At 39.5% G+C, this 57,671-nt stretch carries 51 protein-coding genes; 10 read left to right on the top strand and 41 right to left on the bottom strand.

All coding sequences use genetic code 11. The annotated features are described in order from the left end of the window. Positions 1 to 29: 29 nt before the first annotated feature. The 7 genes from G622_RS24700 to G622_RS0112645 form a co-directional block, all read right to left on the bottom strand. The gene (locus G622_RS24700) at positions 30 to 1,655 is read right to left on the bottom strand and encodes an alpha/beta hydrolase (protein WP_049945842.1); all 1,626 of its coding nucleotides are present in this window, start codon (positions 1,653 to 1,655) and stop codon (positions 30 to 32) included. Between the two features lie 24 nt (positions 1,656 to 1,679). Continuing rightward, positions 1,680 to 3,494: a hypothetical protein gene (locus tag G622_RS0112670; RefSeq protein ID WP_026511024.1), complete on the bottom strand. Its 1,815-nt coding sequence runs from the start codon at positions 3,492 to 3,494 to the stop codon at positions 1,680 to 1,682. Between the two features lie 77 nt (positions 3,495 to 3,571). Continuing rightward, positions 3,572 to 6,607 carry a toll/interleukin-1 receptor domain-containing protein gene (locus tag G622_RS0112665; protein WP_026511023.1) on the bottom strand — a complete coding sequence of 1,012 codons (3,036 nt, stop codon included), beginning with the start codon at positions 6,605 to 6,607 and terminating at the stop codon, positions 3,572 to 3,574. A 225-nt stretch (positions 6,608 to 6,832) separates the two neighbouring features. Further along, positions 6,833 to 8,086: a hypothetical protein gene (locus tag G622_RS0112660; RefSeq protein ID WP_026511022.1), complete on the bottom strand. Its 1,254-nt coding sequence runs from the start codon at positions 8,084 to 8,086 to the stop codon at positions 6,833 to 6,835. Between the two features lie 379 nt (positions 8,087 to 8,465). Then, entirely contained in the window at positions 8,466 to 9,620 is a 1,155-nt protein-coding gene (locus tag G622_RS0112655) for a hypothetical protein (protein WP_026511021.1), read from the bottom strand. A 493-nt stretch (positions 9,621 to 10,113) separates the two neighbouring features. Further along, on the bottom strand, positions 10,114 to 11,631 hold the full coding sequence (locus G622_RS0112650) for a hypothetical protein (RefSeq protein ID WP_026511020.1): 1,518 nt from the start codon (positions 11,629 to 11,631) through the stop codon (positions 10,114 to 10,116). Positions 11,632 to 11,783: 152 nt separating this feature from the next. Continuing rightward, a complete protein-coding gene (locus G622_RS0112645) occupies positions 11,784 to 12,590 on the bottom strand; it encodes an alpha/beta fold hydrolase (RefSeq protein WP_026511019.1) in 807 nt (268 codons plus the stop codon). Between the two features lie 147 nt (positions 12,591 to 12,737). On the opposite strand from G622_RS0112645, the gene G622_RS0112640 reads away from it, so the two are divergent. Continuing rightward, entirely contained in the window at positions 12,738 to 14,180 is a 1,443-nt protein-coding gene (locus tag G622_RS0112640; protein ID WP_026511018.1) for an APC family permease, read from the top strand. Between the two features lie 11 nt (positions 14,181 to 14,191). After that, on the top strand, positions 14,192 to 15,325 hold the full coding sequence (locus G622_RS0112635) for an SLC13 family permease (RefSeq protein ID WP_026511017.1): 1,134 nt from the start codon (positions 14,192 to 14,194) through the stop codon (positions 15,323 to 15,325). A gap of 30 nt (positions 15,326 to 15,355) precedes the next feature. Here G622_RS0112635 and G622_RS0112630 read toward each other — a convergent pair whose 3' ends face one another. Further along, positions 15,356 to 16,828 (bottom strand): hypothetical protein, encoded by a 1,473-nt coding sequence (locus G622_RS0112630; protein WP_026511016.1) that lies wholly within the window; start codon positions 16,826 to 16,828, stop codon positions 15,356 to 15,358. Beyond that, positions 16,828 to 18,267, bottom strand: a complete 1,440-nt coding sequence (locus G622_RS0112625; protein WP_026511015.1) for an MBOAT family O-acyltransferase — start codon at positions 18,265 to 18,267, stop codon at positions 16,828 to 16,830. The genes G622_RS0112630 and G622_RS0112625 overlap by 1 nt, the downstream gene beginning before the upstream one ends. A gap of 89 nt (positions 18,268 to 18,356) precedes the next feature. On the opposite strand from G622_RS0112625, the gene G622_RS25770 reads away from it, so the two are divergent. The 6 genes from G622_RS25770 (at position 18,357) to G622_RS0112600 (ending at position 25,379) form a co-directional block, all read left to right on the top strand. Beyond that, on the top strand, positions 18,357 to 18,521 hold the full coding sequence (locus tag G622_RS25770) for a hypothetical protein (RefSeq protein WP_155831482.1): 165 nt from the start codon (positions 18,357 to 18,359) through the stop codon (positions 18,519 to 18,521). A gap of 213 nt (positions 18,522 to 18,734) precedes the next feature. Continuing rightward, a complete protein-coding gene (locus G622_RS0112620; protein ID WP_044957637.1) occupies positions 18,735 to 20,795 on the top strand; it encodes a methyl-accepting chemotaxis protein in 2,061 nt (686 codons plus the stop codon). A gap of 315 nt (positions 20,796 to 21,110) precedes the next feature. After that, entirely contained in the window at positions 21,111 to 22,265 is a 1,155-nt protein-coding gene (locus G622_RS0112615) for an iron-siderophore ABC transporter substrate-binding protein (protein WP_026511013.1), read from the top strand. A gap of 107 nt (positions 22,266 to 22,372) precedes the next feature. Continuing rightward, entirely contained in the window at positions 22,373 to 23,371 is a 999-nt protein-coding gene (locus tag G622_RS0112610; protein WP_026511012.1) for a FecCD family ABC transporter permease, read from the top strand. Next, on the top strand, positions 23,368 to 24,384 hold the full coding sequence (locus G622_RS0112605) for a FecCD family ABC transporter permease (RefSeq protein WP_026511011.1): 1,017 nt from the start codon (positions 23,368 to 23,370) through the stop codon (positions 24,382 to 24,384). The genes G622_RS0112610 and G622_RS0112605 overlap by 4 nt, the downstream gene beginning before the upstream one ends. Positions 24,385 to 24,569: 185 nt before the next feature. Then, entirely contained in the window at positions 24,570 to 25,379 is an 810-nt protein-coding gene (locus G622_RS0112600; protein ID WP_026511010.1) for an ABC transporter ATP-binding protein, read from the top strand. A gap of 71 nt (positions 25,380 to 25,450) precedes the next feature. Here G622_RS0112600 and G622_RS22850 read toward each other — a convergent pair whose 3' ends face one another. From G622_RS22850 to G622_RS0112470, 24 genes are all read right to left on the bottom strand, one after another. After that, complete coding sequence (locus tag G622_RS22850) at positions 25,451 to 26,125, bottom strand: 2Fe-2S iron-sulfur cluster-binding protein (RefSeq protein WP_049945841.1); 675 nt, start codon at positions 26,123 to 26,125, stop codon at positions 25,451 to 25,453. Next, positions 26,115 to 27,749, bottom strand: coding sequence for an FAD-binding protein (locus tag G622_RS22845; protein WP_049945840.1), 1,635 nt, complete (start codon positions 27,747 to 27,749; stop codon positions 26,115 to 26,117). The genes G622_RS22850 and G622_RS22845 overlap by 11 nt, the downstream gene beginning before the upstream one ends. A gap of 120 nt (positions 27,750 to 27,869) precedes the next feature. Continuing rightward, on the bottom strand, positions 27,870 to 28,433 hold the full coding sequence (locus G622_RS0112585; protein WP_026511009.1) for a hypothetical protein: 564 nt from the start codon (positions 28,431 to 28,433) through the stop codon (positions 27,870 to 27,872). 113 nt (positions 28,434 to 28,546) lie between these two features. Then, entirely contained in the window at positions 28,547 to 29,167 is a 621-nt protein-coding gene (locus G622_RS0112580; protein WP_026511008.1) for a methylated-DNA--[protein]-cysteine S-methyltransferase, read from the bottom strand. Between the two features lie 158 nt (positions 29,168 to 29,325). Further along, positions 29,326 to 30,267, bottom strand: a complete 942-nt coding sequence (locus G622_RS0112575; protein WP_026511007.1) for a DUF1848 domain-containing protein — start codon at positions 30,265 to 30,267, stop codon at positions 29,326 to 29,328. A gap of 49 nt (positions 30,268 to 30,316) precedes the next feature. Then, complete coding sequence (locus tag G622_RS0112570) at positions 30,317 to 31,195, bottom strand: SPL family radical SAM protein (protein ID WP_026511006.1); 879 nt, start codon at positions 31,193 to 31,195, stop codon at positions 30,317 to 30,319. 34 nt (positions 31,196 to 31,229) lie between these two features. Further along, entirely contained in the window at positions 31,230 to 33,389 is a 2,160-nt protein-coding gene (locus tag G622_RS22840) for a DEAD/DEAH box helicase (RefSeq protein ID WP_049945839.1), read from the bottom strand. Positions 33,390 to 33,433: 44 nt separating this feature from the next. Next, positions 33,434 to 34,471 carry a DUF3089 domain-containing protein gene (locus G622_RS0112560; RefSeq protein ID WP_026511005.1) on the bottom strand — a complete coding sequence of 346 codons (1,038 nt, stop codon included), beginning with the start codon at positions 34,469 to 34,471 and terminating at the stop codon, positions 33,434 to 33,436. Positions 34,472 to 34,710: 239 nt separating this feature from the next. Further along, complete coding sequence (locus G622_RS24695) at positions 34,711 to 36,156, bottom strand: inositol monophosphatase family protein (RefSeq protein WP_049945838.1); 1,446 nt, start codon at positions 36,154 to 36,156, stop codon at positions 34,711 to 34,713. A 335-nt stretch (positions 36,157 to 36,491) separates the two neighbouring features. Then, positions 36,492 to 37,646 (bottom strand): condensation domain-containing protein, encoded by a 1,155-nt coding sequence (locus tag G622_RS0112545; protein ID WP_196814218.1) that lies wholly within the window; start codon positions 37,644 to 37,646, stop codon positions 36,492 to 36,494. 155 nt (positions 37,647 to 37,801) lie between these two features. Next, on the bottom strand, positions 37,802 to 37,951 hold the full coding sequence (locus G622_RS26185) for a hypothetical protein (RefSeq protein WP_196814217.1): 150 nt from the start codon (positions 37,949 to 37,951) through the stop codon (positions 37,802 to 37,804). A gap of 83 nt (positions 37,952 to 38,034) precedes the next feature. Then, complete coding sequence (locus G622_RS0112535) at positions 38,035 to 38,469, bottom strand: helix-turn-helix domain-containing protein (protein WP_022774247.1); 435 nt, start codon at positions 38,467 to 38,469, stop codon at positions 38,035 to 38,037. After that, positions 38,466 to 39,542, bottom strand: a complete 1,077-nt coding sequence (locus G622_RS0112530; protein ID WP_026511002.1) for an acyltransferase family protein — start codon at positions 39,540 to 39,542, stop codon at positions 38,466 to 38,468. The genes G622_RS0112535 and G622_RS0112530 overlap by 4 nt, the downstream gene beginning before the upstream one ends. A gap of 219 nt (positions 39,543 to 39,761) precedes the next feature. Further along, entirely contained in the window at positions 39,762 to 39,899 is a 138-nt protein-coding gene (locus tag G622_RS25765; protein WP_155831480.1) for a hypothetical protein, read from the bottom strand. A 56-nt stretch (positions 39,900 to 39,955) separates the two neighbouring features. After that, a complete protein-coding gene (locus G622_RS26900) occupies positions 39,956 to 40,951 on the bottom strand; it encodes a GNAT family N-acetyltransferase (protein WP_081675308.1) in 996 nt (331 codons plus the stop codon). Between the two features lie 46 nt (positions 40,952 to 40,997). Continuing rightward, on the bottom strand, positions 40,998 to 41,306 hold the full coding sequence (locus G622_RS22830) for a DUF1062 domain-containing protein (RefSeq protein ID WP_049945837.1): 309 nt from the start codon (positions 41,304 to 41,306) through the stop codon (positions 40,998 to 41,000). Continuing rightward, positions 41,290 to 41,580: a CD3324 family protein gene (locus G622_RS0112510; RefSeq protein ID WP_026511000.1), complete on the bottom strand. Its 291-nt coding sequence runs from the start codon at positions 41,578 to 41,580 to the stop codon at positions 41,290 to 41,292. Before G622_RS0112510 ends, G622_RS22830 begins: the two co-directional genes overlap by 17 nt. Positions 41,581 to 41,989: 409 nt before the next feature. Next, complete coding sequence (locus G622_RS0112500; RefSeq protein WP_044957631.1) at positions 41,990 to 42,856, bottom strand: Abi family protein; 867 nt, start codon at positions 42,854 to 42,856, stop codon at positions 41,990 to 41,992. 167 nt (positions 42,857 to 43,023) lie between these two features. Continuing rightward, the gene (locus G622_RS0112495) at positions 43,024 to 43,641 is read right to left on the bottom strand and encodes a hypothetical protein (RefSeq protein ID WP_026510998.1); all 618 of its coding nucleotides are present in this window, start codon (positions 43,639 to 43,641) and stop codon (positions 43,024 to 43,026) included. A gap of 141 nt (positions 43,642 to 43,782) precedes the next feature. After that, on the bottom strand, positions 43,783 to 44,280 hold the full coding sequence (locus G622_RS22825) for a hypothetical protein (RefSeq protein WP_044957629.1): 498 nt from the start codon (positions 44,278 to 44,280) through the stop codon (positions 43,783 to 43,785). A gap of 148 nt (positions 44,281 to 44,428) precedes the next feature. Beyond that, positions 44,429 to 44,863: a C-terminal helicase domain-containing protein gene (locus tag G622_RS0112485; protein ID WP_026510997.1), complete on the bottom strand. Its 435-nt coding sequence runs from the start codon at positions 44,861 to 44,863 to the stop codon at positions 44,429 to 44,431. Continuing rightward, a complete protein-coding gene (locus G622_RS22820; RefSeq protein WP_049945836.1) occupies positions 44,847 to 45,161 on the bottom strand; it encodes a zinc-ribbon domain-containing protein in 315 nt (104 codons plus the stop codon). The genes G622_RS0112485 and G622_RS22820 overlap by 17 nt, the downstream gene beginning before the upstream one ends. A 131-nt stretch (positions 45,162 to 45,292) precedes the next feature. Further along, positions 45,293 to 46,147, bottom strand: a complete 855-nt coding sequence (locus G622_RS0112475) for a hypothetical protein (protein ID WP_026510996.1) — start codon at positions 46,145 to 46,147, stop codon at positions 45,293 to 45,295. Positions 46,148 to 46,792: 645 nt separating this feature from the next. Beyond that, complete coding sequence (locus G622_RS0112470) at positions 46,793 to 47,665, bottom strand: alpha/beta fold hydrolase (protein WP_196814215.1); 873 nt, start codon at positions 47,663 to 47,665, stop codon at positions 46,793 to 46,795. A gap of 138 nt (positions 47,666 to 47,803) precedes the next feature. Here G622_RS0112470 and G622_RS0112465 point away from each other — a divergent pair, with 138 nt between their 5' ends. Next, a complete protein-coding gene (locus G622_RS0112465; protein WP_026510994.1) occupies positions 47,804 to 48,004 on the top strand; it encodes a hypothetical protein in 201 nt (66 codons plus the stop codon). A 609-nt stretch (positions 48,005 to 48,613) separates the two neighbouring features. Here G622_RS0112465 and G622_RS24690 read toward each other — a convergent pair. The 8 genes from G622_RS24690 to G622_RS0112425 all read right to left on the bottom strand — a co-directional run bounded on the left by G622_RS24690 (position 48,614) and on the right by G622_RS0112425 (position 57,043). Further along, a complete protein-coding gene (locus G622_RS24690) occupies positions 48,614 to 51,076 on the bottom strand; it encodes a fibronectin type III domain-containing protein (protein WP_049945835.1) in 2,463 nt (820 codons plus the stop codon). Between the two features lie 117 nt (positions 51,077 to 51,193). Beyond that, on the bottom strand, positions 51,194 to 51,382 hold the full coding sequence (locus G622_RS25310; RefSeq protein WP_256374520.1) for a helix-turn-helix domain-containing protein: 189 nt from the start codon (positions 51,380 to 51,382) through the stop codon (positions 51,194 to 51,196). A gap of 73 nt (positions 51,383 to 51,455) precedes the next feature. After that, entirely contained in the window at positions 51,456 to 52,193 is a 738-nt protein-coding gene (locus G622_RS0112450) for a GyrI-like domain-containing protein (protein ID WP_026510993.1), read from the bottom strand. 67 nt (positions 52,194 to 52,260) lie between these two features. After that, positions 52,261 to 52,539 carry a hypothetical protein gene (locus G622_RS0112445; protein ID WP_026510992.1) on the bottom strand — a complete coding sequence of 93 codons (279 nt, stop codon included), beginning with the start codon at positions 52,537 to 52,539 and terminating at the stop codon, positions 52,261 to 52,263. A 24-nt stretch (positions 52,540 to 52,563) separates the two neighbouring features. After that, positions 52,564 to 52,965 carry a (deoxy)nucleoside triphosphate pyrophosphohydrolase gene (locus tag G622_RS0112440; protein WP_026510991.1) on the bottom strand — a complete coding sequence of 134 codons (402 nt, stop codon included), beginning with the start codon at positions 52,963 to 52,965 and terminating at the stop codon, positions 52,564 to 52,566. Positions 52,966 to 52,988: 23 nt separating this feature from the next. Beyond that, positions 52,989 to 54,440 (bottom strand): hypothetical protein, encoded by a 1,452-nt coding sequence (locus G622_RS24685; RefSeq protein ID WP_049945834.1) that lies wholly within the window; start codon positions 54,438 to 54,440, stop codon positions 52,989 to 52,991. Between the two features lie 242 nt (positions 54,441 to 54,682). Continuing rightward, complete coding sequence (locus G622_RS22800) at positions 54,683 to 55,912, bottom strand: recombinase family protein (protein ID WP_049945833.1); 1,230 nt, start codon at positions 55,910 to 55,912, stop codon at positions 54,683 to 54,685. A gap of 75 nt (positions 55,913 to 55,987) precedes the next feature. Beyond that, complete coding sequence (locus tag G622_RS0112425; protein WP_026510990.1) at positions 55,988 to 57,043, bottom strand: DUF5688 family protein; 1,056 nt, start codon at positions 57,041 to 57,043, stop codon at positions 55,988 to 55,990. A 162-nt stretch (positions 57,044 to 57,205) separates the two neighbouring features. Here G622_RS0112425 and G622_RS25305 point away from each other — a divergent pair. Continuing rightward, a partial coding sequence (locus G622_RS25305) for an IS91 family transposase (protein WP_044957905.1) occupies positions 57,206 to 57,671 on the top strand: 466 nt, incomplete at its 3' end.

The following is a 57,671-nucleotide window of genomic DNA, read 5'->3' as shown; positions in this document are numbered from 1 at the left end:
ACCAAGATTTTTGTGGCATAGATACATTTTTATTTGTTTAATGAAACAGTTACTTCATCTGCCCATGCAAGGTTAAAATCACCTGTTTCTTTAACTGATTCTTCCATTATCTTTTTATCCGGTTTTAAGTCAACAGTAATTTCTTCATTCGGAGTCTGCACGGTCAAAGGTCTGTCAAAATCCATCATCAGAGGATTTGCTAAAATGGTAATCTCTCCGTTAACGTCATCAATCTCATCCAAATATACTGTATTATTCTCTTTGTCAAAAACCGCTTCAATTACTCCCTGATTCACGGATTTATCTGCCTTTAACCAGTAAAAAGCATTATCGTTTCTACTATCCGCTCTCGTACCGAGATCCCAGATAAATGACTGTGGTAAAGGTTCACGCTGATAGTCGTTCACATAGTGAACCGCATCAGTATCTCTTTCCTCTACAACTTCCATATTCAGGTCGTTTGTCACATACTCAAATAGTTTGTCATCAAGTCCATCCGGAGACTCATAAGACAGCTCTGAGCAGGATGTTTTGCCGGAAACCTCTTCAAGAATATTCATAAAAGCAGATAACCAGTCCTCATCCTCTGCTCTTCTTGCAAATTCTTCCGGATGTTTAAGAACGTGAGGATAAAGCTTTGCCGGATCCTCATCCTGCAGACCATACTCCTCAATAAATTCATCATTTACTACATAATTGTCATTGATTCCATGACCCTGAGGAACATGAACCAGCACTCTGTGAGAATAGCCGAAACCAAAAGCTTCACTATATCCATTAAGAATGTCCTCGAATTCTGCACCACGCAGTGACCTTTTTGCAGAAGCACTGTAGTAGTCCCTTATTCCCACCTGAATCTCTATAGGAAGATTTGATAAATTAAGAAGACTAACATCATTGGGATGGCCGGATGACATATTAACTGCAGCGAATCTGTCTGCCATCCTTGGAGCAACAGCATATACTCCGTCACCTCCTGCAGAAAATCCCAGAAGATAAACCCTGTTGGGATCAGCATTTTCAAGAAGTATCATATCCTCAATAAGCCTGTCATACATAGGATACGAATCTTCCAAAAAATGCATATTCCATACATCTTCCATACCTCTTACAGCTACATAAATTCCATTTTGCACTGAATCGCGATAATAATTCATCATTGCTATCCACTGCTCATTATTTTCCTCAGCTGTTGATTCACCGCCGCCGTGCATAGTGATGTACAAAGGATACATACCTTCATCATCAGGCTCACCTATTATTTCCATGGTATATTGCATCCTGCGACCATTCATTTCAATGGTACAGATATCATAAGGATCACTCTCACCACTTGTAGTTGAAAGTGTCTTAGATACTGGAGTTACTTCCATTTGCCTCACAGGATCTGCCATGGCACTCTCCCTGTAATCATTGAAAACATTGCTCAAATCCCACAGAGCTTCCTGCGTCTTATCTCCATAGTCTTTACTTACAGCAAAACCGGATTCTCCTTCAGAATCTTCCTGACTACTGTTCTCATTCTCATAGTTTTCATTTTCCGTCTGCCAATCTGATTCAGATGCACCTTCACTACTTATTGAAGAACATGCCAAAAGTGCAGATGCACTGGTAAGAGTCACGCCAAGCAATGTGATTTTCTTAATAATATTCATGATAATGATCCCCCTCTTTTTTTGTTAATCTAATAATAGCTTAACCATTGTCACAATATTATCCCTATCCATTTGTTTATAATCAAGATTTTTTCCTGTTACAGAATTTTCAAAACGGGAAAGCTCATCCAGATCGTCCCATGGTATCAAGCACGCATGAATTTTATTAGCATTATCTTTGGTGATTCTGGTGGATTTATCCTGTTTATACTGCTCTTCTCTGGCTTTGATCTCGTCCTCTGTCATGCATCTGTAGCCCATGGAATAGTGAAAAGCGCACCATCTCTCATGTTCAGATTTCGCCAGATTCTCCATACATTCCGGAGTGATTTCTTCAGAGCCTGAAATTCCCAGCCTGCCTATAAGCCCTGATAAATAGTCCGCACTGGCTCTGCAGCTCATTCTGTCAAAGTATGCACAGTCCTTCCACTGCTCATCTGCAGCCTCTGCATCTCCCCTGTAAAAATGATTTATTTCTCTCGCCAGCTGATCGATATTTCTGTCATAAATAATTTCAGGTGCAAAAGTATCGGTTATCTCACAATGCATATCTTCCTTATAATAAATAACCGAGCCGTCACAGCACTGATAAATAGGTGCCTGACATCCTGCCTTTGATAATATCTCATGTATTCCATATGCCATATCGCGACCTGCGGATTCATTACCAACTGTGATGTATATGCTTGTAAGATTAGCCGCATTTTCTTTTACATAATCAGTGAGCTGAGAGCTCCTGCCGTCATAAGGCATAAAAGAAATATCATAATTTTCCAGCATCGCTTCATAGCGGACTCTGTAAAAACCGTCCTTTTTATGAACATTAGGATCAAAAACGCAAACCTTGAACTCGCTTCCTTCAAACTGGCCACCTGAGACAATTCTTCTAAGAAGCTCCTGCCCTACATGTCCAAAACCTATGATAAGGGCGCTCACATCTCTTTCAGCTTTTGCCTTTGAATTAAAGGGAATCGTGTTACATACAGGATATTTCCTAAGAAGAATTCTAGCTGTAAGCTCCGGGGAATTAAAAGCAAAAACACTTCCATAACCATAGGTGTTCCCCAACGCCTGAAAATAATTATTCTCTATATCCTCCCTGCCAAAAAGTACAAGCTCAGTCTGAACCGGGCTGATTCCGAATTCCTGAAGGCATTTCATCATCTTTGAAGCATAATCAAAATTCGCATCTTCATTGACTGACAGTGCACTTATGCGGATTTTCCCTTTATATCTCTTAAGAGATAATCTTTTCAAAAACTTTTTCGTAGGCTTTTTCGCATCATTATCAGAAAAACAGATTCCTCCCATGCATCTGATAGTTGATTCATACCCTGCTCCGTTTCCAACAAATACCACGGAGGCCTTGTCATTTTTTACAAGTTCTCTTCCTGTATTTATGGTATGCTCATTGATACCATAGATGATTTCAATGTCATGAATCTTCAGGAAAAATATACGCATTTTCCTAAGTACGTTATCACCGATAAGAAGAATGACTGCGCTTACCAGTGAATAGTAAGCAAAGAAGTGTATGAGCCAGTAAAAAACCGAAAGTCCCGGATTTATACCGACAGCATTTTTGAACTTCTCAAAATTATCGCCACCTGTATTACCAAACATTTTTCCAAGGTCAACAACAGTCCTCAGAACAGCGCTCAGAGGCTCAGCACCGTATATAAACGAATTTATAGAGCCGTATATAAATAGTCCGCCTATAATAGCTATGAAAAAAGCTATCTGTGTCCATTTTGCTATATGTTCACTATCTATCGCAAGCCACAATGCTATTGCAAAAAAGATTGCAGCCGAAATCAGAATTATCAAAATACTTTCCATTAAAATTCTTCCTTTATTGATACCATATCTTTTATTGTTAACTTTTTTCAGCCAGATAAGTACATTACATATAAAACTTAATTAATGTTGTATTTAACCTTTTTCTCAGCACTGAGTACTGCTCCTGCAAACTGCTTCTTTGCTTCCTCTATCAGCTGCTTATAGTTCTTATACTGAGTGCATTTCAAATCCATCCTGTCACTGCTTATAAGTATGGAATCATCATCAGTAAAATATGCCATTCCTCTATCAATATCAGCTACGCAGCCATAGGTATCCGTTTCATACAAAAGCATTCCATATCCTGAGCAGACAGCCATTAGCTTACTGTCTTCATCACAGACAATACATCTTACCTTTACGCCCGTATCAACAGAATTTACAATTTCCCTGCTGTCCATATCCCATATGCGAACCTTATAATCATCGCCCTGCATCACAAGATGTTTATTGTCGCTTGTAAATGAAACATATGCCTGGTAATAAGCATCCATAGGAATAACTTCAACTGTTGCAAGACTTTTAATATCAACAATTCTTACATTTCCATCCATGCATGTAATGGCAAGATACTTTCCATCGGGACTAAGCGTCATATAGTTCATGTTAGAGCTGTTTATCACCATTCGAAGGTTGTCATCACCAAGAATTGTATTCTCACCTGTAGCAATCTCTGTTTTATAAAGTGTTTTTCCTCCCTCGATTATATAGACGGTGTTTTTATCTGCCGCAGGAATCGCAGCTCCTATCTGATTCTCTGTTTCAATAAGTGCAAGCTTTTCCTTCTTCTCCAGATCAAGAATCAGCAGTTTCCTACCACTCCATATAGCAGCAGTATTGCCATCAGCAGATAAATTCACATCAAAAAAATTAATGTCAAAGTCATAATCCTGAAGACGGTATTCCTCAGCACTCTTTGATGTAAGATCGATTTTTACAATAATTCCGCTATCGTATATAAATGCTGCATTGCCTCTGAAAACAACATTCTTAATCGAATCACCCTGATCATAGGAATAAATCACATTTCCTTCTCTGTCATAGATAGAGACTTTACCATATTCCCTACTGGCGCCCATAGCCAGATATTTTGAATCGTCTGATACGGAAAATACTTTCATATCATCATTAAAAACCATAAACTCTTTTGCATCAGGAGCTTCATGCCATGACAGAACATGTACATCAGGAGATGAAAAAGAATTAAAGGCAAGTCCATGTTGCAAGACTACTGCTTCTCTGACGGAAGCATTTGTTTCAAAACTGAATTCTGAATGAATTTTGCCTGTAGAAAAATCTACAAAATCAATGTTTCCCTGATTATATCCAACTCTTCCATAGGGCACTCCAACAGAAAGAGCAAGCATGGTTGCATCTCCGGGAAGATTGAACTCTGCCTTTATCTCACCTGTAGATTCATCTATAGTAAAAGCATCTGATTCAACTGTAACTACTATATCTGAATTCGTAACTCCGTCTTTTTCATACTGGTGTGCTTTGACTATAGCAACAAAACTCAGTATATTGCTGGCATCAGCATCAAGATCTCTTGACCACACTAAATTGCCATTTTTATCAATCAAATCCAGAACCGTATGGGTCAGTCCATTATGCAAAATATCTCCATTACATGATAAAACCGCATAGTTTCCATTATCAGTAATGCCAAAATCAAGGCTGAAACCTTCAGACAATTTTGTATCAGTTTTTGTGCCATCCCCGATATTTATCAGTGAAAAATAATTATCAGCATTTTCATCATCACTGTAATGCTGTGCTGCATAAATTCCTTTATCAGCAATATACTTTCCACCCTTTTTAAAGGTAATTCCTGTGGATTCTTCGATAGTTTTCTGTACCTCACCTGAACCTGCATCAAGTATTAAAATTGAATTATGGCAAACGAGAATCACCTTATTGCTATCTTCACAGACTTCACATTCCACAACCATATCATCCGTTTCCTTCGAATATATGACATTCCCATCATAGTCATACTTGGTGAGCGCATAGTCTGTGTTTATATAAACGCCTGAAGCGTCAGCATCTGCCGTATTTACATTTTCATAATAATTGAATTCATTAACACTTGGTTCAATGGTAGTCTTAAGCGTCCAGTTCTCTGTATCCCATACGTACACCTTGTTCCCTTTATCAAAGGTTACGAGTAATCTTGCATCATCTGACCTTTTCATAAATGCCAAAGGCAAACTGTGTGTCAGATTTCTGTCAAAAGATAAATCATTGCCGCTGTCATAGGCATAAAGTGCTTTTGAAAGTGCGTATTCAGCTTCAGGAACATAAGGTCTGTCATTTTCTTCCGAAGGCAGTCCCTCCATAGCAACAAGAACAGCATCTTCTCTGTTTCCCTGATCAAAGAGTGAAAGTGATTCCTCTGCATAGAATCTGGACTGATTTTCCTGCTTACCCTTATATTGGACAGTTATTTCATCAGCAAGTCTGCTCTTCTCATCAGCAAGCTGCTTCATCTTAGAAGCGACTCCGGCATTATAAATACCAAATGCCATACCCGAAACGGCAATAACCGCTGCGGCTGATGACGCAAGAGTTATGGTCTTCCTTATCATCCTCTCTCTGTGGCGCTGCCTGAGTTCATCATAGGTACAGCCAATAACCGGAGCAGCCAGGCGAAGAAGCTCCGTCTTATACTTAGAGTTTCGCTCTTTTTTGTCAGCACCTCTTACATCTGCAGCAAGAGGCTCTACAGGATTACCTTCCTCATCAGTAAGAAGCTGCGGAGGAAAAGATTCTGATGGCTCTCCCTCTATCAGAACAGCAAGTACATGATTCCTGTCATGCATCTTTATGAAATTTTCAATTTCCTTACAAACCCAATAGGATTCAGGTGTTCGTGGAGAACAAATGACAATCAGATATTTAGATTCGGCGAGAGCGCCTGAAATATTGTCATCAAGATCACTTCCAATGGGCAATTCTTCCTGGTCTCTGAAGACCCTGCCCATCTTCTTTTTTCCTGTCTTTTTCTGCACAGAAGCCGGTATCTTATAAGTTTCAAGCCCTGTGTGAATTCTCTTTGCAACCTCCATATCAAGAGGTGCATGTCTGTAGCTTATAAATGCATCATATCTCATCCCCAAAAAACTCCCTTTTCATATTTCCCCTCAAATAGATTTAATATCCAAGAATAGATAATGATTTTAAATCCAGGTCTTAGTTTACTATTTATGGAAGTTTTATTCAATTGCTGTATTGGCAAAATCGGATGCAGCAATTGGCTGCATTAGTATATAATCCTGAATACAAAAAATCCTCCGAAAAATGATTTCCGGAGGATTTATCGCTATAAACTAATTAAATTAGTTCTTAGATGTTCTGTATGTAATATCAAAGTAGCTTGTTCCAAATGTCTTAGTGATCTTGTTCTGGTAAACAACAATAATTCTTGTGTCCTCAGCCATGTTGCTCTGTGAAGAACGAACTGTTGAATACTCAAGACCATCATCATTTCTTGTGTATGTGTACTCATCCTTAATAGGTGTTGTATCAAGTGTGATCTTCTTGTTATTACCTACAACCTGTACTGTATCTTCTGAGTAGTTATTCTCATTTATACCATAGATTGTATCAAGTGTATCACCATCACCATTAAGGTCAATACCTGTAGTCTTCTGTCTTGCTGTCTGAGATTTTGACCAACTGTATGAATATGAATAATACTTGCTGCTGTATGAATGAGAATCTGCATCTGTCTTTACCTCGTAAGGTGTACTCTTAATAACAAATGCTTTAACAAACTTATAGTTCTTACCCATAGTAGCCTTGAACTTACCGGACTTCTTGGTTACATAGTTGATACCAGCTTTATTAGAGGTATTTGTATACCATGTATTTGCATTAGTTGCATTTCTGTCATTATCACGAGTAAGCTTCTTACCTGCATATGAAACAGCCTTAAATACTCTTGCATCATCAGATACTGTAACATTTACCTTAGTCTTCTTGCCTGATACAGTGTACTCAATCTTAGCCTTACCAGGCTTCTTACCAAAGATACGATATGTATAATTGGTATCTACACGCTTCCAAGCCTTCAACTGCTCATCTGTAGGATAACTTTCAGAAGTAGCAATTACTTCTTTTGTGTTATCACTCTTCTTAAAATATACTTCCTTAGTCTTTGAGTCATAGCTGGGATATACTGTAGTCTCATATTTGTAGGACTGCTTAATTGAAATATTAGCCTTACCGCTCTTGATTTTTACGCTGTCAAGTGTCTGTCCAACCTCAGGATTGATAGAAAGGCCATAATAGCTATCAGTACCAACCTCAATCTTCTTCACGTCCTGAACATATTGTTTTGCAGCACGTTCTGCATCAGCATTATTTGTGCTTGCATCATAAGCAGCACCTGTAATTCTGTTTCTGTAAATGGTTCCTGTTACGTTCTCTTTTACAGTACCATTCTCAATAGAAGAAGTACCCTGACGATCTACGTCATAAACCTGCTCAGCTGTACTGTAAACAGCTGCTCTAGCGCTGCCGGGCACTGCAAGTGAAATAATCATTGCTGTAGCAAGTGCCATTGCTCCAATTCTTTTGATTCCCTTCATGTGAATCCTCCTCCAACAAAATAATTGGTCACCCTCTTTTTTTTGATAATTGAACAAGTCCAATTACCCGTGACAATTACAAAATATACACCTATTTCAATTGTTATTCAACTCTTTTTCAGAAAATTACAACCGTTTATCCTGTTGAAGAAATTATTTATTTTCTTTCTACTTTCTTTGTTTTAACAGTTATTTGAGGTTTATATATCTATTCTTCGAAATTTTTAATTTCTTTCTACATTGGGAATCATTTTCAAATTTTATGCCCTGCCACAGAGTTTTTTTGTTTTCATTATTGCGATAAAACCATTATGAATTGCATAGAAAATGTCCTCCATCCAGAATTGGACGGAGGGCATATAAACATCTAAAATATATCTTATTTTATAAGACGTCTTGTAATAGTTGTGTTGAATCTGTAAAGCTTATTTGTGCTCTTATCAACAAAATAAATATAAATAGGTGTTGAAGAAGAATAGCCCTCTCTAGAATACAAATGTTCATAAGGTTCTTCCCCGGTCTTTCCATATTTTGAATAGCCATAACTACTAGGTGTTGTACTAAGCGCAAGCTTGAAGCTCTTTGATGCTCCGCGGTCAGTCCAGGTATAGTAATTTGAGAAGGTACCAAAATCACTCTTGAACTCACTCTTAATCTGCTCTGCATCTTCTCCATAATAAGGTGCCGTCACATCATCAGGTTTTACAACATATCCATTCTCTGTACCTGTAATAACCTTTACAAGCTTATAGCCCTTATTCATCTTGATTTTAACTTTTCCAGACTTCTTTGTCGTAGTGTTACTAACATATTTAATTCCAAGAGCATTTGCATTTGTAGCACCAATATAACGATCATGAATAAGAGATTTACCTGCAAAAGTTACGGATGCAAAAGGAGCAACCTCCTTTGCAGTTACCTTAATTTTAACAGTTTCTGTTTTATTTCCTGTATTGTCATACACATCATAAGATATTGTAGCTTTGCCTTCCTTCGAAGCCTTCAACGTAATATGATATCTGCCTTCTGATGCATTAGGTGCTGCATCCTTGTTTGCAACTATAGTCTTTTTGCCTGATACACCATCATAGTAATAATACTGTCCATTTTCTTCATGTACAGATATCTTATCAGTTGTTGTATATTTACTAAAATTCTTACTGAGATTAGCTTTTATAACCTTTTTATTTGAGGACTTCACATTTCTGATCTCGCAATTTCCATTGCCTAAATATACATGAAGAGTCTGCCAATCATTTACCTCAATTTGCATCTTCTTAGGAGCAGTATAATCAATCAAATCTGCACTCTCAGCAGCAGTAGCTCCAGTAGTGATATCTGTATAGGAGACAACCTTACCTGATGCATCTTTATTCTCCTTGATTTGATCTACTTCAGAAATACCAGAATACCTTTGTGAAAAACTAGGTCCTGCCGCTTCCTGATAAGCTGCATTAGCGTTAACAGGAGCGATAAGCGTAAGTGACAAAGCTGCTGCAAGAGCCATTGCTCCAAATTTTCTTAATCCCTTCATAAAGAGACCCTCCTTCATAAAAATTCTTTCTACGGTATATCGAACCGCGTTGCCGTGACTATACTGATTTTAGCACTCTATAAAAAGCTGTCAAGGCGCTCAAATACTGGCTTTATAGAGTTTTTATAAACTTTATTAAATGTTTATAATTTCGATAAATATATAAAACAAGACAATAGCTGCATTTGCGCATATTATTTAGCAATCATATTACTCGCCGCATATGCAATATTTTATAATTATTATATTTTGATAATCATGGCTCGCACTAAGCTCGTAAAATACCTCGCTAAGTTGCTCTGCTCTGGAAGCTCCACTAAATTCGACAATACCTCATTAAGTGGACTTCCATGGCTCGCACTAAGCTCGTGAAATACCTCGCTAAGTGCTCTGCTCAAAAAAAGAACTGCCACACAGGACTTTTCATCCCATGTGACAGTTTTGTGTTCACTCATATTACCTGACTAATATCTTAAGTAAGGAATTTACTCCATTACTTCTTTACTGTACGATAAATAGTCCTCTCAATTGTGTGATATTCCTGAGCAAGTGTGTCGTATACAACTACCTTGATTACTGTAGGAGCAACTAAATCATATCCCTTATTAGTAAACTTTTCAGAAACAGCATTTCCGGCTACGTTTTTATCATATATATTTTTACCATTATCCCTTGTTCTTGAATTCACCTCATAGGAATGTGTCTGATCAACGCCAACCTTGCTGAGCTTAATCTTTTTGCCGGACTTAACTGTTGTAAACTTATATCTGGCATTGGATTCACTTACACCATCTATAGTATCATCAGTATCGCCATCACCATTTAAATCGATACCGGCATCTACAGCATTTCCGGATATATTACTGTATGTATAGCCATAATTCCCATGACCTTTCTTAGCCGCAATTTCTGAAGTATAAGGAGTAAGTCCAATTGTACCAACCTTAATCTCAACTACCTTATATTTCTTATTTGCTTTTACAACAAGCTTCCCACTGTTAGCAGATGAAACATTATAGTCTGTATCTGATGATTTCTTTCCATACCAGAAATTCTTAGGATTACTATAATCACCAAGAAGAGACTTTCCGGCAAATGTAAATGTCTTAAGCATATCCTGATCAGATACTACATAAACTGTAGTCTCAACTTTACCTGTAACCGTACCCTGCTCATTTACAATATCAAATGAAAGCTTGGAGCTTCCGGTCTTAACAGGTGTGAGTTTGATATATACTGTTGCATGAGATCTGGTTGCCGCCAAAAATTTAGGATCCTTCGTATAATCATCTGCAAGAACAACCTTCTCACCTGCACTTGTGTAGAAATAATGTACTGTTTTTCCTCCAACAACCTCACTCTTTACTCTCACATTATCGTTTGAAGTAAGTACTAAGTCTTTCTTTTCAAATCGCTTAGCCTTAAGAATCTTTTTCTTGGAAGACTTAACATTGGTTATGTTAATATCTCCGTTTATAAGTGGAACTGAAAGATATGTTGTCTCACCTGCAGCAATTCTGATACCAGATACGAATTTCTGCATTGCAGCTTCGTCATTAACATAAACATCATCTTCTTTTACGCTTGTCTTACCGGTAGTTGGGTTAATATACACTCTTTGAGTTACAGTATACTTTACATTATCCGTATCATCAGAGTACGTGGATATATTATCAATATTAAACTGATATCCATCCTTATAGTAATAGGTGCTATAGCCCTCCCCATCATAAAGATATATTGAATTTTCAAATTCACCTACTTCAGTAGCACTGAGCCAGCCACCTGCAAGACCAGCCTTTACAACAGCAGCCTGAACTGCATCTCTCTCGCCCGACTGAGTAAATATCGACTTTACATCTTCATCAACACGTAAAGTGTTAGTACCGACCTTGTCAAGATTTACTGTTGCACTGGGTTTTGATGCTGCCAAGGCAGTAGACGGGGTTAGAAAAGTTACAGATAGTGCAAGAGCAAGCGCAGTTGCACCGAGTTTTGATACTTTTAACATATCAATACCTCCTCCAGAAAAATTAGACGGTTTTTAGAAAACCAATTAATCGTGACATTCTAATTCTAACACCCTGTAATCTTTTGTCAATCTGTGAAACTTCTGACATTTTCTGCGTTTTCAGACACTTGATATTCTGTTTTATATTTCGTTTATGTGTTTGAACTTCCCTTCAAAAACTTATATATTCTCCCGGTACAGTCAGGTGCTTCATCATAGAATGCGTGTCCATAATCCTTATAGATATAGGACTCACAATTAAGTTCTCTTGCCAGTTCCAAAGTGGGTTCCATGCCAAAAACCTCATCCTTGTCTGCGCCAAGAACCAGGACTCTGCTTTTTATGTTCTTAATCTTGTCAGAGATATCCATGTCACTAAGATCTGAAGCTATTGTTATGAATCTCTTCAGCTCTTCATCCGTCACCGTTTCGGCTATTTTCAAAAAGGCATCATGATATTTTGAAGCATATTCTCTGGTATAGCACTTATCGGCAAAATCCAGCATCAGTGCCTGCTTATCTCCACTCTTTGCAAGACTTATCCATTTTTTAATTACAGCCAGTGATTTATCATTTGCATGGGCGCTGCTGGACGCAATTATAAGATTACTGATAAGATCAGGATATTTTAATGCCATATGCATTGATATCATGCCGCCTTGAGAAGTACTGATTATACTTATTTTGGACAGACCAAGCTTTTTAATGACCTCAGCTGTATCCACAGCCATTTCTTCGATAGAATAAACTTCCGGTAAATTCTGTCTTCTGTCCATTACATATACGTCATATTCGTCCACAAAAATACTGTAGGCAACTTCAATAAATTCTGCAGATTCCATAACACTCTTAATTGATAAGCCGGGGATTATGACCAATGGACTTCCGCCTTGTTTCCCAAATCTGAAGTAATTCATGGTGACGTTTTCAGTCTTAATTGTTTCAATATTTATAGCCATAAAAACCTCCTTTTTTCCATTAATGTAAGCCTACACAGTCCCCTAAAAAAGACGTGACTTTTACGCTTTTATGTATTAAAATATAAAAGTTGCGCTTAAAGCGAATCTATTTTAAAATTTCAGTTTTTTTAGGAGGTATTAGAAAAAATGGATTCAAAACGTATGAAATGGAGTACATTGGCGTTCATTGCCTTCTCCACTGTTTGGGGATTTGGAAACGTTCTTAACGGCTTCGTTTATTTTAATGGTATTCAGGTTATTTTCAGCTGGATACTGATGTTTGCACTTTACTTTATTCCTTATGCACTTATGGTCGGTGAGCTTGGTTCAGCATTCAAGACATCAGGCGGTGGTGTGAGCTCATGGATTTTAAGTACCACAGGTCCCAAGCTTGCTTACTACGCTGGCTGGACATATTGGGCATGCCACATTACTTATATCGCATCCAAGTCATCAGGCGGTCTTAAGGCACTTAGCTGGGCAATTTTCAGAAATGGTGAGACATATGATACATTCCCTACTCTTGCCGTTCAGCTTGTAACCTTTGCAATTCTTCTTATTTTCTGCTGGGTTGCTTCAAGAGGTCTTAATCCTCTTAAAAAGCTCGCAACCATCGCAGGAACAAGCATGTTTGTTATGTCTATTCTCTACATACTTATGATGTTTGCAGCACCTGCCATCAACCCCGGTGCAGGCTTCGTATCAATGGATTTCACCATGAAGAGCCTTGTTCCTCAGTTTGATGTCAAGTATTTCACATCACTTTCAATTCTCGTATTTGCAGTTGGCGGATGTGAAAAGATTTCTCCTTATGTTAATAAGGTAGAGAATCCCAGCAAGGGATTCCCCAGAGCAATGATCACACTTGCAATCATGGTAGTTGTATGTGCGATCCTTGGCACAATTTCAATGGGTATGATGTTTGATCCCGCTGAGATCAATGCTTCAACAGAAAGCTTTAACGCATACAATTCAAACGGAAGCTATTGGGCATTCCAGAAGCTTGGTAACTACTATCATGTTGGTGACAGCCTTCTTATCATCTACGCTGTATGCAACATGATCGGTCAGCTCTCAACACTTGTACTTAGTATCGATGCTCCTCTTCGCATGCTTCTTGATAACGAGGATGCAAGAGAGTTCATTCCTTCAGGTCTTCTTAAGAAGAATGATGCAGGTGCTTATGTAAATGGTATTAAGATGGTAGCGGTTCTTTCAGGATCCATCATCCTTATCCAGTCATTTGTACCCGGTGCAGCAGCAGTTCTTAAACAGCTTACAAAGCTCAACTCTGTATGCATGCCTCTTCGTTACCTTTGGGTATTCTTCGCTTACATGGCACTTCGCAAGGCAGGCGATAAGTTCCCTGCAGAGTACCGTTTCGTGAAGAATCAGGGTGTTGCATTGTTCTTTGGTGCATGGTGCTTTATCGTAACTGCAGCAAGCTGCATCCTTGGTATGTATGATGCTGATCCGTTTACTTTTGCACTTAATGTAATAACACCTCTTGTTCTTACAGGACTTGGAGTAATCCTTCCTATCATTGCCAAGAGAGAGAAGTCAGGAGAGTCTGCTAAAAAGGCAGCTTAAAGGATACCAGCATGAAGAACTTTTTAAGAAAGATCAAATCAGATCCGGTACTTATGGCAGCATGGATACTTGCGATCATATCTTCAGTATTAGTAAGACCTGATAGTAAATATCTCTCTTACATAGATTTCAGATCCCTTGGTATTCTCTGGGGTCTCATGATTGTAATTCAGGGTTTTAGAGAAAATTCCATATTTGAAAAGATTGGAGAGATCCTTCTTAAGAAAGTACAGACGGGACGGCAGCTAGCTGCCGTCCTTATCCTTATGTGCTTTTTGGGAAGTATGTTCATCACCAATGATGTGGCACTTATAACATTTGTTCCCTTTGCTCTTATGACTCTGCACAGCTGCAGGCGTGAGGATATGATGATACCGGTGATAGTTCTGCAGACAGTTGCTGCCAATCTTGGTAGTATGCTGACTCCCATCGGTAATCCGCAAAATCTCTATCTGTACGGACTTACAGGAATGACACTTCCGGATTTTGTAGTATGTATGCTGCCCTACAGCCTGTTCTCTCTCCTGCTTCTTATGATTTCACTTCTTTTCATAAAAAACGGAGCAAGCGCCCTGAAGGAAAGAAGCGATAATTACCAGATAGTAAAGAGCTTTGGAAGTAAGAAGCAGGTAATTGTCTACAGCATTCTTTTTATCATAGCTCTTATAACCGTACTAAGAGTAATCCCCTGGTATGTGATGGCATTGATAATCCTTGCCACAGTTGCCGTTATGGATGGAAAGATACTTCTGAGAGCCGATTATATTCTTCTGCTTACATTTATAGGATTTTTCATTTTTACGGGAAATATGGGACGAATCCCTGCCGTAAGTGATTTTCTCATGAGTGTAGCCTCCGGAAGGGAGTATCTGATTTCAATCATTGCAAGCCAGTTTATCAGTAACGTTCCTGCAACACTTATGTTATCAGGTTTTGTTACAAACTATAAAGAGCTCCTCATCGGCGTCAATATCGGCGGACTCGGAACTCTTATTGCTTCCATGGCAAGTCTTATATCATTTAAAGCTTACGGCAATGATTACAAAGATAATAAAGGAAAATATATCCTCGTATTCACTATTGTGAACGTAGTATTTTTGCTTGCGCTTTCATGTTTTAAATATTTTTTGACAATAATTCTCTAAGAATTATGAGGTTCCTGCGTAGATAGCTTTCTACTGCCTGTACAAAGTTCCTACGTAGGTAGCCTTATCTATTACTCTCCAGGTATCATTACAGTAAACTACAATGTTTACCCCATCGCAGTGAGGCGAGTAATCTTCGTTATCTATTATTATCTGGCTGTAGCCATCTGACTCACTTCCATTAGACATAATTACATAATCGACTTTAGAATTTCTGATACTTCCTATATTTCTGACTTCCTCTGAATCAGTAACCTGTTCTATCTTATCGCCGTTTTTTATTGCATAGTATCCGTTTCCTACAGGAATATCCAGTTCAAACCCGTGACCTGCAAAGGCATTTACAGCCTCTTCATCAAGATACTCGGATATATCAGACTGCCCTGCCAAAAATACTGTGTACCTGGGGCTATTCAGCATTTCCAGATATTTTTCCAAATCGCTGATATTCTGAAGCTCGCAGTCTCCAAGTGTCTGCTGATAATAGTCCTCCGTACTGTCCCACTGCTCATCTTTAACACCTGCAATGTCATATTCATCAGCCAGTAGCACTCCCATATATTTTGAAAGCTTTCTTGCTCCCCAGATATTGCAATGCCAGTCATCGCTCATGTTCTTTTTCCATTTAAACTTGGCAGCTTCATAATAGGCGCTCTCGTTAAAATCGATAAAGTCCAGACCATTATCCGTAGCATATTCTGCCACGGTATTATGCTTTGAGGTATCCCAACCGGTTGTAGGCGTTTTAGTAAGAATCAGCTCTATTCCCTTTTCATCGCACAGCGAAACAATCCTGTCCAGATATTCTGCCATGAGTGGATGTGTATCTGCCATCATTTCGTGATCATACTCCAGATACGGCTCATAATCAGGATACACACCACCACGCTTTGCAAGAGGCGCATACCCTTTAAGCTCATAATGATTCTCAAGAGTTATGAATTCAAAATCTGTCTCAGAAAGATTCATCCATCTGGTATGGAACCTTTCATTAGTAAAAAGGTAACTGTTTATCGTCTGACTTTCATCATATTTACATATATCGTTTATGGCTTCCCACTTTACCTCTGACCAGTTCATAGCATCAATTGCCATTCTAGTGAAGGCTTCCGAAGTATTGAGCGGGTCCTTTGGGCTAAAATCAAACAACATATAAAGCTCCACAACCACTGTCTTAGGAGTCTGATAGCGCAATGCTTCCTTTAACCAATAATAAGAAACAAGGAGGTTTTGCTGCTCACAGGCGAGGTTATAACTTCTTATCCCGTTATTGTCGTAGATAACCTGGGGTGTAAATGCCGCTCCACCATGGCTGCTTCCGAGAAACAATACGTCTATGGAATTCTTTTTCATTTTATAAAAGCCTCTGAAGGTTGAGGTTGTGGACCAGGAATCCTCAAAATACTTCTTGGGCGTGATCATGTAGTTGATCATAACTGTCACGGTAATAAGTATCAGGGTGAACACCACTGCCCTTACTCCGAATTTTAAATGCTTTTTCATTAAAAGCCTCCATATATAAAATCCTGGGCATCAAAGCCATAACCATAGGTTCCAAAGAGAAGAACACAAATGATGGCCACGATATATATTCCCCACCTTATTAAAAGCGGCTGGGTATATATCTTCTCCCCAAGAGATTTTCCCATTTCCTGATACTTTCCAACTTTTCTTAGAATGTAGACCGAAACGATGAGCACTACCACTTCTTTCCAGTCAAGCCCGAGTGTAAATATTCTGTCGTTAAAAAGAACCCAGGGATTAAAGTCTGTAAACATGTGCAATAAAAGCTTTGCACCGTCTCCAAGAGAATTCGCTCTGAAAATAATCCAGGCAAAATTCACCAGTAAAAAAGTACCTGCTATCTTGATCCATCGCTTTTTGTTGGATTCAGCACTGATACCGCAAAATGTGTACGCCTTTTCACGGGCTTTATAGGTAAATTCACCTATTATCTGATAAAGCGCATGCATAAGTCCCCATGCAAGAAATTTGAGTCCTGCTCCATGCCACATTCCGCTTATAAGAAATGTCACGACTAGATTTATATATTTCCTTGTTTTTCCTTTTCTGTTTCCGCCAAGAGGAATATAAATGTAGTCCCTAAGCCACTCACTGAGGGAAATATGCCATCTTCTCCAGAAATCCTTGATGGAGGTTGAAAAATACGGACGCTTAAAGTTATTTACAAGCTCTATTCCGAACATTCGTGATACGCCCCTTGCCAGGGTTGTGCAGGCAAGAAAGTCCGCATAAAGCTGAATACTGTATAAAAAGGATGCTACCCAAATGTATGCTCCGGAATAGGCCGGGAAGTTATCAAACACTGTATTTACAATGACTGCTGCCTTGTCTGCGATCACAAGCTTTAGGAAAAATCCCCATATTACCAGCTGAAAGCCTTTGACAAAGTTCTTTTCATCAAAAAGATGTCCCTCTGTCAGCTGAGGATGGAGCTGTCCGAATCTGGGTATCGGCCCCTGTATGACCTGTGGGAAAAAGCTTGTAAACAGAATATACTTGGCGATATTTTTTTCAGGCTTAATCTTTTCCATATAAACATCAGCCAGATAAGCGATGAGCTGAAGCGTGTAAAACGATATTCCGAGTGGAGTTACCAGGTTTATCGGATCTTTTTTCATGATAGCTTCAAGGACAAAGTTAGAATTCTTGATAAGAAGCCATGGAATTGTCACAAGAATAATACCTGCTATAAAGGTAGATTTCCTTGCACCATCTTGAAGCTTTGCCATCACGTTGGCGTCTATGTAACTTATAATTATTGTTCCAAGGAAAATCCAGATACCTGCCTTATAAAAAAAGGCATAGAATACAACGTTTGCAGCAAGTAGTGCTACCCACCTATGCCTTACAGGAAAGACATAATAAAGAACCAGTGCCGCAAGCACCAGCAAGTAATAATTTAGAGATATGTAAATCATACTTCAAAATCACCCCATAAACTTTTCTAAACTTCCTGCTGATTATAACAAGTTTCTGCATGGCCGGGCAACACCTCAATGGGAGTTGAATGGCAGATATCGAACCTATCGTTCCTGAACGCATTAAGGAAACGTGTTCAAGAATCATGCCATCGGCAGGACACGCCCGTCGCGATGCGAGAACCTGGTCCAATACAACTATAGAATGTCCGAGGAAATTCAAAAAGGGTGCTCCAAAAAGGCATTATGCGTAAAATAGACGCTTGCATTAATAAATAGGTAATAAATTAATTGGAAAAAATTATATTTTTTTATTTTACGTAAATATATTGTTCATATGAAGTACAACATATTCCTATATGATAAACAGTGGTATTGCATAGGAATTTTGCGGACTGTTTCTGCTTCGCCCGCAAAAAGTTTTTTTTCATCAGTTCACGGAAATCATATAGGAGGTTAATTTCATTATGAGTAGTGTAGGTAATTCCGAGAAAAAGGGTGCCGTAAAGGCTATAAGCGTAAGACTATCAGTTATGTTCGTCATCTTACTTATCATTAGTATTCTGGTCACCCAGATAATTGTAGTCAGTATGGGTTATGGTCTTATAAAGGATCTGATCAATTCCACACTGACAAACAAAGTTTCAAGTGATGCAGGGCAGATCAATAAAGACATGAACTCAACATTCTATTATCTAAACGGTGTGGCAGATGCTGTAGAGCAGAATCAATATGCAAGCAATGAAGAACTTGCTGAATATATGGCAGGAACCGTTGGCAGATATGCAATGCTTCCAACAGGAGCTTACATTGCTTTGAACGATGAGACTTTCATTTATCCCAGTGCACCTGACTTTCAGATGGATGCAATAACGGAAAAGAGCTGGTACAAACAGGCGATGGGCTACGACAATAGCTGGTTCTATTTCTATGATCAACCATATTTTGACACAGTAACCGGTGAACTGTGCGCTACAGTTATCAGACACATACATTTAAAGGATGGTCGTGAGGGATGCTTTGCAGCTGATTTGTTCCTGGATGATGCCCAGAAAAACCTCAATGATGTTAAACTCTATGAAACCGGTGGCGCTATGATGCTTACAGCTTCCGGACTTATCCTTACATACAGAGATGATCCTTCACTTTGTGGAAAGAATGTCTCCGAATTAGGTGATAACGATTTCCTTACAAAGATTGCCGAAATTGTGGCTTTGGATAATTCCATTGAAAGTGAAAGCAAGACAGGCGAAGTACATGAATTCAAATCCAACGGTCAAAACTATTATGCCGTAACATCTCAGGTAAGCGGCGTTGACTGGAGAGTAATAATCTATGCTAAACAGAGTGAAGTACTGGCAGTTCTCACAAGACTTGTCATCGCACTTATAGTTGTATCAGTTATTTCAATAATTATAGTAATAATCATCATGTCTCAGGTTCTTCAGAGAATGATCAAGAAGCCTGTCACAGCCCTTACAGAAAATATTGAGAAAATTTCCGGCGGTGACTTTACAGTTGATATCACTTCCAATGGTGACGATGAAATTGCCTATATGAACAGGGCAATGGGCGAATTCATTCATGGTATGAAGGATTCACTCACTGAAATAAAAGATGTCTCAGGAAAGCTTATGGGAGATGCCCAGAATTCCAAGAGTACAGCCGAGAACCTCGAAGAAGCTGCCAGCAATCAGTCAGCCAGCATGTCACAGATCAAAGAGAATATCGAGAACATGGCAAATGCTGTTAATGAGGTTGCTGAAAATGCGACTGTACTTGCCCAGACCGTAGCTAATGTTACGGATCAGGAGTCCAGAATTGAGTCTTCGATGAATGAACTGGTAAAGAAAGCAGACAGCGGACAGCATGATATGTCCAGCGTTGCATCCGGTATGTCAGATATCGTATCCTCCATGAAGGATATGGCTGAAGCGGTTAAGAACGTTGACGAAGCTGCTGACAAGATCAATCAGATCATTGATCTTATCAACTCCATTTCTTCACAGACCAATCTCCTGTCTCTTAACGCTTCCATAGAAGCAGCAAGAGCAGGCGAAGCAGGTAAAGGTTTTGCGGTAGTTGCTGCTGAAATAGGTACTCTTGCCCAGAACTCTGCAGATGCAACCAATCAGATTGGCGAGATCATAAAGGATATGTCTCAGAAGGTTCGCATGCTTTCAGAAAAATCAGAGACAAATACTACTCTTATCAACAACAGCGCTGAAACCGTAAACGTAGCTGCTACTACTTTCGAAGAAATCACTCAGGAGCTCTCTGAAGCAAATGATATTCTGTCAGAAATGGCCGAGCAGATGAATAAGGTTAATGATGTTGCCACCAACATGGCTTCAGTATCAGAAGAACAGTCCGCTTCTACCCAGGAAATTGCGGATAATGTTGAAAAGGTAACCGCTGCCGCACAGGGCGTTGCTTCATCTTCAGAAACTGTACTTACCGCTGCTTCATCTGTTTCCGATGCAGTTGATACCATAAATAACAACCTTGAACGCTTCACCATCGGATAATGGAGTAACCTGAAAATTATGTTCTGAGTTGAATTGTTGTTTTTATAATTGACAAAATACTTCAATATTGAAATTCCTTCAAAAAACTTAGATTTTCTTCTGCCACTATCTGCGTTCTGCAATAGTGGCAGAATTTTTCCTTGTTCTATTGCTAAACACAATAGGATTGAAATGATCTGACCTCTCTTATGCTACTCTCCATATTTTCTTAATAAATTATTATCTTTTGCGAAATTAATTGACACACGTCTTAATGTTGTGCTATGCTAACTTTTCGTTAGACATAACTAACGTAAAACAACTGGAGGATACGCAATGAAGAAAAATTTACTATCTATTATTACAGCAATTACAGTAGTAGGTTCAGTACTTGCAGGATGCGGAAGCACCGGAAGTTCTGATAATGAAGCTGCTGTTAAAAATGAAGCTGCTGCAGAGACAGCAGAAGCAGAAAATAATGACACGAATAATGAAGAAGCAGATTCCATTTCTGAAGACAGCAGTACTGCAGAGACAGAATCTGAAGAAGCTGCCTCTGACTCTGACGAAGCATCGCAGTTCCCTATTACAATAAAGCACGCTTTTGGTGAAACTGTTATTGAATCAGAGCCCACCCGCATCGTAACACTCTCCTGGGGTAATCAGGACCCTATCCTTGCCCTTGGTGTTGTTCCTGTAGGTGTCTCTGCTGCCAACTTTGGACTTATGACTGAAAACAAGCTTCATCCCTGGACAGATGATGCTTTCAAGGCTTTAGGTGAGACTGCTCCTAACGTATTCAATGATGAGACAGGTTGGGATTATGAAGCTATAGCTGCTTCTGAGCCGGATGTAATCATCGCATCATACTCAGGATTCACAGAAGAAGAATATAACCTTTTATCAGAGATAGCTCCTGTGGTTCCTTATCTTGAAACTGCATGGAAAACAAACTGGCGCGAGCAGACAATTACCAACGCTACTGCAATCGGTAAAAAAGCTGAAGGCGAAGCTTTAGTTGCAGAAGCTGATGCCCAGATTAAGGAAAAGCTTGCAGAATATCCCTCATTAGAAGGAAAAACAGCCGGATATTTCTGGATTTCTCAGGATGATATGAGCACTTTTTATGCATATCTTCCCAGCGATCCCAGAGCATCATTCCTCAATGATTTAGGTTTTGCAACACCTCAGAGCATTTTGAATCTTGCAACAAGCACTGATGATTTCTCAGTTACAATATCACGTGAAAATACTGAACTCTTAAATGATGTTGATATCCTGGTTGCATATGGTGATCAGGGACTACTTGAAGCAATGCAGGCAGATCCTCTTATGAGCCAGATCCCTGCAGTAAAGAATGGCGCTGTGGTACTTATAGATTCAACAAGTTCACTTGCAGCATCTGCAAACCCGTCAATTCTTTCAATACCTTATGCATTGGATGATTATCTGGTACTTCTCGATGAAGCTGCAAGCAAGATAACTGAGTGATAATTAAGCAATTTGTTCAAATAAAGGGTGGAGTTTGCTATGCTGCACCCAATAAACTAATAAATAATAAGAAAGTGCTTTAATTCATAATGCACTAATCGGAATAGATGAATACTAAGAAAATCGGAACAATTTATATTTTAGGAATAATACTCATATTTATATCAATGGCGTTGTCGATAACCTACGGAACAAAATCCGTAGGTTTATCTGACGTTATCGATGCAGTTTTAAGCAGGAATACTGAGTCATTCAATGTAAATGTTGTTCAGGCAAGAATACCACGAACAATCTTTGGAGTCATTGCCGGAGCTTCTCTTGCAATCTCAGGTGTTTTGATGCAGACAATTACCAGAAATCCCATCGCTGATCCCAGTATCCTTGGAGTAAATACAGGAGCTTCACTTTTTATTGTAATCGGTATAGCTTTTTTCAATATTCAGTCAAAGCTCTCTTACATGGGACTTTCATTTGCAGGTGCCATGATAACAGCTCTCATTGTCTATAAACTGGCTTCATCAGGTTACAGCGGTCCGACACCAATTAAGCTTGCTATTGCCGGATCTGCAGCAAGTATCGCCCTGTCTTCTATTATTAGTATTGTACTTATGCCTGATTCAAGTGTTATGACAACCTACAGATTCTGGCAGATAGGCAGCATCGGAGGGACAGGTTTTGACGATATCCTGCTGATACTTCCGATTTTTCTGATATCGGTGATCGTCAGTCTTTTATCCTCTGACAACCTTAATATCCTGCTTCTTGCAGAAGAATCAGCAGTTTCTCTGGGACTTAATATAAACCGCGTAAGACTAATGGCAGCTCTCTGCGGAGTTCTTCTGTGCGCATCAACCACTGCGCTTGCAGGTCCCATAGCTTTTGTAGGACTTATGGTGCCACATTTTATAAGAATGGTAGTTGGAAGCGATCACAAGCACCTTATTACCTGCAGCGGACTGTATGGAAGCTGTGTGCTCATATTATCTGATGTAGCAGGCAGAATTCTGGGCCGTCCGGGAGAGCTTGAATCCGGAATAATAACTGCCCTGCTTGGCGCACCTGTTTTCATATTCATTATTCGAAAGGCGAGGATACAGAGCCTATGAATACATACTCGAAATCACTTTCCGGAGTAAAAAGAAGGAAAAGCAAATATATTCTTACAGCATTGATACTGCTTACCATAGTCATTGCGCTTTGCATTATAAATCTTTGTATTGGTGAAAAGAATTATTCCTTTTTGCAGGTACTCAAAACCATAACCGGAGTCAGTAAAGAGGGAACTTACATAATTGCAAAATTAAGGTTTCCGAGAATGCTCACCGCCGTTCTTTGCGGAATTGCCTTTGGAGTTGCGGGAAACATTTTTCAGACATTACTGAATAATCCGCTGGCAAGTCCTGATATTATCGGCGTAAGCCAGGGTTCAACCGTGGCAGCTGTATATTGCATTTTGTTTCTTAATCTAAACAGAAACATCGTGTCTGTAATATCAGTTGTAGCTGGTATCCTTGTGGCAGTGCTCATCTATCGCATCTCATATTTAGATAAGTTTTCCTCAGGAAGGCTTATTCTTGTGGGAATTGGATTTCAGGCATTTTTTACAGCGCTTATAAACTGGATGGTTATGAAAGCTGCTGAATACGATGTCCCAACAGCCATGAGATGGATGAACGGAAACCTGAACGGAATCGTGACTGACTCTCTTCCGCTTCTGGCATTGGTGGTAATTATCTGCCTTGGAACAATAATCGCCTTAAATCATGCCATGCAGTCACTGGTGCTTGGAGAACAGTTTGCAATAATTCTGGGCGTCAGAGTTAATTTTGTCAGAACTCTTTTGATGGTGTGCTCCGTAATCCTGATAGCTTTTTCCACTGCAATATCAGGTCCAATCTCTTCTATAGCATTTTTATCAGGACCAATTGCAGGAAAAATCTGCGGCAGAAGTCATTCAAACATAGTTACCTCAGGTCTCATAGGAGCAATACTTGTTCTTGGCGGAGACTTTATCGGACAGAACCTTTTATTTACGAGATATCCTGTCGGCGTAATTACGGGAATCCTGGGTGCTCCATACTTAATTTATTTACTCATCTCACAGCGAAAGCTCCAATAAATGGACCGGGGTGTTAATAAACCTCACTAAGGATTTATCCTTTCGAACGATAGCAAGGAAAAAACCAAACGAAAATCAGTCTTTAACGAGTCATAAGGAATCCACCGCAAGCGATATCCCCTTATGACCACAATCACCAAACACGCCTTCATCTTACGATGAAGCCTATATGAAAGGGAAATATCATGAAGAAAAATACACTTAAGGCAAATAATATTAGCGTTGGATATGGAAATGGAAATATTCTGGACTCTGTAAATATCGCTATTCCTGAAAACAAGATCAGTGTAATTCTTGGTTCTAACGGAAGCGGTAAATCAACACTCCTTAAAACCTTCTGCAGACTTTTGCAGCCTGGCGAAGGCTCCATTACACTAAATGACACTTCCCTTAAATGTATGAGATCAAAGGATATTGCAAAGACCATTGGTCTTCTGCCTCAGACTCTTACTGCCCCTGAGGGAATCAAGGTTGCAGAGCTTGTTTCAAGGGGCCGTTTCCCTCACAGAAAATTCATGGGTTCCCTATCCCGCGAGGATTATAAAGCAATTGACAGTGCAATGTGTGCGATGAATATTACAGATCTTGCAGACAGAAGCATAGATGAATTATCCGGTGGACAAAGACAGAGAGTTTTCATAGCTCTTGCCCTTGCACAGAATACGGATATTCTTTTTCTTGACGAGCCAACAACCTATCTTGATATTGCATATCAGGTTGAAATCCTGGATCTTTTAAAGGAGCTTAACAGAGTAAGAAAAACCACTATTGTAATGGTTTTACACGATATCAATCTATCATCAAAATATGCGGATCATATTTTTGCTATGAAAGACGGTCATCTTCTCACAGAAGGAACACCTGAAGAAATCATAACTGAGGCAACAATAAGAGACATTTATGGTATAAACAGTGTTGTGATAAAAGACCCCCTTTCAGGAAGTCCGTTCATTATTCCGGTGAGTTCACATGATACCATGAGTGTTGCATCATAAAAGGCGCCTTACTTCAATAATAAAAAATTCGGCGCCTCAAAACTAACAGGATTAATGGGATAAAGCCCTGATTATACCCTGTTAAGTTTTGACATAGAAGCCAGAGATGAAATATGAACAGGACATACTTCCATGCACGAAAGTGCTTTTGAGCATGCATTCCCGAAATGTTTAGCGTAGCTGACATGAATATCTTTTGCTTTATTGGTGTTCCTTTCGTGAACCAGGTAACAATCGTTGGCATAAACTGCACCGAAAAATGATTTTCCTACAGTGTAGTTTGGACAGACTTCCAGACACAGACCACATTTTAAGCACTTTGCTGCTGTGTATTGAAGATCATGATCTTCATCAGCTTTTGGATTGTACTCACCTATATATATGTCAGTGATTTTCAGGTTTTCATGTATAATACTCCTGTCTACTATAAGGTCATGAATCACGGGGAACTTTCTAAGCGGGCGAAGTGTAACGGTTTCTCCTTTCAGATTTTTCAAAAACGTCTCACAAGCAAGAGCAGGCACCTCATTTATCACCATGGCACAGGCACCGCATACTCCCTGAAGGCATGAACAATCCCAGCCTATGCGGTCCGTTTTCAGCCCCTGGTCATTTAATATATCATCACCAAAATTGAGCTGGTCCAGCATTCCTGCCACAGATATTTCTTTTGTCCCATTATATTCAAAACACTCCCAATAAGGATTTGTTTCGGGTGTTTTCTGACGTAAGATTTTAATTTTCATAAACATGCTCCATATCCAGCGATACTTTGTAATTGCCGTTTTCATAGGAAATAAGTGTCGCTGTCTCATATTCCTTCTGGCTCTGCGGATAATCAGTTCTGTAATGAGCACCCCGACTTTCTTTTCGTGCCTGAGCACAGGTAAGCGCCGCCTTGCCCAAAGTCAAAATCCCTTTCAGACTATAGTTCGCATATGCCGAAACGCTGGGATCATAATTAATCCGGTCAACTACCGACAGTAAATAGCTGACATCCTCTATTCCCTGCTTAAGAGATTCTTCAGAGCGGACAATACTCATGTGCTCTCGCATGGTATCTGCCAGCATATCTCTGATATGCATTGCAGCAAAAGAACTATAGCTGTTAAGGCGTTTCTTCAAATTCTTCTGCTCTGTACTAATAAACCCTGTAAAATCAGGATGCTTCTCTGATAAGTTTTTTCCATATATACTATCTGCTGCCACCATCCCGCTATAGCAGGCAGCAAGCAGAGAATTACCCCCGAGGCGATTAGCCCCGTGATACATGGAGGCACACTCACCTATACCATAGAGATTTTTGAAACTACTCTCATGATCTTTGTGCACTGCAAGACCGCCCATAAAGAAATGTACGGAAGGCGCTACAGGTATTGGCATTTTGCTTATATCAATTCCTCTGTATTTTTCGCAGAGATCACGCACCTCGGGAATTTTGGAATCTATAAGCTTCTTATCCATGAATGAAATATCAAGGAAAACATCTTTTCCGGTCGATATTATTTCTCTTGAAATAACATCTCTTGTCATAAGATTTCCGCGGGGGCCAAATTTGTCCTCCATAAAATATACTTTTTTCTCGCCATCAAAATAAAAAAGTCTTCCTCCCTCTCCCCTGACTGCCTCTGAAACAAGCATTCTCTTTTGCGGAGTTTCAAGTGTTGTAGGATGGTATTGAATGAACTCGAGATTTTTAAGAACAGCGCCTTGCATAAAAAGTTTTCCGACAGCATACCCGTCACATCTGCCTGAGCCTGTTGTTTTTCCGTAAAGACAGTTCTGCCCGCCGGTTGCCATCACAAGTGCATCAGCGTAAACCGGTATGAGAGTCCTGCTCTTTTCATCATACAAAATCGCACCGTAACAGATTCCATCTTCAATAAGAGCTGAATAAAAATGCTGCCTCTGAACACGCGTAATCAGTCCCTGTCCCTCAAATCTTCGACATTCCATGGTAAGCGCAGAAACAATCTGTTTTCCCGTGGATGAACCGCAGTAATATGTTCGCTTGTGGGACTGACCTCCAAAAGCCCTGAACGCCGGTCTTCCCTTTTCATTAATCGTAAAAACAGTGCCAATTTTTTCCAGATATTGAATGATTTCTTCTGCATGAGAGCACAAGCCATAAACAGAATTTCTGCCGGCGATATATGCTCCGCCCTTTAGTGTGTCTTCAACATGGCAATCTATGGCATCTCCGTCTTCATGATCTTCTGTGACAGCATTTATCCCACCTGCTGCCATTACGGATTGTGACTGCTCGGAGGGTCCGGGCGCAACGAGTCTTACATGCAAACCATGCTCAGCACAGCGTATTGCACACATCATTCCGGATATTCCGTTTCCTATTATCAATATCTCCCTCATGTATAGGTCCTCGTTTTAACAATAACTTCGATAGCCATCATTTTTGATCAAATTGTGCAATGTATGTTTTTATATGCAATGAAGAAAATCCAAGTTGATGCGTCGGCATCATCAATTTCTTCATTTAAGCACAAACATAATAAGCTGTCCTCTTACAACAGCCACTGATACCGCCAGAAAAACTGCGCCATATATGCACCACACTACCCTGTCGAGAGTTGCAAGCTTTTTCTCATCGCTAATAAGTCCCAGAGTAATGCATCCTTTTGAAAATGAAAGCGCGGTATGCAGGTTGACTATGGCAAAGAAAAGTATCTGACTTACAAATATCACCGCAAACATAAACCAATTGCCTTTCTCAGCGCTACCTGAGAGTAGACCATAAGTTTTCAGATGAATAAAAAGTAATGGAAAAATTAGTGCCGCTGATACGCGTTGAATTATTGTTTTAAGATTATGTTTCCTGTAGAGATCAAGTCTTGTCCCATCTCCCATAAGAAAAACTGTACACATACCACAGACAGCATGTGCACATACCAGAACCATAAACGGCATGGCCGTAAGTAGCTTCAAACCGGGATTATAGTAGAAGGTAATATATGAAAATAAATTGTACCCCATATGTATCAGTAAAGCTATTGCTGACAAAAGACCGAGAACTGCATTTGTTTTTTTCAGTTTCAAATTCGCCACCTCATATAATATGTACTGGCACGATAACTTCGTAATCCTGCCATATCGCTCGGAATGATTCCGACCTCTCATTGCTTTACAAATAAAAAACTTTTCATGTGCAATTATAGCATTCCATACTTCGATAAATCTACTTTTCCATTCTCAACTTCTATTCCGTCTTCTTTAAGAAGTCTTTCCTGAACTCCTTCACCAAATGCGAAATTGCCTGAAAGTTTCCCCTCGGAGTTAACCACCCGAAAGCATGGAATGTTGTAAGGATCAGGATTTTTATGAAGAGCATTACCTACAGCTCTGGACATTTTGGCATTACCGGCCATAGCTGCCACCTGACCATATGTTGCAACTTTACCCTTGGGAATTTTTTTAACAGCCTCATAAATTCTCTTGGTCGGTGAATCAGTAACGAGATCATAGCTCAAAGCGATCATCTTTTTTATCTCATCATCCGGAATCGTTCCATCAAGGATAACGGTGTTCCAATGCTCTTTATTCTGATGATAAGCGGGAATAACTGATGCGTAAGCCTTTCTCCACAAATCTCTGAAATCCGGATCAACCTTTACATTCAGATTGATATAACCGTCCTTTTCATAGGTCCATAAAAATGCTTTTTTACTACCATTTACCCTGACAAGCTGCCAGTTTTGCTCTCTAAACGGCGCTTCCTTATATGTATCAGGGAAAGATAATCCGTATTCCAATGCTTCCTGTCTGGTTTTCATCTGTATAAATGCCCCCATTAAATTTTGTATAAATGCTCCCGTTTACGCAGCGGAAACTCGTGCCCGGAGCCTATTATAAAACTTTCATTTTTGACTTCTTGAACGATAAGAAGAAAAAAAAGCATTCGAAAAAAAAAGATTTCTGAATGCTTTTGCCCTCAGGAAGTTATAAAATCAAATATGCTCATCTGTCTGTTTATCCAGCTTTTCTGTGGCACATCATGAATAATATCATCTGATCTGTAATTCCCAATAAGAAAAGGGGATTTTGGATCATGATTCTTGTTATTTATGGCTACCTGATTTATATCGTTATTTGCGTAACAATATCTGCAAAGATGTTTGCATGTATCATAAGCTCCAATATCTGCAGATAGATAACAGGCACATTCTTTTCTTGATGGCTTTGTCTTTGGAGCATTCAGTTTTTGTCCAATCGCTCTTTCGTAATCCGCAATTGTCATACAACCAGCGCAGTCTGCACCATATTTTTCCAGAAAAGTCCCCTCTCCGCAGGGCTTTACTACCATTCCGTGAGCCGCTGCAATTCGAATCATTTGCTCCCCAAGATAGAGTTTATCCTCCCTGGATACAGCTTTTGCCTCAGGAAAATTCCTTTTTACTTTTTCATAAAGATCTATAAAACTAATGACTACAATTTTCGTGTAGCCATCGAGTTCAGCAGCCATTTTTTCAAAAGCGTCCAGATGAAACTCAGTCGTATACCTGTCATTTATCAAAATAGGATCATAGCGCCAGCCTATTGCATTTATACCGACCTTTTTGGACAGATATTTAAAACTCTCCATTACATGCATCTTGTCAGGAACTTGCGGCTCTATGTCTTTATCGTAGGGCGTAATCGTAACATACCAAAACTGTCCATAATCCCTTATAAGATCCAGATATGGAAAAAACGGCTCGGGATTTTTACTGCAAAACCCGATAATATCAACCACTTCAGGATTGATCACATATCTGCTTACCTGCTGAGGATTATAGGGATTTCTTACACATACGTATCCCTCTTTTATCCTGTTAGCAAGCCACTCTGGATAAAAGGCAGGAATATCTGTCCGCTGTCCGGTATTTAAAATCAATAAATTTCCTCCATTTTATCTTTTGTTTTAAAAAATATCTTCTTAATCTTCAAAGACTAAATATGCTCATCTGCTCATATTTTTCCGGCAATTCGTGCATAAACTCAAAGCATTCCTCCGGACTTGATAGAATCCCATTTGCCTTGCATATCTTCATAAATATATTTCGCAACTCTTTTGCGCGAGGGCTCGGAATATCATATGCATTTCCAAATTGTCTGATATACCTTTCCTTCATTCCCGGGAAATGTTTATCAAGCGCAGCATAATAATATTCCCTGTCGCCATCTCGCAGCGTTAATCCCATTCCAAAATCAATTATCCCCCTCACTCCTACACGTACACACTCATTAAGAATTGATGTTATATTTTCCTCTGTATCATTTATGAAAGGAAGAATTGGCGTCATCCATACAACCGTGGGAATCCCTCTTTTCTGCATCTCTTTCAGCACTTCTATTCTACGCTTAGTATTGCAGACATTCGGTTCAAGTATCTGACACAAGTCATCATCATATGTCGTAAGTGTAATTTGCACAACACATTTCGCTGCACGATTTATCTCATCTAAAAGATCTATGTCTTGAAGAATACGGTCCGATTTAGTTTGGATGGCAACTCCAAATTCATATTTCCGTATGATTTCAAGGCACTTTCTTGTAAGTCGCAAGTTCTCTTCACAATGCATATAAGGATCTGACATAGACCCTGTTCCAATCATGCACTTTTTTCTCTTGGATTTTAGTGCCATCTCTAGAAGCTCAGGCGCATTCGGCTTTACTTCTATATCTTCAAATGGATGAGTAAACTGGTAGCATTTACTTCTACTATCACAATATATGCAACCGTGGGAACATCCTCTGTAAATATTCATGCCGTAATGTCCACCGCTTCCTGTCAGTATTCCTTTAGCTTCCACAAAGTGCATAACCGCTTTCCCCTTTGCCCCATCCTTTCGTTCCTCAAAGCGCCATCGGTAAATACTTTTGTCTTTCTTTTTCTATTGCCTTAGTAATCCATTCCTTGTCCATGATATTATCATATGCACCTGCAACTACGGATTCGTCAGCATAGTTGTCAAACTCTACCTGTTTTTCCTCAAGAATCAGCATCATATCATCATCAATAGTATCAGGGCATAATAGCTTGTAGACCAGCACATTTCTGACTTGCCCCATTCTATATACTCTTGAAAGTGCCTGGCTTTCAAGAGATGGTTTGATCTGAGGTTCACAGAACACTACTATGCTGGCTGCCTGGATATTAAGCCCAACACCACCGGCTATTATCTGACTCACAAGAACACTTCCACCCGGAGCATCTGATAGCTTGTCCACCAAAAGCTGCCTTGTACACATCTTAGTGTCTCCGCTGATCACGCCTATGCATTGATCTCCCAGAAGAGCGCTGACTTTAGATATTGTCTCTCTAAAAAACGAGTATATGATAACCTTTCTTCCTTCACTCTCCGCCAGCTCAAGAAGTTCCATCAGTCTCATACATTTAGATGATGTAGCCATGTCATCCTGAAGAAACGATACTCTTCGCATATCAGAAAAGTTTCCATTAAGAATTGCATCACGGTAATTATTTCTATCAATATCTGTAAGACTACACCACTCCAGCTCCTGATCAATCTCAGGAAGCTCTTTTAGAACCTGCTTCCTCGTTCTTCTGATATAAACAGGAGCAAGACTTTCTTTAAACTGAGGCAAATGGCTGATATTCGCCAGATTCCTTACCTCTTTTGTCATATCCGGCCTGACGAAATCAATCAGGTTGCACATTTCATCAACCCGATTTTCCAGAGGAGTTCCTGTCATCAAAAGGATTCTCTCAGACTCATTTTCAAGCCTTCTGATATACATAGTTCTTTTAGCATCAGGATTCTTCATGTAATGAGCTTCATCGATCACCAGCATCGCCAAAGACATATGATTGTCTATACGATCTACGATCTTACCCATTGATTCATAGTTGGTTATAGCCGCACCACCATTTACCTGCCATCTGTCAAAAGAATCTTCAATTGTCTGACCATGTAAGATAAAAGTTTCTAAGATACTGAACTTTCTGATTTCTCTGTCCCAATTAATCAGTACACTTGCAGGGCATACAATAAGATAATGGCAATTTTCATTTTCCGTAATCTGTATATGGGACATTGCAGCAATGGCCTGGATTGTCTTTCCAAGTCCCATCTCATCACCAAGAAGAACTTTCTTCTGGCATAAGATGTATTTTGCTCCAAAAACCTGATATGCCCTTAGATTTCCTCTAAATCCATCAAGATTTAGCTCAGTCTCATTTATCTTTTCCGCCAGCTGAGCCGGAATGCTGTCATAAACAAAGGGCTTATTTCCTACAGCATTGCCAAGGTTCTCCAAAATTGCATAGAAATCAGCGCTATTCCTTTTAAATAATTCCAATGCCTCAGCCTGCGGGGTGTTAGATGCACCCTGATACTGATCAGCAATATGAATCATTCTTTCAAAAAAAGCGCTGCTGCAAAATTCGTATATGTTTTCAGCCATGTCCACAGTATTCTGCTTAGACGCAGTTGAAGAAAAGAACCAGCGAAAACTGTTTCTGATTATTCCACTACCTTTAATTTTCTGAGCATAGGCATCAAGATTCGGTACGCCTTCGTAGGCATCTCTCCTAATTTTTTCACTATTGATATAATTGGCAAGCTCTGTAATAAGCTCTGAATTATCAGCAGTATTTTCCGAAACAGCGTCAGCATCAAGTCTTATCGTAACTTTAGATGCAATACTATTAGCAAATTCGGTAATAACACCTCTGATTGCCTCTGTCTGTTTTTCTCCTATACCGTTAACAGCCTGTATCTCAAAATCAGTTGCCCCGGCTATCTGGCCGAGGTTATTATAACCAGCCTCCATAAGAGCCTGAACACGGATCCCGGCTTTTGCATTCTTAAGTTCATCCACGGAAACATTAAAAAGCTCCTTCTTAGCCTGTGCTCCTGCAATCCTGTTACAAAGCTGTTTAATATTATTTTCCTGACGAGCCCGGTCACCATATATTTTCTTAATGGCAATATTAAGATCATCAACCGCTTTTATTAACTTTTTTAAATCTCTGAAATTTGGTTTATTCATTCAGTATTTATTTTATGTAATCCAAAAACATCCTTATTTTTTAATCAGGCAGCATTTAATGCAGCCTTTTTCTGAAGAAAGCTTTCTGTTCGTTTCTGCACATTCTCCTGAAGATTTACAAAGAAAAGAAAATTATCATAAATATGCAGGCTTCCATCGGGAAACATATCAAGAATCTTAGGATACTTTCCGGTATCAATATCAGTTACCACTAAAGTGCCTCTTACCGGGTCAATATATGCTCCGTACTTTCCTACTTCCACGGAAAGAATAGCCCCAGTCTTACTATCCTGAGTAACGGTTCCTTTATTGATTTTCTTAGAAGCTACTGTACTATCTGTTCTCCAGTTGAGGGGATTAATTGAAAGCGCCTTTGTTCCTGCAGGTGTAACCAACGAATCTGTTACTGTTCCATCCTCGCAGTCATAGCTTATTACCACACCGGTATCTGTCTCTCCGGTTGCAGGAACTATCTGAGGATACTTAATGATCATATCTTGTGTCATGCTCCAGCCTATAGCATAAACGGCTATCAGGTTTTCCCTGAGATTTACAGCTCTTTCTCCATTTCCGCCATAGTATTCTTCAAGGAGTCTGTAGCACATATCCGCCCCCTGTGAAAAGCCCGCAAGAATAAGAGGTCTTCCATTATTCTTATGTTCGATGTAGTACTTAAATGCCGCTGACACATCAATATATGCATTCTGCATTGCCTGCTCTTTTGCTGCAGCATCTTCCATGGTATATACCTTAATCGATGCCTGCCTGTAATATGGCGCATATATGCGTGCTGTTTTTGCATAGATAGCCTGCTGTTGGTTCATGGCATTTCTGAATAAACTTTTGTATTTTGGTGTAATAGCCGAATTACTCTCACTGACTGTGTCTACTGTTGGCGCAACAATAAAGACATCCACAGAGTTCTCCGGATATGCGCCATCATAGAGCCAGTTATCTGAGATTGAATAATCCATGGGACTTGTAAACGGCAGAACTCTCACTGCCTCAGCACTGATTCTTACTGAAAATACTACCGCCACCATTAAGAAAATTGAAACCAGCATTCTTCCAGAATTCCTCATTTGCTACCTCCTCTATAAATGCTATTTATATCCTACTTAGTCCGATCTGATACGGATACCGTAAGCGTAAAACTTTGCGCTAACCTAATTTTTTCTGTTCATATTAAGCCCTCATAAAAACAACACAAACATATACTCCATGACCTTCTAAAGGTTTTCATAGCCTTTCTCAAGCTTCTAAATCAATAATACCATTATTATGTTTTGACATTACTAAAAAAAACATAAACACCTTTGCTTTACAGAAAGCACTCAGGGATATCCTTTATTCCTCTGGAAAGACAGATCGCTGTCGTAGGGCCGCTATAGGATAAGGGATTGCCCTCAATATCAGTAATTTTGCATCCTGCTTCCTGTGCTATAAGTGCAGCTGCTGCATAATCCCACAGCTGAATTCTCATTTCGAAATACAGTCCGCATCTTCCAAGGGCCACGCAGCACATATCCCATGCAGCGGTGCCGGATCTTCTAAGATCAACACACAGTGGAAGAAGCTTTTTTGCAATATCAAAGGTTCTGTCCCTTAGATCCTCGTAATAGGGTGCTGTCCCAAATACAGCAAGTGAATCCGATAGAGGTGCATCAGATGACATTATCTTCTCTCCATTCATATAAGCTCCCTGCCCTGCTGTAGCATGAAACATCATATCGTCATAGGGATTGTAAACTACAGCCATGTACGGTTTTCCGTCCTTAAGAAGTCCCACTGAAATCACAGATGGTCTGTACTCATAGATAAAGTTGGAAGTTCCATCTATTGGGTCTATCACAAAGCAATATCCGCTGCTCATCTTGGAAGAAAACACATCTTGTCCATCTTCTTCTCCTAAAAATTTGGCTTCAGGTAATACTTCCTCCAGCTTAGACACAATAAATCTCTGAATTTTCTCATCGGACTCTGTTACGAAATTTGCATGCCCGCTTTTTTCCATTATCTTGGGACGATTCGCATTTAGCATTAAGTCCCCGGCTTCTTTTACAATTTTTGTTATATCCTGTATCTGTGCTACAGGAGTATTTTCAAACTCTTTTATCTGCTCACATATCCTGTCAGGTACTTCACTTACAAACTTAAGCATCATATCAGACTTGTAAAATTTATGACCTGATACATCAATAGGATCCGGAAGATTGTACTGTACGTCTATGAGATGTCTTTTCATCTTCGTTATGCAAGCAGCTTTCAGATAGTCTTCAAAATCTGTTTCATGGGATTTTTCAAGTAGCTGCATTATCTGATCGGCACTTTCGATATTCTGATAGAGCCACCTGTCTATCCTATTTGACTCGGGAGAATAAGCCTCCTTGAATCCGTCGTAGGTCATAGGAGGAATCATCTCTTTTTGAAGAGCGCGCCAAATAAGTAGATCATTCCAATAGTCTGTAAGACAATGCACAACTATCCCGATATAGAATGAACGCTGTATGCTGTTTTTTTCATTTACTACATATCCTGTCCAAAAGGTCCGGATATTTTCTATCCAGTTATCATAGTTCTGAGTATCTCCCCATGGACCACAGTTTTCAAAAAGATGAGAATGGATTTTTTTACTTAGATAGTCTTCATCAAAATGCACAGAATCAGGAGCGACAGAACCTAAAATGAATTCCTCTTTTCCCTCGTCTATCCCCAATTTATCAATAAGCCTGCGCGCGATTTCCATATGGGTAATCTGCCCTGCCATCTTAAGTCCTCCTTATAATCCGAATGTGTCAGTATTCATCAAACCTGTAGCATGGGATATGTGGTTCAAAAACAAAATGTGTGTATTCCACTTTTCATCCTCTAACTATTTTAATTCTTGATGAATATTTGAACAACATGATTTGAATACCCCATCAGATCAGGTCTTTCAGCAGTCGCTTTCAAATACTGTTCTTCCAGTTCCTTCCCCTTCAATTCCATTTCATATCCTCCTATCTAAATATGCAGAACAGGCCTGTTATCAGGAACGTTTTTATCTTTTGAGGTGTATAAATAAAGCGCTTTATATATTCTTTTAAAGTGATATGTTCTTCCTTACTTTGACTGTATTGAACAAATCCTCATCTTATTGTTTATCGTCAGAACACCCCACGCCTTCCTGTTTACGGGAGATGCCGGCGGAATGAATACACCCTCTCTTATAGTGTTGCTCTCTGCTCTTCCAAGGTTCGTGATACAATGGCCGTCGCGCTTTTCATAACCGAACATCTTGCTGCCGACAAATCTGCCGGCCTTGCTCTCAAAACTTCCAAGAGTCGATATAGCTATGGCATCGAGGAGTTCCGGATCCATATTGAAATAACACGAGAGAACGAGCATCTCCCTATCCGGCTTACTTATTATGCTCCTGACTTCATGATCTACAGCCCTGGCGAGTTCCATGATCTCAGAGGTTTTCTTCTTAACCACCACGCTGAATGCTGTAGCATAGTTTCCAAGCGAGCCTTCCTTATAGTTTTTAATCTTATTCCTTATGTCAGAAGCTATGACCACCTTATTTGTTTTCTCATCGATCATCATCTTAGCAACAAGATAGTCATTGAGCGATACCCCGTTTTCTCTGCATAAACCCAGGAGCGTATCAAGCTCTTCTCCGTCAACTCTCTTTATCTCACGCTTTATATCCTGTTTGCGATCATGATCACGTTCAAACTCAAGATACTCGTCGTAGCTGACCCTATGCCCTTCTTTACGCCACTTCTTATTGGCATCTCTGATCAGCGCCCTGCTGATAAACCTAAGGTCGCTGCCATTCGGAAGATCATCAAGGCTTTCCATCAGCTTCTCATCAACCAGGTGCGGCCTGGCACCGCTAGTATAATGATCCGCAAACTCCTGCACCAACTGTAGAAGCCCTCTCCCGTCGCAAAGAAGATGATGCGTTATAAAAAGGACTCTCGTTCCACTCTCGGATGGATAAGCATAGACCTTGAGCAGCGCTTCCTTCTGAACATTCCATCCAGCTGAAGATACCGCCTCATAATCAGTCTGCCAGTTATCGTCTGCCTCTTCTATCGTTATCGGAATCTCAAGTTCAGGATGCTCCTCATAATATATCATTGAACTTCCCTCCTCCTCGGCTATCAGACTTCTCATAAGCGGATGAGCCGATCTAAGAACACCAATGCTCTCGATGATACCGTCCGCATCGAACTCCGATCCGATTTCCGCCATGATACCGAAGTGCATGTTCGGGGACATATAGTGCGCCCTTTCCGTATATAAATATTTCCTACCTGGCATAAATCTCTCTTTCTCCTTATAATCGGCTTTACTGAAAAGATTAATGATCTGATCTTAACGCATCCCTGACCGCGGTTTTGATTACTATCGTAAGAAATGTCTTAAACAGCTTTTTCATTGTCTTTTTCTCCAAGATACATAACGATAGGCTCTATGTATTTGATATCAGAGATGTCATAGGATGAAGCCATCTTCTCAGCCATTACCTTCTCTTTCTCAGTGGCATCCTTCTTGTTTTTTAAGGCTGACACAAACATCTTCATAGCAATACGAGATGGCGTCTTCATCTTTTCATAGTTAAACCCGCCCTGGCAGTAGAATACCTTTATGTATTTTAGTCAGTTATACTTTCTTTCGCACTGTTGATAAGACCGAGAAGGCCCGTCTCCTTAATAAGAGCTATACCCTGGAATTCATCTCCGAGGACAATCAGATTGTCGCCTGTTTTAATATCGAAGATCTTTCTTGCTTTGGCAGGAATGACGATCTGACCCTTATCTCCCACTTTGACCATTCCAAAGATATGTTTTCCTTTCGGCGGTATAGCATATCCCAGGTTGTCCGAATCATTCTTTTCATATGAGATAAGGTCGTCCATGGATACACCAAAGAGGTCAGCCAGCATCTTACATCTCTTTATGTCCGGCAGAGACTCTCCGGTCTCATATTTTGAAAGCGTCTGTCTGGATACGCCTATCTTCTCTGCAATTTCCTCCTGTGACAGGTTATTAAGCTTTCTTAATTCCATAAGATTGTCTGCAAAACTCATTCTTTCTTCTCCTTTTTTATTCCCAGAACACACCACCTTATGAAAGGTATGCAGCTCATGATTTCATACAGAAGGTAGGAGCCTGCGAATGCTGCTATTGCAACCAACAGGTATACGATGACAGGAGCAAGGAATGGACATAATGTATGCAGATACCATCCGCTGACCGCTATCATCAGATAATGGAATACGTAGAGGCCCCATGATTTTCGGCACATCCACTTTGAGAAAGCATTCGTAAAATTTCCCCATTTTTTCATGAAGGCAAGTATACCGAGAGTTCCAAACCATGCGTATACATTGCACATGATTGTGTCCAGAACTACGTGATCCGGATAAGGCTGACCTTTATATAAAATCACAAAGGCTACGCAGGATGCGAGGGCAAGAATGCTTAATAACAGCCAGCTTTCGCCAAGTCGATCCATCACTTCGTCATGGGACAGTACAAAGTAGCCGATCAAAAAGCCCAGTCCGTAAATACCGAATCTGTATACCACTATTATCGGTGTGTTAAGTATCTGCGCTGCTCCGTATACGGGTATGACAAGAAGTATAAGTGTCAAAAGATTTGCTTTGCCGCATATATTATAAAATCCGTCTTTTTCAATCCTTCTGATCAGTACCAGTATCAGGCTGAAGAGCCAAAGCATCTGAATGTACCACAGCGGACCTGATCCACTGACTGCCATTATCAGGAAAAGGATTGGCCCCGGTACGTTGTTCATGGAATTAAATGCACCAGACATCAGCATGTTGTAGTAGCCAAGAATCCAGCCGAAAACCAGAAGGCCGATTGTTGATGGTACAAGATACTTTCTCGTCCTTACTCTGATGAATTCCTTCTCTGTTCGCTTAACCAGTTCATAGCGGGCTGACATGCCGGATACCACAAACAGAAGTAACATGAACCAGGGATATACAATGTACTGATACGTATCCTGGGGCTGATGCTCACTGAAGGGACCGATGATTCCATGTTGTATTACACCGTTGAATATGTAGATTACATGATAGATGACAACCAGCACTACTGTTATCCAGCGAATATTATCCAAATATGCCTTTCTCATATTTCTACCACCTTTGCTAAATATTTTAACATTTTTCTTAATCATAAAAAAGTAAGCTCCACCTGTCTACCAAGCGAAGCTTACATATTTTGCTATTTTTTGTTAAATTTGGTTGCGAGCGCATAGTTTTATAAAAACCTCATTGGTGCCGTCAATAATCCTGGAAAATAAATATGCTACTATATCATCTGAAAATGTCTCAGAGCAACCTCTATCGCTTTAACTTTCTCTTATAAGGTTAACCCCAAAGTCCTGCATGACCTGCAGAGAGTTGATTGCCATTATGCCAAATAAACCAATGTCAAATGCTTTTCCGAAATCTATTACATTTTCTTTTTCAAAAAAAGGCGCACTCATACCTGCCATTAGTAAGTATAGAGTGCGTCTTTTCCTAGTTGTTTATTTCAAATGTATCATCGATGAATGTACAATCTCGTCTGCTCCGGTTCATCATCCCCTTGAGCCATACAGTAAAACTCCCATCCATAACGCTCATAAAAACCAGTATGATCTGTAACAAGATAGAGCGGTGAAATTCCTTTTTTATTCATGTTCTCCACAACAAGATTAAGAAGATTTCCTGCTATCCCCTGTCCACGATGAGCCTCTTCAGTATATACAGCGCAAACATTGGGGCTTAAGTCCTTCCTGTCATGAAAATCATTATCGATTACACCTAACCCCCCGACAATTTGATTTCCTAACATGCATAGGTACCAACCATTTTCGGTCTCTTTATTAAGATACGCTGTCATACATTCAAGATAAGCATCCTTGGGGACTCCCCACTTTTTGTGAAACCAATCTGCAGCCATATCTTTTAAGTCGGTTTTTTCTCTCAACTCAAAATATTTGTATTCCGTATTCGCATTAATATCTTTTACCATCTCAACAATCTCTATATCTCCGTCAGCAAGAATCTCCACGATTGATTCATGTCCATCCTCATTAGCTCCATTCTGCCAATAGATTTCAGCCATCCTAAGATTCTCTTGTTCGTCTGTTACTCCATCAAAACACTTGTAGGCATCTCCTTTAAAAACTCTTCCAGTCACTTTTATCTTTGCAATTCCGAAAGTAGGTCTTCCTAACTTAGCAAAATAGTCTCCCCACCTCTCAGCTTCCTCGTATGACTTAGACACATATAGCGAAGCCATTCTCGAAGGGTACTCCGAATACTTTTCTTTTCTAACTTTTTCCAACGCAAGCTCACGAAGCGCTACATCCACCTTGTGCGTCAGTTCTGTATCCTTATATTTTTCAGGATTGTTATATATATCATTTACTGTTTCGAGTTCCTCATATACACGCTTGTGGACACCGTTTGGATGCTTGTCATCAAGAATGATATGTTCACCGACCTTCTTGGGAATGTCGGATATTACATGAAAAAAATATTGTTCTTCCATTACATTCTCCCTATTGAAATGGCCGGACACATAGCCCGGCCGAAATTCATTTTAATTCAGCATTGTTTCTTTTTAAAAAGTCTATATCGCTACCATACTTCATGGCAGTTTCCATATCGTTATTCATAAAGCTCTTAAACAATTCTTCAGGTATCTTTCCTGGACGAGTCCTTTCATAAATTGTGAGGTTCTTGGAATGCTTACATTTCTTACATCGATATATCAGCCATACATCAACACTCTTACCGTTAGCATTTACTCTAAATCTATAGGAATTGATAAACTCCTGTTTCTTCCCACAACCTCCACATCTAAAGAACACTCTTGTTTTGGTATGATCAGACAGAAGGGGCACCTTTGCTTAAGGCCAGCCTCTGATTCCTGAGGATTCTCTGAATGCTTTTCTCCGACAAGGAAAACCTGTGTGCAAGTTCGTGTATTCCTATTCCGCCTATGTAGTTTTCGTATATTTCTTCATTTCTTTCACGAAAGAAGACCTTGGCAGAAGTCGTGGTTCCCCACTCCTGTTTTTCCTTGCAGGGAATATAGATCAATTTACCGTCTACATATTGCTGAATCGTTTCAATCAGTTCCTGTGGCAGCACGTTCTCTGCCTTAATATAGCTCATAATGCTCCTCCTAAATTGATATTTCTTTTAGGATTCATCTGAGCTTACGATTCATTTATTATTTAAGCTCAGACTACTGAGCGGTAACAACTCTGATGGTCATATAATCATGCTCCTTTCCAATCAAATAAAGTAAATCTTTGTAAATTGTACGTGAATACAGTTTACGATTCAACCTTAACAATAATTATAAAAGAACTTGCTCCATAAAACTTGTAAGATCAAGCTCGTCCATATCTACCTTTACGTTGATATGATGCTTTGCTTCATGAAGTTTGGACAATAAACATACCGTCTCCACATGCGGTACTACTGCAGACAATTTTAACATACTGCGTAGATACTAGGCTTTGATATGTTCACCCCTTTTTACATAGTTTGCGGTGAAGGGGTTAAGAAATAGCGGACATCATTTATACAACAGCATAGATTTCCATTTATATGGAAAATCAATATGCGCCTTCACTATGTCCGATTTATACTTCCTCATTAGTTTCGCCAACGGTTTTACAAATTCATCATTCCATCTTTTATGATCTGGATACATAAGTTTCAGCATATATAGCTGAGCAAATAATCTTCTTGTAGGTATATATTTTTCGCCTTGTGGCATCCTTGGTAACGCTGTAAATATCCAATAATACAATCTAGAATAATGAGCACATTTATTTCGTAAATCAGTAAGACACCTAAACCAACTATCAAGTACCTGATAATTCACACCATATGTATCTTGTGCAATAGTCGCTTTATCTATATTAGGTAGATCACGATAAAAATATGAAAGCATTCCAATAGAAAAATACTCAATCAATACCCATATTGGAAAATGACCGCCATAATTATTCATATGGTGCTTAACAACAAGAGTACGCTGGTTTTCAGCTATACAGGTTGATACACGTTGCAAAAAAGCATTATGGTTATGTTTGCTATTGTAATTTGCACTATCTGTATAACCTTCTGCGTCATACTTCTGAGAATGGTAATACGAAATCTGAGATTTCAAGTATATCTCTATTTCATCTATTGTTCCTATTATCAGCTTTCTTAATTCTGAGTCAAAATGATATATATTCTCTAATTGCTCAAAGCTTGTACCATCATGAAATTTTTTGTCTGTTTTTGAAATAAACGGAAGAAAATATCCCGAAAACCTATAATAGTTAACATGATTGAGAAAAGAAATAACATTGCCACTGTTCTGAATTTTAAGTCCCTTATTTCTTAATATCTCAACCTGCTCCTTATAAGTCTTAGACTTTTTAAGTTGCATAATAACCCCTAAAATAAAAATGTGCTCCCATTGGACACTTCAAAGAGAGGTGTGGGAGCTCCTGTTAGTTTCATTATAACAAAAGCTACTTTTTTTTCAATAAAATTTTTCTGTCGTCGGATATATTGTGTAGTTTATCTGACGAACTGCTCACAAGCAATTAGTCCTCACACCAATTCCCTCATATAGCCAGATTCATATATGTTCCTATATACTCTGTCAGGGTAAAAACGTAAATATTCCTTTACTACCGAAAAATCCAGTCTTGTTGTATTAACATACTTTTTCAATTTCTTCAACAGCTCTCCACCGCTGATCTCGCTGTATTTGTCAATATTTGTCATCAGATCAAGGAACTGGAGAGCAGATACATTTCTCTCAGTAATAGTGTCAACAGGCTTGTACACAATAATGGCATTACCGTCAAAGTCCTGTTTTCTCTGCTTAGTAGTAGCTTCATTGCTGCAAATTTCATAGCAAGCTGGATTTTGTGAAGTAAAGCCATATTGATTTGCCAGTTGCAGTCCTGTAACATATCCAGAAATAGCACCACCAGAATTCAGATACTTCTTATCGATATACTTTTCTACAGATATTTTCCCCTTTGTTCCCAGGCTTGTAACATATGGAAGATAGTAAACACCGTTATAAAGTCGCTCCAACCTGCCTTTATCAACAAGCTTCTTCATCTCCTGCCTTAGATAATCCTTGGAATTTGTAGGTATTTCTTCAAGAAAAATGGGCTCACCATCTGTAAAGTTCTCAATCAAATAATCAATTACCATAATCCCCTCATGTTTTTGAAATTGTTATTTTCATTTTTATAATATGACCATTCAAAATATATTGCAAGTAAAAAAGCCCACACCTTATGATGCAGACTTTTTCAAATATCTATTATTCTACTTGTCACGATTATTATGCAATTATCGTGACGCTTCTAAAACAATATCCTTAATTCCTGCCCTGATCTTCGACTTGGGCACCACATGATTCAAATTGCCATTCTTCCAAAAACGGTCCATAACATAGCAATCATGACTACAATACTTTCTAAACTTATTCCCATTTGCTGAAAAGTACCTCTTGCAGTAAGCACACTCAAAAGTATAAGTAGCCTCTTGGGAATGTATACTTTTCTCCGGGTGTTGCTTCCACCATGCTCTTCGGCACTCATCTGAACAAAAGAGCTTCTTTCCGGATTTAGGATTTCTCTTGATCCTTTTACCACAGAATTTGCATCTGCTAGGTGCATTCTCATCTTTGACGGTTGCCTTAATCTGCTCAATATCTCCTACAAGGCCATGTGTCTTATAAAAATACCTGACATTCTCACGAGAAATTCCTACTACAATACCTATTGATTTGTAGCCAAGGCCTTTCATTCTTAACTGCGTTATCTGGCGCGCCATTGCTTCTGTCATTGTGATACCTCCTTATCTGAACATATAGTGTTTGCCCCACGTAATGGGCATACTATACGTCACTCTGAAGGAGGTATTAGTCAACTATTATCAGTTTTCGCACACTTCCATATGTTTGAAATTACTTTTTACGCTGCTAACCGCTTATTTATTGCCATTCTATAATTTTGCATTTTCCCATAATTGTTTTCAATAGCGGGTCCCTCTCAGAATACTCTTGATTGCCAACAATGAATATCTTATCTCTGGCTCTAGATAGCGCAACATTGATCCGCCTATCATCAGCAAGGAATCTATATGAGCCCTTAGTTCTGGTAACCGAAAAAATCACAACATCGCTTTCCTTTCCCTGAAAGCCATCCACTGTGTCTATTTTTACACGATCCGAATTAATACACGCCTTTCGCAGAGATGATATCTGGGCACGATATGGTGCAATTACAGCAACTGTTGTATTTGGATTTCCCTCGCTAATAATCTGCTTCACCAAGTCAGCAACTATCTGACATTCATCCTCATTATAGATCTTTGGTCTATCCGATAATTCTTCTGTTGGAATAGGCCAGTCATTTGACGGTTGCAATATCTGGTGCCACCGTGGCCAAATCATTAAAACCAGACCAAATTTTAGAGTTAGTCTTCAAAAATGGACAACCACTTTTTCTACCAACTCGATTGGATATCGTTGCTTCCCATTCGAAATCAAAATGCTTTCCTGTGACAGGGTCATCATACGGAAACATCCACCATACTTTTTTATTGCTACCAGCCGCAACCTCAGAAGGAAGCAAATTCCCATTTTTGGTTGGATGCCATTGTTCCGCAACATCCGGTGCTACCGTAGCCAAATCATTTACACCTTTCTCCACTCTTTCTATCATAAAAACCGCCTTTTTAATCCTACTATAAGTGTCAATAACAACTTTTTTCTACATCAGGGTTAATCTGCTTTATTACATTTTCATACTGTTGGTGTGTCTTAGCCACAATATCTATCTCCGCAACCAAATTGTCAGATCATCTTCTCAGAGTATTCTTCCCAGTACTGTTCTTCATTTGCCCATTCATGACAATAAATGTACATAAATACGCATTCTATCTCTTGCTTCTTGCCTTTCACAAATGGTTTCTTTGGCATTTCTCTATAAAGCGAGTCTAATCCAAACAGATTGCTTTTTTGTTTAAAATCATAGTCGTACAAAAAGGACTTTGACATCTTGTACTTCGAATCAGACTTACTGTATTCCTCATAGTATTCTGATCGTTTTTTATGAGCCTTAGGCCATCTATCTGGTTCCTCCAAAAACTCAAATATGTATTCAGAGCAAAAATCATACATATTCACACCGTACTTAAGATATGTTTTGCTAATCCATTCATCAATACTATCCGTTATATGCGGTGGAGCTATTTCATCTGAAATTAAGCTTCGTGCATGGTGTTCATCTTTTATAAAACGAAATAGCATCTCAGACTGTGTTTTCATAAAATCATACTTCTTTATTACTTTTGGATACAGTTCATAGGATAATGCCCTAAACTCAGCCTCGGAATCATATATAAGAAAGTAAGGATCATTTATGAGCCTAGGCAGTGTTTGATTCAAGTATCTTCCGTATGATGAATACATATCCACTAGCCATTCCTGTATTTCAGCAGAATACTTACTCAAAGTCCTCGCATATTTTTCAATCTTTTCATCATGTAAAATGGTTCTTTCCTCGCCAGCTGTAGTTTCAAGATAATTATTGAAATATTCAAACACGTAGTTCACGCAAATACGCGTATTCTCCGCTCTTTTGTCTCGATCAAACTCGTTAATCCCGTCCTCTTTTTTTCTCTTTAAAATGTATTCCTCAAGTCTCATATGCTTTCATTCCTCGCCAAAAAATATGGTCATATAAAAGTACACCATTATTATCTCACCTTCTTGTTATGTTTTTAATAATAAGCAATTAAATTTCTATGCCTTTCATCAATACAAAAAACCTGTAGACAATGCCTACAGGTTTTAGCTCATAATCCGTCCGCCAATATCTACCATTTTCATCCTAACCTCTCGGCGGACTTAAATCCTACATATCAGCGTACATATTCAAATTCTATCTTATCAGCGTACAACAGAGACGTCCGCAGATATGTATTATTCCATATCCCCTTAGCTTCATCGTCCGCTAAAAGTACATAATTTTTGCTTCGATTTTAGTCGATTTGTTTCCTTGTAAATTGCCCTCAAACCCGCATGGTTATGCGGTTGTCTTAGTGAGCAACACTACAGTCTCAACATGGCATCCAGCAGCTCTAAAGCACGATAAATACTGGCTTTGAACACATTTCACCTTTTAACGATAGGCCTTAAAATGAACCCAGTTTTGAAAACACCATAAAGTTCCGTTTCTTCAATATACTATACCTGGTCATTTACGAAGGCTCCATTAAATTCCGATATTATGCACCAACTCCCTGGCAGATGGAGCGTTTTACTGAAATTAACTTTACTTGTATTACGTATTCAAAAAAATTCTGTGGTTTTGTTGCAAACTTTGATCATTACCTTCTCCGATGGCAAATGCTTACTCTTAATCCTTACACAGTGCACAGAGCATTTACAAAATATTTCCTTTGCCTTTTTGAATACCCTGTCCGCCGGAAAGAAAATATCATTATCCGATGCAATAATAAGAAGCGGAGATCTGATGCAATTAAGTTCATCCTTCTTATATTCCCTCGGAGGACGCATTTCCATCTTATATCCTGACATCATCAGATTGAAAAATCTCCGCCAGTCCTCATCGCCCTTTCCGCCCATGCACTGAATCACTCCATTCAATCCTTTCACGGTCGGATGAAAATAATACTTTATAAACGGAACCATCATATTGCTTAACATAGGCATTACAGGACCATGAGCAATTCCGGAAGGTACCAGCAAAAGAGCCTTATCCACCATCTCCGGGTAACTTTTTGCAAAAGAAAGAAACATGGCCGAACTGTAGGATGAAACAACAAATGAAATCTTATCCACTTTGTAATGATCAAGGACTTCTTTTATCCAAATTCCATATTCATCTTTACTGCTGCTTATATTTCTGTAGGGTGCGCTCTTCCCCGGCATTCCCACAACATCAGGAGCGATGATGGAAAAATCCTTCAGCAACGGCAGGAAAAGTTTGAGATTGAGTGTCGTGATCCCATTGCCGCCGTGGATCGTGCATACTCTCGGCTTCCCCGGATCTCCCACAAGCAAAGAATGCGTTCTGCCAAAACTTGTCCTTATATAGCTATCAACGTAAGGAACATTCAAAGATGCAAGAGTTTCATCATAAAACTCATGCATCTCATTCATTGATTTTCTATTCTTATAAACATTTTTTTTCTTTTTCAATATCATATTATCTGAAATTAAATCTTACATCCAGTTTTGTCTATACAATATGTTCATTCTAATCTTTACTCGCAAAAAAATAAAGGCCAGGAGGCTTATTGACTCATTGCTTTTCAAGAAAGGAGGGTTTGTAATCTCATGAAAAAAATCTTAAAAAATATAACAGCATTACTTATCGCTATTCTTATAATCACTTCCTTTTCAGCACCAATACCTGTACTTGCTGCTTCACAAAATGGACAGGCTAATAATGCATACTCCTATGTAAAGAACAACGCATCTAAAGTTTTTGGTAGGAATGGATACAAATGGGGAGCAACATATAAAAAAACCCGGTAAGAAATATGTATTCACAGTCACAATGACACAGCGAGAGTAAACCTTCGAAAATCAAGGTTGAGACTTTCGGATTTTTTAATATTCTGGTCGATGATAAACCGGTGGCTTTTAAGAGATCGAAGGCAAAAGAGCTCCTTGCATGTCTCGTCGATCGCCGTGGACAATTCATCTCCCGTAAGGATTTGTTCTACATCCTTTGGGAGGACGACGACTACGACAGGGCTAAGCAGAAGTACTTTGACACGATTATAAGAAGCCTCAAGGATACTTTATAGGAGTACAATATATCGGACATCTTTGAAACGCAGCCCGGGCTTATGCGAATAGTACCTGAAAAAATCGACTGCGACCTGTACCGGTTTCTGGATAAAGATAAGGAAGCAATTGACAGCTTCAGGGGAGAGTACATGAACTCCTATACCTGGGCGAGTGCAACCGAAGGATATCTTGACGACGTTTTGTAGGACAGTCGGTGATATAGTTATTACAACATTAAGATTTCCGGTGAGGGGGAGATTCTAATGCGACGATCAGACACACGGTGGCTGATCAAAGTACAAAATGTTTACGAAAAAGAAGAGGCGCGGCTTAGGCCGCGCCCTTTCGTTTTTATTTCACGACTACTTTTACAGTAGAGGTTGTCTTTTTGCTTTTGCCTTTGGCTCCGACTGTAACCTTGAATTTATAGGTTCCCTTAGCGGCGCCCTTCTTGAATTTGATGGTGATCTTTCTTCCTTTTATCTTTATTTCGGCGTTATCGGCAAGCTTCTTCTTTGTAAGGTTTTTGACAGTTATTTTTCCTTTTGAGTTATCTACTGACAAGGTAACTGTCTGAGCTTTTTTCTTAAGCTTGCGGACTGAAAGCATTGTCTTGTCTGAAGTTATAATTGCCTTAGTTGATTTCTTAGCTGATTTCTTAGTGCTGTCAGTACCGCTTACGAACTCACTTGAAGCGGTATCCACAGGGGTAACCGATTCTTTTGAAGCAGTCTCGGAAGCTTTTTCAGAATTACCTGATTCAGACTTTTCGGGAGTGACTTCTGCAGGTTTATCCTGGCCGTTTTCCTGGCTCTCATTACTGCCATTTTCAGGTTTTGTATCAGAAGGCTTTTCCTCAGAATTCTCCGACTTTACCTCAGGCTTCGGTTCGGGCTTAGGCTCGGGCTGAGGTTCCGGCGTTGGTTCCGGCTTAGGCTCGGGCTTAGGCTCAGGCTGAGGTTCCGGCGTTGGTTCCGGCTGAGGCTCGGGTTTAGGCTCCGGCTTCTTGACCTCTGACTCATCGTATGGAGTGCCAAGCTTCTTGGCTTTGTAATAGTTTATGCCCTTTTCATCAGCGTAAAATACCTGATCATAGATATATACAGATTCTCCGCATACATAGAAAACAGGATTGAAGTAAATAGCAAATACATATTTTTTATCAGGATCAAGATCATATAATTTGTAGTTACTATATGAATCCTCAACATTCAAAGCCAGATAATTCCTGGAGTCTTTTGCCATATTAAGCGCTGCCTTATAACTTTGAAGCACTGCATCTCTGCTGTAAGTATCAGGAAGAGCAGCATATCCTATTGAAAACATAGTCTGGTAATTGTAGTTATAAGAGTTGCTTCTTGGATAATATCCCTTCAGCACATCCTGATTCAGGAACTGCTGCAGTGCTGATGTCCAGTCGAGCTCAGCGGTTTTTCCGTTTCGCGATAGTGTCACATCGTACATATAGGCATTGTTACAGGAATTCTTTACCTGTGTTCCTATGGAAGTATATTTTTCACCTGAATGTGTTGTGATATTTTTGGTGTATGCGTATACAGTATCTTGTTTTCTGGATTTGTTTGAAAAACCGCATTTCATAATAATCATGTATGTAGTGTTGTTTTTCAGACCTGAAAAGGTATAACTTGTGTCTCCGTTTTTGACTTTTATCGGAGAGGATTCAATTTTTTTCATGGCCTCCCTGAAATTTGGTCCGTAATTAGACTGGCAACCATACTGACGTTTGTCAGCGACGGGATCATAGTTTGCACATTCAACGCACATGAGCTGTATATTGCTCTGCCCATTAGCGGGACTTATTACAGTGCTTTCATCACTGTTTGATGACCAGTCTACAGTAATAGAGTTTTCCGTTACGGTAGGATTCATCCATATAGTTGCGCCACTATAGAATGAGCTTATCAAATACTTATTATATCCGGCAGAATCATAGGTTGATGTATCGAACGGGACATACTCTGCTTTCTGATATTTTGTGCTATCATCCTCCCCGGTGGTGGTTACGGCATCGTTCTGAAAATAGCGAAGCATTATTTTACCTGTTTTTCCGTCGGTATAACTAATCTTTGCTCCAATTACAACGGTATAAGTATGGTTCGGAGAAAGGCCCCTCAGCATGTAGTTACCCTGGGAATCGTTCAGACGATGCGTCTTTTTTCCGATCATTGCCTTTGCGGTTTTTAAGGCATTATCTTTTCCGTTTGCCTGGTCCCCGTAGCCCAGATAATAGGTGATAGTGGGTCTTGTCTTGTCCTGAAGTTCATTCTTCAGTTCCTTTATAAGACCTCGGTAATCCACCGTAGCGGTTGTTCCCGTAGCGCCGAGAACAGGAAGTTCCTTCGGCTTTGTGGAAGTGCAAACTCTTCCGAGAGTAATATTGCACATAGAAACTGACGGACTGCCGGGTGCGTATCTAAAATAGTATTCGACATTTACATAGTAGTTTTTATCAGACTGTAGACCTGTAAATGTGTACTGTCTTGTAGAACCACCAACTCTTACAGCACCACTTCCGGGACCATTTAAAGCGTGCGATTTTCCGTCATCCGGATCATAAATGACTACATCAAAATAATCGAAATAACCGCTTGGGTATTCAGCTCTTTTCCTCTTGTATTCGTAATCGGCAGCTTCGGTCCAGTCTACTGTAATGCTGTTTTCTGTGGCATCGATCCAGTAGATGTTTCTACCATCATTTGCAGCTTTTGCTTTGTTTGGAAAAAACATAGCAGACAAGCTAAAGAAGGCCATGATGAGTATCAGGCCCAAGTGACGTTGTGACATTTTTTTCATACCATAATTCCCCTTAATAAAATTCCCCCTGAGGGGATATTATAGAGGAAATCGAAATTAAAGTAAATAAGGGCACTATGTGATTTCTAATTACCTCCAGCCAATTGTTCTCGCCAATTATATCTTATCGTCCTCATCCTTTTTAAACATCTTTTCCATTCTTATGTAGTACTCCAAAAGCCTTACTACATAGTCCGGAGCATGGCGCATATCACGTTCCCATTCCGTGACAGTTCTATAAGGGATATCAAAGTACTCACAAAACTCCCTGCGATTCATTCCAGTGCTTTCGCGCAGTTCCTTTATCTTTTTAGCCTTACATCACAAAAAATGTGGCATCAGAAGTACTTGCTTTTACAAATTGTAGGCCCATAGCCATTTACCTCATCACTTTTACTGTATCGTCGGAGTTCTTTCTGATTGGATGCCTGACCACAGTTTTCAGTTTTTCCGGTGCGACTTTCCTTGCATCGCTCAGATAAATCTCATGGTGCATTCTCTGATCCGTAATATCAAGAACATATCCCTGCTCTTCCATAAACCTGTGCATTGCTTCTACCGTAGCAGGTTCATCATCATAAGATCCGATATGCATGCACTGCACACACAGACCCTCATCATAGGTGAAAAGCTCAACCTTTGAGAAATCCTGTTTTTTCTTAGCTGTAGCTTCCCTGACAGCCCACTCAAAATCCTCTTTCGATACAAAATCAGGCAGGCGGATGACTGATATCCACTGAAAATCTTCTTTATGATCATAGTCGATACCGGACACACCCTCTCCAAGGAATCGCCCCCTCCCTTCGGTCGGCGGCATATCGGTCGCCGCATTCAAATTTGGCTTCTCCGAAGCGGCTCCCTGCCACCAGAAGCCTTCCAACGGTGGCACCACATAGTCAAAATATCCGTCTATCTGACGATTACTCTTTTTACTCATCTTGATCGTAAACGCAATCCCATACAGAAGACCAATAGCCTGCTTATACTCACCGTCTTCATCGTTTGGATTTCCGCTGCCCCTGACCGCGATATAATTCATCTTCGGAACAGTAACGATAGACGGCGTGCCCTTCGGCATATAGAATTCTTTGTATTCCTTCTTATAATCTAACGCCATACCCTTTTCTCCACTTCGTTTCGGTCGGTGCTAAACGATCGTCCACTGGACGATCAGCACCCCTCCGTCAGATCTTTCTCTTCATAAGGCTTCTTACATACTTCTTTACTGCTTTTGTGGCCTGCGCAGTTGATTCTACTGTTACAACATTAGCTTCATGTCCGTCACCGCATATTTCCTTAGCAACAGCTACAGTTTCATCGTTTTTATGTGCCCACCAGATCATCTTTTGAGGATTCCAGCGGTACTTTACTGCTTTCATTTTATTCCGAATTTCCACTGATGGCTTTATTCCATCAAAATCGATCTCAACTCCACCTAAATCATTAAATCTGTAACTAGCCAAGAGCAAACCTCCTTAAAGAGCGCTTTACATCATTTTTTCTCTTATTTTCTCTACAAGTGTTATATCTGCTGGAAGCCAATCTACATCATATAAAGTATCCTTTGTCAGCCATTTTGCAGCCTCTGCTTCCAAAAGCTTTAATTCCCCTTCGATTACCTCACCCCAAAAGCAGTCCATAGATAAGTGGAATGTAGGGTAATCATACTCAATCGTATCTATAAGGTCACCTACCGCGATGGTGGCTCCAAGCTCTTCTTTGATTTCTCTAACAATGGCCTGTTGTGGTGTTTCCCCTTCTTCTATCTTTCCACCAGGAAATTCCCAGCCACCTTTAAATTCTCCATAACCTCTTGCTGTAGCAAATATCTGCTTCTTATCCTTCATAGAATCACAGATCACAGCAGCAACAACACGTATTCTTTTCATTTTATGTTCCTTTATTCTAAGCTTCATCCAAATAAATCTTCCAATATTTTATTTGAATCTTTGTAATTTATCTCACTTAGTTCATTCAAATATCTTTCAAGTATACTCCTATTTCCATACGTAATATAATCCTTATATCTTAGAATAAATTCATACTTAAGGTTTGTCGCCTTTTCTTTACAATCCTCATAATCGCCAAGCAAGTCATATGTTTCTATTGCCTTCTCGTATTCATTCTGTGCCAACTGATTTGCAAATTCATACGCAAGAGCCTTTACATCATTACTATCATCAACACGAAGCAAATCCTCTACAACATCATGCGGATACTTATATTCTATTCCGTCTAAAGCTGAAAATATATTTGTTGAAATTTGCTTAAACTCCTCAGCTGCTTCCTCGCATTCACCTTTTTCTAATAAAGAAAAACCCTTTTTCAGGTGTACGCTTCGAAATAAAAGAGACGTCTGGCTATCATCAATATCCATAGTTTCCAAAAGACTTATTGCCTTATCATAATTTCCTGCTTCAATATAACGTTTTGCAATTTGGTTTTTTATTTTGGGCATAGCCAGAATAATGATAATTACCATAGCAAAAACCGCACTTGCAATTAGTCCCATTGTCATTTTCTTTTTATTTGCTTTTTTAGCTTCCTCGGCCTTTAATCTTTTTGACTCTTGGTAGCTTTCATAGTTTGTGTCAATATTACTCAAATCAAATATTTCTGCATTTCGCTTTTCAAATCCACAAAAAGGACAGCTATTTGATTCTATACGATTAGCAAAGCCGCAAACACATTGCCAGTAATCCGTTTTTATCGCAGAATGATAACGTGCTTTTGATGAGTATTTTTTAGCATATTCCAAGTATTTTTCAGACAATCTGTTTTGACAAGTAGGCACCATGTGTGAAGTATTATTATTCCATATAGTTCCATCTGAATACTTTATCTGATCAATATGTAAATTCAACTTACGAATTTCATTATCAGGAAGCAGAACTTCTATTCTATTTTTTCCAGTTTCCCCGGGCATTATATTTAAATCCTGAAGTAGCACCCCTGTTTCAGAATTGCCATTAACAACAATTTCATTATCAAATGAGTTAAGCATTTTTCCTGAAGCTTTGACAGCAACGATAGTTTTATCTAAGGACAAGTTTCTGATATTACAGTTAACAAATACCTGATTGTCATTCATTGAAAAAATCGTTTGTTCAACTAAAGCATTTGCATTAATATCTATTTCTTCAGGTATTTCTGAGGTGCCCTGAGCATTTAATAGAACTATATTCTGTTTTGCATTATCTTCTTTTGATGGATCAGGCAGACAAATAGCATGAATAATTGCAACAATCCATAGCAACACACCATAGATGTACCAGGTCATAAAATCCTTTCCTTTATTCTTTGCTATGTTTGCTGGAATGATCCCCAAAATCAAGGCTATAGATAATCCTATTACAAATTCCAAAACTGCTCCCTTTCTAGCATATTATTGAATAATAATGTTGTAGTCATACTTTGCATTAGTACAAAACATCGCATCAGTTAAATAATCCATTACCATTACTTATTCAATTAGCTATATTATATTTTTCAGCATTTACCATAATATCACAATGGCTTATATGCGTAAAAGCTCTATAATTGTAATACTCTCTAAAATGTTCAAATAAAAAAGCGGCAAGCCTTTGCCTGCCGCAGCATAGTGATTTATCTATCTCGTGGAATATCAATATCAATCCCGGCCTTAAAAATCACCTGAAATCTGTCTTCGTGTATCTTTATTTCTTTTATATATCTCCGGACTAGTTTTTCATCATATTCTGTAATCTCATGGCCTGTTTGTTGTATAAATTCTTCCAGCTCCCGGATCCTATTCTTAAGGCTTTCTCTCTGTACCTTTTTGGCAAGAATCTCCTGCTTTTCTTCATTAAGCCTGTCAAGCTCATCTGCAAGGGCAGTGTAGTCCTTTTTTGCCTGAGCCAATTTAACAATCTCATCTTGTTTATCCGAAAGCTTCTTATTTATTTTCTCAATCTCTGGTGAGTTATCATCTGCCAGGGCAGTTTTTATGTTCTGCATCAGAGTGTCTTTCATGGTCGGTGAGCACTTCATCACCTGATTTATTGCTTTTACCACTGCTTCATGAAGATCAGGCTCCACCACTGTAGACGCATCACACGCCGTTGGTCCACCTTCTAGCCTGGTACAGCAGCGCCAAACCTCTTTATAGAGTCCCTCCGCATAATGAACCCTTCTGTAAATATCTCCACATTTTACACAAGTGCAAATGTAGCCCAATGCATATTTGTTGTTATAGATTCGCTTTTTTCCAGGTATCCTATTAGCTAAGCTCTGTCTTCTTTGGATTTCTTCTTGAACTTCTGCAAAGATATCCCTCGGTATAATTGCTTCATGATCATCGGTTACATAATACTGCGGGACAGAGCCGTCATTCTTTATCCTAGTTTTCTCAATAAAGTCTGTTGTAATAGTTTTCTGCAAAAGCGCGTCCCCGATGTATTTCTCGTTTGTAAGTATCCCCAGGATAGTGCTTTCATGCCATCTATATCCTTTAGCTCCGGTCATTAACTTATCACGCTCGAGCCCCTTCTTGATGTCCCCGCAAGTAGCCCCATCCAAAAACTCTCGGTATATCCGACGGATTATCTTTGCTTCCTCTTCAACTATTACAAGTTTTCCGTTTTCATCTTTTGTATATCCAAGAAAATGGTTATAGTTAACTATTACCTTACTTCTGCTGTCAGCAACAAGCTTCTGATAACAAGGAAAACAAAATGTCCTTCCGTTGCCATAAGGGCAAGGATGACTGCAATTACAGGGTGTAACCGGACCAAGCTTTGGTGATACACTGTGAGGCACTCTGGAAATGCCGTCTTTGTTGAAGTTCTTCTGAACTCTAATATATTTCTTACTCATCTTAGATATCTCCTTTCGCCATTGAAAAAGGCCTCCCTAAAAATAGGGAAGCCTCTCTCTTACTTATGATGGAGCTTATAAAGAAGTCTCATGCTTCTTGGTTGTAGCCTTTGTTGCTGCATCCTTAGCCGGATCTTTCTTTGCAATCTCCTGTTTCTTTTCTTTTAGATCTCCAAGGACGGAATCTTTATCAACAGCCTCGTGTTCAGCCTCACGCTGACGTTCCTCATACTTATCAGCCAACTCAAAAATATGATTCTGGCTATCGTAATGATAAACGTGATCTGTAAGCTGATCCGCAGGTTCTACCTGAGTCGCATTGACTTCCTTAACCATGTTTTCCAGCTCTTTGGCTGTCATCTGGCCATTGTCCTTGACAAGCAACACCTCATGAATACTGCTTGGAAGAACAAAGAAGTCACCGCCCATCTTCTGAGCTGCATCCTCCATGAAATTCGGATATGCGATAACACCAGCTCCATGGATCTTATCCGGAACTGTAGCAACAAACATCTGCTCATCTTCCGGTGCAACCTCAGGAATCATGCCAGGTGCAAGCTCACTCATTACTTCAGACATACCTCTGATCTCAGATGGTCTGATTTCAGGTGCATTCTCCATAGCATCAGCGCGAAGCTGCTCTTTGGTAATGCCATACTGATCAAGCAACTGATTGGTAACAAGGATTGTTCCATTGCCGGAATCTGTCTGATCAAGCACAAAGCGATAAACAACAGCCATATCCTCCATTCTTTCATGAGGTACGCTCTCAAGAAGTTCCGCATTCTTCTCTGCAGAAACCACTTCCATAGAAAGCTTGCTCTTCATCTGCTCATAATCAGAAAGCGACTCCAGATCTACCTGAGGGGATTCACGGAATCCTTTTTCCACTGCATCAGCAAAATGCTCTGCAATCTCCGGAATCGGAGTTCCGTTCTCATAAGAAGCAAACGCCTTTTCAATGCTGATGTTCACTCCAATAGAACTTTCCGTAGGTCTTACCGTGATAGCATCATAGCTTCCATTCATCTTATCTACTCTGCGAGCAGTAAGTTCAACATCAGCTCCTCTAACAGCAAGTTCAGCCTTTAACGCATCCTGGAAACCTTCTTTGAAACGTTCATAATCCATATTCAGTTTTCTCCTTTTCTTTTTGCATTTTGTTTAATAGAAACACCGGCGCGCGCTTACCGGAATTAGCAATAAAAAAGTGCCTACGGCACCTCAACTCCCCTGCCCCTCAATCATGAGGGGTGGGGTTGTTTTTTGCCTCAACTCATTCATAATGATTTTATGAAACGAAATACTCTACAAGATCTGTTCCGCGATCATTATGAAGAAATTCAATATACTCTTCATCCCCGCAAGACCGAAATGGAAAACATCGATAAGATGATCAATTGCGGGGATCCTGCTTATGGCGGCGCTATGTACGGCTGCCCTGATTGTGGTACTCTCAAATTTGTTCCCTTTCGTTGTCATTCAAGATTCTGCCCTACATGTGGTGCCATGTATTCACAGAAACGTTCTCAGGCTATGTCATTTAAGCTCATAAACTGTCAGCACCGTCACTGCGTATTCACCATATCAAAAGAATTACGCCATTTCTTTCTCGAAGATCGCGACCTTCTTAACTGTCTTTTCGAAGCTGTCAGCAGTGTTATTAACCGGATGTTCTACAAAATCAACAAGAGTCAGAACTTTACACCTGGTTACATTCTGGTCCTTCACACATTTGGTCGTCCTTTGGAATGGAATC

This window comes from Butyrivibrio sp. LC3010 (assembly GCF_000424385.1).
Classification (GTDB): Bacteria; Bacillota; Clostridia; order Lachnospirales; family Lachnospiraceae; genus Butyrivibrio.
This window is presented reverse-complemented; position numbering and strand designations above follow the sequence as displayed.

Bases quoted from the DNA above. Each gene is read 5' to 3' on its own strand.
- G622_RS24700 (WP_049945842.1), bottom strand. From the start codon at position 1,655: ATGAATATTATTAAGAAAATCACATTGCTTGGCGTGACTCTTACCAGT.
- G622_RS0112670 (WP_026511024.1), bottom strand. From the start codon at position 3,494: ATGGAAAGTATTTTGATAATTCTGATTTCGGCTGCAATCTTTTTTGCA.
- G622_RS0112665 (WP_026511023.1), bottom strand. From the start codon at position 6,607: ATGAGATATGATGCATTTATAAGCTACAGACATGCACCTCTTGATATG.
- G622_RS0112660 (WP_026511022.1), bottom strand. From the start codon at position 8,086: ATGAAGGGAATCAAAAGAATTGGAGCAATGGCACTTGCTACAGCAATG.
- G622_RS0112655 (WP_026511021.1), bottom strand. From the start codon at position 9,620: ATGAAGGGATTAAGAAAATTTGGAGCAATGGCTCTTGCAGCAGCTTTG.
- G622_RS0112650 (WP_026511020.1), bottom strand. From the start codon at position 11,631: ATGTTAAAAGTATCAAAACTCGGTGCAACTGCGCTTGCTCTTGCACTA.
- G622_RS0112645 (WP_026511019.1), bottom strand. From the start codon at position 12,590: ATGGCTATAAATATTGAAACAATTAAGACTGAAAACGTCACCATGAAT.
- G622_RS0112640 (WP_026511018.1), top strand. From the start codon at position 12,738: ATGGATTCAAAACGTATGAAATGGAGTACATTGGCGTTCATTGCCTTC.
- G622_RS0112635 (WP_026511017.1), top strand. From the start codon at position 14,192: ATGAAGAACTTTTTAAGAAAGATCAAATCAGATCCGGTACTTATGGCA.
- G622_RS0112630 (WP_026511016.1), bottom strand. From the start codon at position 16,828: ATGAAAAAGCATTTAAAATTCGGAGTAAGGGCAGTGGTGTTCACCCTG.
- G622_RS0112625 (WP_026511015.1), bottom strand. From the start codon at position 18,267: ATGATTTACATATCTCTAAATTATTACTTGCTGGTGCTTGCGGCACTG.
- G622_RS25770 (WP_155831482.1), top strand. From the start codon at position 18,357: ATGGCAGATATCGAACCTATCGTTCCTGAACGCATTAAGGAAACGTGT.
- G622_RS0112620 (WP_044957637.1), top strand. From the start codon at position 18,735: ATGAGTAGTGTAGGTAATTCCGAGAAAAAGGGTGCCGTAAAGGCTATA.
- G622_RS0112615 (WP_026511013.1), top strand. From the start codon at position 21,111: ATGAAGAAAAATTTACTATCTATTATTACAGCAATTACAGTAGTAGGT.
- G622_RS0112610 (WP_026511012.1), top strand. From the start codon at position 22,373: ATGAATACTAAGAAAATCGGAACAATTTATATTTTAGGAATAATACTC.
- G622_RS0112605 (WP_026511011.1), top strand. From the start codon at position 23,368: ATGAATACATACTCGAAATCACTTTCCGGAGTAAAAAGAAGGAAAAGC.
- G622_RS0112600 (WP_026511010.1), top strand. From the start codon at position 24,570: ATGAAGAAAAATACACTTAAGGCAAATAATATTAGCGTTGGATATGGA.
- G622_RS22850 (WP_049945841.1), bottom strand. From the start codon at position 26,125: ATGAAAATTAAAATCTTACGTCAGAAAACACCCGAAACAAATCCTTAT.
- G622_RS22845 (WP_049945840.1), bottom strand. From the start codon at position 27,749: ATGAGGGAGATATTGATAATAGGAAACGGAATATCCGGAATGATGTGT.
- G622_RS0112580 (WP_026511008.1), bottom strand. From the start codon at position 29,167: ATGAAAACCAGACAGGAAGCATTGGAATACGGATTATCTTTCCCTGAT.
- G622_RS0112570 (WP_026511006.1), bottom strand. From the start codon at position 31,195: ATGCACTTTGTGGAAGCTAAAGGAATACTGACAGGAAGCGGTGGACAT.
- G622_RS22840 (WP_049945839.1), bottom strand. From the start codon at position 33,389: ATGAATAAACCAAATTTCAGAGATTTAAAAAAGTTAATAAAAGCGGTT.
- G622_RS0112560 (WP_026511005.1), bottom strand. From the start codon at position 34,471: ATGAGGAATTCTGGAAGAATGCTGGTTTCAATTTTCTTAATGGTGGCG.
- G622_RS24695 (WP_049945838.1), bottom strand. From the start codon at position 36,156: ATGGCAGGGCAGATTACCCATATGGAAATCGCGCGCAGGCTTATTGAT.
- G622_RS0112545 (WP_196814218.1), bottom strand. From the start codon at position 37,646: ATGCACTTCGGTATCATGGCGGAAATCGGATCGGAGTTCGATGCGGAC.
- G622_RS0112535 (WP_022774247.1), bottom strand. From the start codon at position 38,469: ATGAGTTTTGCAGACAATCTTATGGAATTAAGAAAGCTTAATAACCTG.
- G622_RS0112530 (WP_026511002.1), bottom strand. From the start codon at position 39,542: ATGAGAAAGGCATATTTGGATAATATTCGCTGGATAACAGTAGTGCTG.
- G622_RS25765 (WP_155831480.1), bottom strand. From the start codon at position 39,899: ATGAGTGCGCCTTTTTTTGAAAAAGAAAATGTAATAGATTTCGGAAAA.
- G622_RS26900 (WP_081675308.1), bottom strand. From the start codon at position 40,951: ATGGAAGAACAATATTTTTTTCATGTAATATCCGACATTCCCAAGAAG.
- G622_RS0112510 (WP_026511000.1), bottom strand. From the start codon at position 41,580: ATGAGCTATATTAAGGCAGAGAACGTGCTGCCACAGGAACTGATTGAA.
- G622_RS0112500 (WP_044957631.1), bottom strand. From the start codon at position 42,856: ATGCAACTTAAAAAGTCTAAGACTTATAAGGAGCAGGTTGAGATATTA.
- G622_RS0112495 (WP_026510998.1), bottom strand. From the start codon at position 43,641: ATGGTAATTGATTATTTGATTGAGAACTTTACAGATGGTGAGCCCATT.
- G622_RS22825 (WP_044957629.1), bottom strand. From the start codon at position 44,280: ATGACAGAAGCAATGGCGCGCCAGATAACGCAGTTAAGAATGAAAGGC.
- G622_RS22820 (WP_049945836.1), bottom strand. From the start codon at position 45,161: ATGATAGAAAGAGTGGAGAAAGGTGTAAATGATTTGGCTACGGTAGCA.
- G622_RS0112475 (WP_026510996.1), bottom strand. From the start codon at position 46,147: ATGAGACTTGAGGAATACATTTTAAAGAGAAAAAAAGAGGACGGGATT.
- G622_RS0112465 (WP_026510994.1), top strand. From the start codon at position 47,804: ATGAAAAAAATCTTAAAAAATATAACAGCATTACTTATCGCTATTCTT.
- G622_RS24690 (WP_049945835.1), bottom strand. From the start codon at position 51,076: ATGAAAAAAATGTCACAACGTCACTTGGGCCTGATACTCATCATGGCC.
- G622_RS0112450 (WP_026510993.1), bottom strand. From the start codon at position 52,193: ATGGCGTTAGATTATAAGAAGGAATACAAAGAATTCTATATGCCGAAG.
- G622_RS0112440 (WP_026510991.1), bottom strand. From the start codon at position 52,965: ATGAAAAGAATACGTGTTGTTGCTGCTGTGATCTGTGATTCTATGAAG.
- G622_RS22800 (WP_049945833.1), bottom strand. From the start codon at position 55,912: ATGAGTAAGAAATATATTAGAGTTCAGAAGAACTTCAACAAAGACGGC.
- G622_RS0112425 (WP_026510990.1), bottom strand. From the start codon at position 57,043: ATGGATTATGAACGTTTCAAAGAAGGTTTCCAGGATGCGTTAAAGGCT.